We start from the raw sequence: 56,346 nt of genomic DNA, 5'->3' as shown, positions 1-56,346 counted from the left end.
CGGCTGCGGTTGTGGCGCGCGTTACGTGCGCCGGTGTTGGCGGGGGCGCTGGTGGGTGTGGTGCTGTGGGCGGCGGGCAGCCACCTGCTGGCAACATGGCAGGAGCAGCGGATGCCGCTGCCGGCGGTACAGGTGGCCGATCTGCAGGGGCGCAGGATCGATCTGCAGCAGTTCCGTGGCAAACCGGTGGTGCTGAATCTCTGGGCCAGCTGGTGTGGTCCCTGCCGTCGCGAGATGCCGGTACTGGCATCCGCACAGCAGACCCACACTGACGTGCAGTTCGTGTTCCTCAACCAGGGGGAAACCCTGGACGAAGTGAAGGGTTTCATCGCATCCGAACAGCTCTGGCTGGGCAACGTATTGCTGGACGATACCGCGTCGGCGTCAACCGTGCTGGGTGTACAGGCCTATCCGTCGACGCTGTTCTTCGACGCCGAAGGCCGCCTGCGTGAACTGCACCTTGGCGAACTGACGGCGGCGGGTCTTGAACACAAACTGCGCCGGCTGCGGTAGCCTGCGCGGGCATCTCACTACGGAGTTCCCATGTTGTCGACTTCCCTGCGCATCGCTCCGGCGGTGCTGTTGCTGCCGGTCATGCTGGCATTGGCCGCCTGCAGCCAGGCCCAGACCCCGCCGGGCAAGGCGGCCGCGCCGGCAGCGAGCGCTCAAGCCCCAGCGGCCAAGGGCGAGCGCCCCGCAGTGCTGAAAGGCATCGAGAAGCACGGTTTTGAAGTCGTTGCCGAGTTCGATGCACCGGGTGGCCTGCGTGGATTCGCTGGCGTGGTGGGCGGGCAGCAGCCGGCCGCAGCCTATGTCACCGCCGACGGCAAGCATGTGCTGGTAGGCAGCCTGTTCGATGCCGAGGGCAACGACGTGGCCGCCGAGGCGGTGGAGAAGCTGGTCGCAGCACCGATGTCGGCCAAGATGTGGACCAAGCTGGAGGCCAGTGCCTGGGTGCGTGACGGCAAGGCCGATGCGCCGCGCGTGGTCTATACCTTCAGTGATGCCAACTGCCCGTACTGCCACAAGTTCTGGGAAGCGGCGCGTCCGTGGGTCGACGCCGGCAAGGTGCAGTTGCGCCACATCATGGTCGGGGTGATTCGCGAGGACAGCCCGGCCAAGGCTGCGGCCATCCTGTCTGCGCGTGACCCGAGTGCGGCCTTGCTGGAAAACGAACACCAGTTCGACCGTGGTGGCATCAAGGCCCTGCCGAGCATCAGCCGCGAGATCGCCGCCAAGCTCGACGCCAACCAGGTGCTGATGATTGAAATGGGCTTCCAGGGCACGCCGGGCATCCTGTTCCAGGATGCACAGGGCCAGGTGCAGCGTCGCGCCGGCCTGCCACAGGGCGCTGACCTGCAGACGGTGCTGGGCCCACGCTGATCGGCACCCATGTCGTGATGCGACACCACAGGCCCGCATGGCAGCATGCGGGCCTGTTGCGTTTCGTCACTTGTGCGGGTGATGCAGGCTGCGCACCACCTGTTCGTCGTCACGTCTGAATCGTGACTGACATCAAGCATCGCGCCTTGATTCCAATCAAGGCCAAAAACGACAGGCGGATTAGCCTGTGACGCATGGAATACAGCGTCAACGCGCCAGGGATGCCGCGCCTGACACGCCCTGAACCGGGGCAGTCGGCACAGCCATTCACGACGTTCTCACTCCCTGGTTGTTACCCAGACTGCTGCGGTCGCCACCTCTCCGGCAGTGCGGCCCTGATGGCGTCGATATCGGTACGGGCGGGGCAGTGTCATCGTCCTGTTGCCTGCCACGCGCAGGCTGGCCGGTGTCGTCGACGCAGTACCCGCATTTCCAGCAACGGCAACGCAACGTCGGAGCTGCGCCTGCGCGCGCGCCGTCAGTGCGCTGCGAATGTTCGTCCAGGGAGGATGCAATGCGCTTTGCGGTACTGAGTCTGGCCTGCCTGACCGCGCTGGCGGTCACGCCAGCATATGCGCAGCAGAATGGCCAGGAGGATGCGCACGCATTGCGCCAGGAAATCGCTGCCATGCGGCAGGCACTGGAGGGCATGCAGAAGCGCCTGGATCAGCTCGAACAACGCGAGGGCGCTGTCGCGGCCGCTGCGCAGGTAGCGGCGCCGGTGACACCACCTGGCAGCAGCGCCAACCTGCTGCATCCCACCCAGGTGCCGGGTGTGGCGCAACCGGTGCTGCCGCAGCGCGAATCGGTGGCCGATCCCTCAACGGCGGCCTCGCGTCCCGACAGCGCTGCTGGGCCGACCGACCCGGATCTGAAGGGCTTCTTTGCCATTCCAGGTACTGACACGGTGATCCGCATTGGCGGCTATGCCAAGCTCGATGCGATTGCAGATTCGCGTGCGGCCGGTGACGAGGATCAGTTCATCCCTTCGTCGATGCCGGTGGGCGGCAGCCATCGCGATGTTTCCAATTTCAACATCCACGCCAAGCAGACCCGCTTCAGCTTCGAGGCGCGGCGCCCGACCACGCACGGCAACCTGCGCTTCTACCTGGAGAATGATTTCTTCGGCAGCAGCGATGGCTACGCGTTCCGCCTGCGCCACGCGTATGGCCAGCTTGGCAATACCTATGCCGGCTACGGTTACTCCAGTTTCATGGACCCGGACAGCCTGCCCGACACGCTCGACTTCGCCGGTCCCGGCGGCGCCGGCTATCTGCTGGTGGCCGGCATCCACCACAGCTTCGCGATGGGCAAGGGCAACACCCTGACGCTGGCCGCCGAAGACCCCAAGACCGAACTGGCCGGTGCCAGTGATGAACGGGCCGCAGTGAACCGGCTGCCGGATGTGACCGTGACCGCACGCATGGAGCGTGACTGGGGCCATCTTCAGCTGGGCGCGGTGGCGCGCAGCCTGGCCTATGACGGTGAGGGCGAGCGCGACCGGCGCATGGCCGGCGGCCTGCAGTTCAGTGGCTCGGCATCGGTAGGCGAGCGCGATCTGTTGCTGTTCGGCGCGCTCGGCGGGCGCGGCCTCAGCCGCTACACCGCGGACCTGACCGGCTCCGGGCTGGACGCGGTGGTCGGTGCCGATGGCCGTCTCGACGCGCTGGACCTGCACGGCGGCTTCGTCGGCTACACGCATTACTGGTCCGAGCTATGGCGTTCGAACCTGATCTTCGGCCAGCTGACCCTGGAGCGGAACGCGGCACTCGCTGCCGACGCCTTCCGGCAGAGCCGATACGGCGTGTTCAACCTGATCTGGAGCCCGGCGCCGTCGTGGACGATGGGCATGGAGCTGCTGTACGGCCGCCTGGAACAGCAGGGCGGCGCGCGCGGCGACACGGTCCGGGTGCAGGGCAGCCTGCAATACAACTTCATCAAATAAGCGCCAGCGGCGTTACGCCAGCGCAACCGTCCCCACGCCCGGCCGCACCGGGCTCATGCCAGTACAGGAGATTGTCATGGCAGAAGCAAAGAAAATCGGGGTGGTCGGAGCCACCTTCCTCGTCGCCGGCAACATGATGGGCTCAGGCGTGTTCCTGTTGCCGTCCAGCCTGGCCAAGATCGGTACCGCATCGATCTGGGGCTGGCTGATCACCACGGCCGGTGCGCTGTTGCTGGCCTTCGTATTCGCCAAGCTGGGCAAGCTGGCGCCGAAGGCGGGCGGTCCGTATGCCTATGCGCGTGACTGGTTCGGGCCTTACATGGGCTTCCAGACCAATACCATCTACTGGTTCGCCAACTGGATCGGCAACGTTGCCATACCGATTGCCGCGGTGGGCTACTTCAGCTACTTCTTCCCGATCCTGTCCGAGCCGCTGGTGCGCTGCATCGCGGTGCTGATCCTGGTGTGGGCGCTGAGCTTTGCCAACGTGATCGGCCCGGCCTTCGTCAGCCGTGTGCAGACGGTCACCACCAGTTTCGCGCTGGTGCCGATCCTGGGCATCGCCATTTTCGGCTGGTTCTTCTTCGATGCCGACATTTTCAAGGGCGCCTACAACGTGTCCGGTGAGTCCAACTTCGGTGCGATCTCCAGTGCCGCGGCACTGACCCTGTGGGCTTTCATCGGTGTCGAATCGGCTTCGGTCACGGCTGGCGTGGTCGAGAACCCGGAGAAGAACGTGGCCCGTGCCACTCTGGCCGGTGTGTTCCTGGCTGCCATCGCCTACATCGCCAGTTCCTCAGTGATCATGGGCATGGTGCCCAATGGCGAGCTGCAGACCTCCGACGCGCCGTTCGCGCTGGCGGCGGCCAAGGCGGTCGGCGGCTGGGGCGGCGCGCTGGTCAGCCTGTGCGCCTTCATCGGCGCCGCCGGTTCGCTGGGCGGCTGGATCCTGCTGACCGCGCAGAGTGCCAAGGCGGCCTCGGATGATGGCCTGTTCCCGAGCATCTTCAGCAAGACCAACAAGGACGACGTGCCGGTCAAGGGCGTGCTGATCGTGGCGGTGCTGATGACCCTGGCGGTGCTGGTGACGTCCACCTCGGAAACCGCGTCGGCCCAGTTCGACGTGATCACGTCGGCGGCCGTGGTGCTGACCCTGCTGCCCTACATCTACTCGTGCGTGGCCTGCTACTTCGTGGTCGAGCGTTCGCACACCCTGGTCCATACCGGTGCGTTCTGGACCCTCACCAGCCTGACCGTCGTGTACTGCCTGTGGGCGATCTACGGCTCGTCGGGAACCATCGTGCAGTACGCCTTCCTGTTCGTGCTGTTCATCACCGTGTTCTATCCCTTCTTCAGCGAGGAGCGCCGTCAGCAGCGGCAGCGCGCCCGCGAGGCATCGGCCATCAGCGCCGGCGCCCAGCGTTCCTGAGTTCGACAAGGAGAATCAACGTGTACTTCAAGTCCCTGGACTACCCGGTCATTGTCATCGACAACGACTACGAGTCGCCGCGCATCGGCGGCATCCTGATCCGCGCCCTGGTGGAAGAGCTGCGCAGCAACGACCAGCGGGTGCTGTGCGGGCTGAACCTGGATGATGCGCGCGCCGGAGCCCGTACCTACGTGGCGGCCTCGGCGGTGCTGATCTCGATCGATGGCAGCGAAGAGGTGGATGGCGAGTTCCAACGCCTCACCGCCTTCCTGCGCGAGCAGAGTGCGCGCCGCGCCAACCTGCCGGTGTTCCTGTACGGCGAGCGCCGCACCATCGAAAAGGTGCCGAGCAAGCTGCTCAAGTACATCCACGGCTTCATCTTCCTGTTTGAAGACACCAAGAGCTTCATCTCGCGGCAGGTGATGCGCGCGGCCGAAGACTACATGAAGAATCTCTTGCCGCCGTTCTTCAAGGCGCTGATCCATCATGCGGCAGAGTCGAACTACTCCTGGCATACGCCGGGCCATGCAGGCGGCGTGGCATTCACCAAGTCGCCGGTCGGCCGTGCGTTCCACCAGTTCTACGGTGAGAACACCCTGCGCAGCGATCTGTCGATCTCGGTGCCGGAGCTGGGCTCACTGCTGGATCACACCGGCCCGATCAAGGATGCCGAGGAAGAGGCGGCGCGCAACTTCGGTGCCGACCATACCTTCTTCGTCACCAATGGGACCTCCACCGCCAACAAGATCGTCTGGCATGGCACGGTGGCCCGCGGCGACGTGGTGTTCGTCGACCGCAACTGCCACAAGTCGCTGCTGCACGCGCTGATCATGACCGGCGCGGTGCCGGTGTACTTCACCCCAAGCCGCAACGCACACGGCATCATCGGCCCGATCAGCCTGGATCAGTTCACACCGGAATCGCTGCAGCAGCGCATCGCCGCCAACCCGCTGGCCAGCCAGGCCTACAAGGCCGGTTCCAAGCCGCGCATTGCGGTGGTGACCAACTCGACCTACGACGGCCTGTGCTACAACGCCGAGAAGATCGCCGACGAAATCGGCAGCGCGGTCGACTTCCTGCACTTCGACGAAGCCTGGTACGCCTACGCCGCGTTCCATCCGTTCTATGAGAACCACTACGGCATGGCCAAGGGCAAGCCGCGCGAGCAGGATGCGATCATCTTCACCACGCATTCCACCCACAAGCTGCTGGCCGCGTTCTCGCAGGCGTCGATGATCCACGTACGCAACTCGGCGCAGCGCGACCTGGATGCCGAGCGCTTCAACGAGTCGTTCATGATGCACACCTCGACCAGCCCGCATTATGGGGTGATCGCGGCCTGTGACGTGGCCTCGAAAATGATGGAGGGCGAGGCCGGCCGTTCGCTGGTGCAGGAAATGCATGACGAGGCGATCGCCTTCCGCCGCGCGATGCTGCACGTGCGTGACGACCTCGGGCGCGACGATTGGTGGTTCAGTGTCTGGCAGCCGACCAAGGTCGAGCGCAGCCTGGACAAGGGCGATACGCCGGCTCCGCTGGTGGCCAAGCGCGAGGAGTGGTACCTGCAGCCGGATGCGCACTGGCACGGCTTCGAGAATCTGGTCGATGACTACGTGCTGATCGACCCGATCAAAGTGACCCTGCTGACCCCGGGCCTGGCGATGGACGGCAGCATGGGCAAGCTGGGCATTCCGGCGGCGGTGCTGAGCAAGTTCCTGTGGGGCCGCGGCATCACTGTGGAGAAGACCAACCTGTATTCGGTGCTGTTCCTGTTCTCGATGGGCATCACCAAGGGCAAGTGGAGCACGCTGGTCACCGAGCTGATGGCCTTCAAGGAGCTGTACGACTGCAACGCGCCGTTGAGCCAGGCATTGCCGACGCTGGCGGCGGACTATCCGATTGCCTACGCTGGCTGGGGACTGCGTGACCTGTGCGATGCATTGCACGCGTTCAACCAGGAATTCGAGGTCGCCAAGGTGATGCGCGAGATGTACGTGGATCTGCCAACGCCGGTGATGACCCCGGCCGATGCCTACAACCACCTGGTGAAGGGCAAGATCGAGCGGGTCGACATCGAGCAGCTCAGTGGTCGCGTTGCGGCGACCATGCTGGTGCCGTATCCGCCGGGCATTCCGACCATCATGCCGGGCGAGCGATTCGGCGACAGCGACGAGCCGATCATCCAGTCACTGCGTATTGCCCGTGAACAGAATGCGCGTTTCCCGGGCTTCGAGTCGGATGTGCACGGGCTCATCATCGAGCACGATGGCGATGTGACCTCGTACAGGGTGGAGGTGCTGAAGGCCTGACCGGGGACGGTCGGCCCTTCGGCGAGCGATGGATACCGCGCGCGAGCAACGCATCCTGAAGTTCTCCATCGGGGTGACCATCGCGGTGAGCGCGGTCGGCTTCATCGGTGGCCTGCTGGTGGGATCGCAGGCCATCCTGTTCGACGGCGTGTACAGCCTGGTCGACGTTGCCTTGACTCTGGTTTCGTTGTCGGTACTGCGGCTGGTGGCGCGGGAGCAGAGCCCGCGCTTCCAGTATGGCTATTGGCACCTGGAGCCGATGGTCGAGGCACTCGGTGGGGTGATCCTGTCGCTGGCCTGCGTGTACGCGCTGGCCAACGCGGTCATCGGCTTGACCACGGGCGGGCACGAAGTGAAATTCGGGCCCGCGCTGTGGTGGGCGGCGCTGCTGAGTGCCTGCAACCTGGCAATGGCGACGTTCGTCGCGCAGCGTGCGCGGCGCCTGCGCTCGGCGTTGTTGTGGCTGGATGTAAGAGGCTGGCTGCTGGGTGGATTGATGAGCCTGGCGGTGGTGCTGGCCTTCGTGCTGGCCCTTGTCCTGCATGGCGGCAAGTGGCACCACTGGGTCCCGTACCTGGATTCGATCGTGCTGGCGTTGATCAGCCTGGCGGTACTGCCAGTGCCGGCGCGCAGTGCATGGAAGGCCATGCGCGAAGTGCTGCAGGTGGCGCCGGATGACCTGGACCGGCGCGTGCAGCAGGTAATGCAGGCATTCGTGTCCGAGCGTGGCTATGCCGGTTTCACCAGCCACGTGGCGAAGATGGGGCGGATGCGCTTCATCGAGATCCATGTGCTGGCAGACCCCGGTACGCCATTGGGCTCGGTGGGCGAGGTCGATGCGATGCGCGATGAGATCGCCGTGCGGCTGGATGCGCGGGGCAGCACGTTCTGGTTGACCATCGATTTCACTGCGGATCCGGCGTGGACGTAGCCCTGCCTCTTTCGCGCCGGGGCCTCGCCCGGCCAGGTTCTGTTCCCCTGTAGAGCCGAGCCCATGCTCGGCTGCCGTTCGCATGGAGCAGCCGGGCATGGGCCCGGCGATACAGCACGCTGCGATCGTTGCACACGGCGGACTGCTCTGTTGCGCCGGATGTGTTTGACCTGAACCTGGGTTGAGGTTGCAGACTGCAGCACAGTTCCACAACGCCTAGCGCAGGTAGTACTCCACCGGCACCACCAGTTCCTGTGGTGCCTTCAGTTCATCGGGAATGGGCGGCAGCGGCTGCGCGCGGCGGAAGGTCTGCAGTGCGGCGCCGTCAAGCATCGGCTGGCCACTGGACTGCTCCAACCGCAGGGCCAGCAGGCGTCCCTGGCGATCGATGCTGGCCCTGACCCAGGCAGTGCCCTGCTGGCGCCGTGAGCGGGCCGCAGCAGGGTAGTAGCGATAGCGCTCCAGCCGCGCCATCAGGCGGGCTTCCCACTGGTCGCTGGCGGCGCCGGCCTGGAAGTCCGCCGGTGGGGCGTCGGGAGCGGGCGGCGCGGCCGTGATCGATGCCGGTGCGGGACTTGCATCGGTCGCGGCCGCAGGCGGGGCGACCGGCAGGGCTTGCCGGCCAGCGCCACTGCGTTCGCTGGCGGCCACTTCGCCCTCGCGTGCGGCGGTGGGCTTCGGTGGAGGGGGCGACTTCGTGGGTTGGGATGCGCGCGCCTGCTGCGCCTGGCTGGGGGTGTCGGCCTGGCGTTCTTCCACTGGCTGCGGCGGCGTCGCCGGTGCCAGCAGGCGCAGGCTGATGCGCACGTCCTGCTCGGGCGGCGGCAGCAATGGCGGCGCGGCCACCCAGTGCACCAACAGCAGCAGGGGCAACAGGTGAAGCCCGATGCTGATGGCGATCGCCTGCCAGTGTTGGCCGCGCTCACTCATCGTCCAGCACCCATAGCAGGTCGGCGTCGGTCGCATCGACGGATGCACCGACTGAAGCGAGCGCGATCACCAGCGCTGGTGTGCCCGCTGGCAGGTAGCCCGGCATGCCAGTACCGCGCAGTACATGCCAGCGACCGGCCACCAGCAGCGCGGGTGCCGCGGCTCAGGTTGTGGGCGACGCGGTACAGGTAGGCGCGGCCATTGCTCAGCAGGCCACTGGCGGCGATTCTGACGACGCGCAGCCAGGTCTCCTGGACGACATCATCGGCGTCGCTGCGTTGCGGGAGCTTACGGCGGACATGGGCGTGCAGCGGCTGGTAGTGGGCCGCGCACAGCTGCGCGACATCCGTCGGTTCGACAGGCGTGGACACGGGGCGGGCGACAACTGGGAAAGGGAACAGCCCGCGGCGGCAAGGGCAGCGGCTACACCTTACAGCAAAAGAGAATCATTTGCATCCATGGGCGCGAGGCGCGGCATGCGTGGCCGACTGCGAGGTCAGCGCGGACGAAAGTCGCAGTGGATCTGCAGGGCTTCGGTGGGGTTGTGATGCAGCTCGAAACCGCAGTGCTGGAGGCTGCGCTTCACCCGGGCGATCGCTTCGGCATGGCGGGCGGTGCGACGCTGCTGCCAGCGCGGCGGGGTGAACACGCCCAGTGGCAGCAGCCGCAGCCGCTTGCCGTGCAATACCACTGAGACATCGATATGACGGCCATCGATGTCGTGGCCGTTGGCGCCGAAGATGGCATCGACTTCATCATGGCGCTGCGGATAGCAGGCGCGGAACACCGCGATGCCGAGCCAACGCACGCCACGACGGAAGCCGCCGAGCCGGCTGTGGCTGGGTTCGAAGCCGCGCGTGACGAGCAGGCCCAGCCCGGCAGGCAGCAATGCCTGCGCGTCGAGCAAACGTTGCAGCACTTCTTCTTCCAGCTGGATGCGGGTAGAGGGCCAGCGCGGTGCGATGAGCAGTCCGTGGTGGCTGCCGCGTTGCAGGGTCAGCATGGGTGAAGCTTCGCACGCGGGCGAACAGCCGGGGTAGTGCCGGCCGCTGGCCGGCAAATCTGTTGCCCGTCAGGTGCCGGCCAGCGGCCGGCACTACCGTGACGATCGTCAGAGGTCGCGGTACTGGATCTGCGAAGCCAGTACGCGCAGGCCATCGGCATTGCTGGACAGGATGCGCTCTTCGCCGATGCCTTTCTGCCGTTTCAGCTGGAAGCCCTGGTCTGCAGGCAGCTGTGCGGCGATGGCGTCCATGCGTTGCATGGCATCGGGGCCGCTGCAGTCGAAGTGGCCCCAGTAGGCGCCATCGCGGTGGATCTGCAATCGGTAGTTCATCGCGGTAGCTCCGGCAGGTCCTGCAGCCAATGGTCGAACATCGCGGTGGCGGCCGCGGCCAGTGGCGCGCCATAGCGACGCGCCTGCGTGCGCAGGTCGTTCGGATCGATGCCGGCCTGCGCCAGTTCCAGGGTGTGACCGATCAGCCAGCGCTCGAACTGGCGCGCGTCCAGCTCCGGATGGCATTGCAGTGCCAACGCATGGTTACCGATGGCAAAGGCCTGGTGGCGGCAGGCCGGCGTGCTGGCCAGGCGGCGTGCACCCGCTGGGAGTTCGAACGCCTCGCCATGCCAATGCAGTACCGGAATGCCCTGCAGGGCCTGCAGTGGCGAGCGCTGACCGTCATCGGTGAGCAGCAGTGGCGCAAAGCCGATCTCCTTGCCACCACTGGCGGCGACATCGGCACCGAGTGCACGTGCCATCAGCTGCGCGCCCAGGCAGATGCCCAGCGTGGGCCGCTGCTGCTGCAAACGCCCTTGCAACAGCGCGATGCTATCGTTGAGGAACGGGTAAACATCAACATCGTTGACGCTGATCGGGCCACCCAGCACCACCAGCAGGTCAGCCGCTTCGGCCGGATCGAGTGCATCTACACCCGCCTGCAGCACCTGCAGCTGCCAGCTCTGGGCCAGCAGCAACGGTTGCAGGGTGCCAAGGTCCTCGAAGGCAACGTGTTGCAGGACAACCGCGTGCTTCATGCCGGGGCTCCATTGCTGGGCCAGTAGAAACTGTCCGGGGTGGCGCGTGCGCCGAAGATGGCCTGGCCGACACGGACCACGGTGGCGCCTTCCTCGATGGCCACTTCGAAGTCGCCGGACATGCCCATCGACAGCTGCGACAGGTCGATGCCGGGTGGGGCGGTACGCTGCAGCTGCTCGCGCAGTTCGCGCAGGCGCACGAAGCACGCGCGCACACGTTCGACTTCGGGAGTGAAGATGGCCAGAGTCATCAGGCCACGCACGCGTAGCCGGTCGAAGACTGGCAGCTGCTGCACGAATGCCTCGACGGCAGCGGGTTCCAGTCCGTACTTGCTGGGTTCGGCGGAGGTGTTGACCTGCACGAAAACATCCAGCGTGCGGTCTTCCAGCTGCAGGCGCTGCTGCAGCGCTTCGGCCACGCGCAGGCTGTCAAGCGCCTGGAACTCGCTGGCGAAGCGCGCCACGTAGCGCGCCTTGTTGGTCTGCAGATGCCCGATCACCGACCAGTGCACGCCCAGATCGGCCATCGTCTCGGCCTTGCGTTGCGCCTCCTGCACCTTGTTCTCGCCCAGCTCGCGGCAACCGGCGGCCACCGCCATGCGGATGCGGGCGTCATCGACGGTCTTGCTGACCGGCAGCAGGCGCACGCTGGCCGGGTCCCGGCCGACGCGGGCACACGCATCGGCGATGCGTTGGCGCACCGTGACCAGGTTGGCGGCGATCTGTTCAACAGACTGGGCGACGGGCCAGTCGGCGGCGGCAAGGGGCATGCGGGCACCTCCAATGCAGGGCGGCCAGGGTGGGATACACTGGCACAGGACAAGAATTATTTTGGCATAGGACAAAATGAAAATCACCGGGCATAGCGCCGAGTCGATCTTCGACAGCATCCGCGATGGCATCGGCAAAGGCCGTCTGCCGGCCGGCAGCGTGCTGCCGCCGGTTCGCGATCTGGCCGATCAGTTGGGGGTCAATCGCAACACCGTGGCCGCCGCCTACAAGCGATTGGACGCGGCCGGCCTGGCCAGCACCGCAGGCCGGCGCGGCACGGTGGTGCGTGGCCTGCCGCCGATGCTGGCGCGCGAGGGCAGTACGCCGGGGTTGGCGCTGCAGGACCTGGCCGGTGGCAACCCGGATCCGCGCCTGTTGCCCAGCCTGCGCCTGGCCGCGGCGGCACCGCGGTTGTATGGCGTGGGCACGGTCGACCCGAGGTTGCAGGCGTTGGCACGCGCCTCGCTGGATGCGGATTGCCCCGAGGGGTACGCGCTGGAGCTGACCCATGGCGCGGTCGATGGCATCGAGCGCCTGTTGGCGGCATGGCTGCTGCCGGGCGATCGCATCGCGGTGGAGGATCCATGCTTCCTCGGTAGCCTCAATGTGCTCAATGCCGTCGGCCATGCGCCGTTGCCGGTGACGATGGATGCGCATGGCATGCAGGTCGAATCGCTGCGACAGGCGCTGGAGGCCGGTGCACGCGCGGTGCTGTTGACACCACGGGCGCACAATCCGACCGGGGCCAGCCTGGATGCGAAGCGGGCACGGGCGTTGCGCCAGCTGCTGGCGGCCTATCCGCAGGTGGCGGTGCTGATCGATGACCACTACGCACTGCTCTCGCAGCAGGCCTACCACTCGGTACTGCCGCTGGATGGCCGGCGCTGGGCGCTGCTGCGTTCGCTGTCCAAGCCGCTCGGCCCCGACCTGCGCCTGGCCTGGCTGGCCTGTGATGACGAGACCGCGATGCGGTTGCGGTTGCGGTTGGCGTCCGGCATCGGCTGGGTCAGTCATCTGCTGCAGGATGCCGCCACTTCGGTGCTGGCGTCGGCGCCGCAGCGGGCGAAGATCGCCTCGGCAGGCGAGCGGTACCAGCAGCGCCTGCAGTCGCTACAGGAACTGCTGCGCGCGCGTGGTGTGCCGACGCCGTTGCCGATGGAGGGATTGAACCTGTGGCTGCCGTTGCCGGCCGACAGCCATCCACAGGTACTGGCGCTGGCTGCGCGCGGATGGCATGTGCGTGCTGGCGAAGTGTTTGCGGTGGCTGCACCAGGGCATGGCCTGCGCATCACCTGCGCGGCGCTGGGGGCGGCGCAGCTGCGGCAGCTGGCCGATGACCTGGCGGCGGTGTGTGGGGTATAGCGCCCAGCCATGCTCGACGCTACTTCACCTTTGTAGAGCCGAGCCATGCTCGGCTGCTGTTGCTAGAAGCAGCCGAGCATGGCTCGGCGCTACAGGGGCGAAACAAAGTCGAGCATGGCTCGACGCTAGAAGCAGATCAGGGCGCGGCGTTGGCGCCGGGGCGCACGTAGTAGGACTGGCCACTGTCATCGACGAACATCAGCTCCGGCTTGCCCTGCCAGGACGTGAGCATGGCGCCGGTATTGTTCTGGTGCTTGACCATCAGGCTGGCGCCACGGTCCGGATTGGCGACGACCTTGAAGACTTCGGTGGTGCCGGTGGCATCGTCCAGAGTGAGCAGGGCTTCGCCCCCGCGGTCGCTGGTGCCATAACCGCCGCGCTCGGACCCGTCGGGGCCAAGCAGGATCAGGCCGGACAGCGCGGTTGCACGCGGTCCTTGGGTGCGGCCCCTGCTGAGGGGGTCCGGCACCGGCGCGCCGAGGATCAGCCGTGGTTGGCCAGTGCCATCGTGGATGACCAGGCCGCGCGCTTCGATGATCCGCTCAGGCGATTGGCTGCGATGCAGGCTCCAGGCGGTCCAGCCGGAAACGAGCAGGGCAAGGGTCGAGACCACCAAGGTGGTCAGCAGCAGCACACGGGGCATCGGGTCGTCCTTCCTTGGATAGGCCGACGATAGCGGATGCCGGCGGGCAAAGGCCAGTTCGTTGTGTGACGATCTGTATCGTCAGTGGAAATCGCGGCTGTGGCTGCGCAGTCCCTGCAGCAGCTCATCCAGGCAGTGCATGCGCTGCACGATGACATGCTGCACGCCATCAACGCGCTCCAGGCGGCCATCGATCTGCATCAGCTGGGTGTCGACCAGCACCCGGTGCTGGCGGTCGGCCAGGTGGCGCCAGACCACGGCGTTGACCATGCCGGTCTCGTCTTCAAGGGTGAGGAAGGTAACGCCACTGGCGGTCTGTGGCCGCTGGCGCATGCGCACCAGTCCGGCGATGCGCACACGGCGGCCGTGGCCGTGCCCGGCCAGCTGTGCGGCATCCAGGCAGCCACGACTGCGCAGCTGCGCGCGCAGGAACGAGATCGGGTGGCGGCCGAGGGTGGTGCCCGTGCTGCGGTAGTCGGCCTGCATGTCCTCCCAGGCGCTGGGCAGTGGCAGGGGCACGCGTGCTTCGGCAGTGGCACGGGCCTGGTCGAACAGCGGCAGCCGGTTCTCTACGCCCGAGATATCCCAGCGTGCACGATGGCGATGGCCGCTGAGCCCGCGCAGTGCCCCGGCATCGGCCAGCAGGCCCTGCTGGCGGCGGTCCAGCGCGGTGCGCTGGCACAGGTCGCCGACGTCGTCGAACGGGCGCCGCGCGCGCTCGCGCATGATGGCCTGCACGGCATCTTCGTTGCAGCCATCGATCAGGCGCAGGCCCAGACGGATCGCCGCCGGCCCCCTGCTGAAGTCCAGCGTGCAGTCCCAGTCGCTGTGGCGTACGTCCACGGGAAGAACGGTAATGCCATGCCGCCGTGCGTCCTGCAGCAGCTGGTCGGGGCTGTAGAAACCCAGCGGCTGGCTGTTGATCAGGCTGGCAGTGAATGCGGCCGGGTGGTGGCATTTCAGCCAGCAGCTGTTATAGGTCAGCAGGGCGAAGCTGGCGGCGTGGCTTTCCGGGAAGCCGTAATCGCCGAAGCCCTTGATCTGCTCGAACAGGTGCTCGCCGTATTCGCGACTGAAGCCGTTCTCCAGCATGCCGGCCAACAGCTTCTCGCGATGCGGTTCCAGCCCGCCACGACGTTTCCAGGCGGCCATCGAACGGCGCAGGGCATCGGCCTGGCCAGGCGTGTAGCCAGCTGCTTCGACCGCCAGCTGCATCACCTGTTCCTGGAACAATGGCACGCCCAGCGTACGCGCGAACACGCGTTCCAGCTGCGGTGGGTAGAGCGGATTGTCCGGATCGTTCAGTGCCTCCGGGCCCTGTTCGCGCAGGATCCGCCGCCGCTCCAGGTAGGGATGCACCATGTCGCCCTGGATCGGCCCGGGGCGCACGATCGCCACTTCGATCACCAGGTCATAGAACGTGCGCGGCTGCATGCGCGGCAGCATCGCCATCTGTGCGCGCGATTCGATCTGGAACACGCCGATGGTATCGGCGGCGCAGATCATGTCGAAGGTTTTCGCATCCTTGGGCGGGATGGCATCCATGCGCCCTTCGTGCAGGCCATGCTGTTTCAGCATCGCCAGGCACTTGCGGATGGCCGTGAGCATGCCCAATGCCAGGCAGTCGACCTTCATCAGGCCGGTGGCATCCAGGTCATCCTTGTCCCACTGGATGACGGTGCGGTCGGCCATCGCCGCGTTCTCCACCGGTACCAGGGTCGACAGTGGATGCTCGGAGATGACGAAACCGCCCGGGTGCTGCGACAGGTGGCGCGGAAAATCGATCAGCTCTGCGGTGAGTGCCAGCAGGCGCCGCATCAACGGCGTGTCCGGATCGAAGCCACGCTCGCGCAGGGTTTCCGGCAGCGGGATGTTGCCGCCCCAGTGGTCCATCGCCGCGCCCAGTTCGTTGACCTGGTCCATCGGCAGGCCCAGTGCGCGGGCCACGTCGCGGATCGCGCTGCGGCCACGGTAGCTGATCGCCACCGCGGTCAGTGCGGCGCGCTCGCGGCCGTAGCGCTTGAACACGTACTGCAGCACCTCCTCGCGACGCTCGTGCTCGAAGTCGATGTCGATATCCGGTGGTTCGTCGCGCTCGGCGGAGATGAAGCGCTCGAACAGCAGGTTGCTGCGTGCCGGGTCGATCTCGGTCACGCCCAGCACGAAGCACACCGCCGAGTTGGCCGCTGAGCCACGGCCCTGGCAGAGGATGTCCTGGCTGCGCGCAAAGCGCACGATGTCCTGCACGGTGAGGAAATACGAGGCGTAGTTCTTCTGCTTGATCAGCGCCAGTTCGTGCTCGATCTGCGTGCGTTGCTTCGCTTCGATGCCGCCTTTCCAGCGCCACCGGATGCCGCGCTCGACCAGCACGCGCAGCCAGCTGTCCGGATCGTGTCCTTCGGGCACCAGCTCGCGCGGATAGGTGTACTGCAGCTGTTCCAGGGTGAAGTGGCAGCGATCGGCGATGCGCAGGGTTTCAGCCAGCAGTTCGGGCGGATACAGCTGGGCCAGCGCGGTACGCGGGCGCAGGTGGCGCTCGCCATTGGGAAACAGGCGCCAGCCGGCCTCGGCCACGCTGCAGCGGTGGCGGATCGCGGTCAGTGTGTCCTGCAGGGCACGGCGACGGCGCACGTGCATGTGCACATCGCCACTGGCGACCAGGGGCAGGCGGTGGCGTTCGCCGAAGGCCTGCAGCTGCTGCAGGCGGCGTGCATCATCGTGTTCGCGGTGCAGTTCCACCGCCAGCCACAGCCGATCATCGAAGCCGGTGCGTAGCAATTCAAGATCGGTGGCGGATGGCTGCCGGTCCAGCCACAGGCACAACAAACCGTCGGGCAGGCCGAGCAGATCGTCGCGCAGGCAGCGGTATTCGCCCTTGGCAGCCCGCCGCCGACAGGTCGTGATCAACTGGCACAGCCCGGCATAGGCGGCCTGGTCGGTGCACAGCAGGGCCAGCTTCGGCCCGTCCTCGACCTGGAATTCGGCGCCGACGATCAGCGCCACGCCATGTGTCTTCGCTGCCTGCCAGGCGCGCACGATGCCGGCCAGCGAGCATTCGTCGGTGATCGCCAACGCGCGGTAGCCCTGGCCAGCGGCGCGCGCGAACAACTCTTCGGCGATCGAAGCACCGCGCTGGAAACTGAAGGCCGACAGGCAGTGCAGTTCGGCGTAGCCGGGCAGTTCGCTGTGCATGGCGGCTCAGCCGAACCAGCCGTGCAGCATCCACGGCGCATGCGGATCGTTGCGCGCGCGGAAGGCCCAGCCGCGCTGGCCATGCGCGGTTTCCACCACGTAGTAGTCGCGGCGCGCGTCAGCCTGGTCCCACCAGCCCGATTCGATCCGCTCCGGCCCGGCGATGATGCGCAGGCGCGGGTCACGCAGCGGCTGTGGAGCGTCCAGCAGCCAACCGGGGCGCAGTGGCCAGTATGCCGGTGGCCTGGCTGCTGGCTGGGTGCCGCTGGCGCGTTCGGGGCGATGGTCGGCCTGCACTGCCAGCGGCTGCACGGCGTCATCGCCGAGCCGCGCGCGCAGGCGCTCACGCAGCTGGTTCCACGGCATCGCCTGCGCCGGACGGGTATCGAACAGGTCACGCGCGGCGGGCACGAACGGCGGCAGCTGTTCGGCCTGTAGGCGCAGTGCGCGGCTGCCGGCCGGCAGGGCGAACGCTTCCATGCGGTTGCGCGCGATCTCGAACAGCAACGCGGGATCGCGTTCGGGCGCCAACAGGCCGATGGTCAGCACGCTGGCCGGCAACAGGTCATGCTCGAAATGCAGGTCGAAGCGCTGCACGCCGCCATCGCGCGAACACAGGAACGCGGCCAGGTCGAGCAGCAGGCGGCGCAGCGGGAACAGCAGGGCCTGGCTGGATTCGATCTCGTATTCGAATTCGATGCGCGCATCGAAACGGTCCGGTGGCTGGTAGTAGCGCAATGGCGCGGTGGGCAGCCCGCGCAATGCATCCAGCTGCTGCAGGACCTCGGGGGCGAAGCGCCGGGCCAGGCTGTCGCGCGGCAGCTTGAGCACCGCGCCCAACGTGCGCAGGCCGGAACGGCCAAGCACCGTCACCGCCTCGCTGGGCAGGCCGCAGCGCGCCAGGGGCAGCTGCGCCAGCGCCGCCGGCAGCTGCTGCGCATCAAGGCCGAGGCCATCGTGGACGTTGGCCAGCACGCGCGCGGCATGTGGGGTAGGCGCGGCCACCAGGCGATGGCGGAAGCCGAGTTCGTGCAGTTCGTTGCGCAGGCGCTGCTGGATCGTCAGCCAGTCACCGAACAGGGCGCGGCTGGCACCGATTTCCAGCACCAGCGCATGCGGAAAATCGAGGCTGACCTGCGAGCTGTAGGCATAGGCCCAGCTGGCCAGCAGCTGCCGGGTGTGCTGTTCGGCATTGGGGTCGTAGTCGTGCAGGTGCATGTCCTGCACCAGTACCTGTGCAGCCGACAGCAGCATGCCCGGGCGCAGCCCTGCTGCACGTGCCGACGGGCTGACCGCGCGCAGCACGCGACGCTGCGCAGGCCCCTGCAGCAGTACCAATGGCCGCTGTGGGTCGGGCTGCAGGCGCAGCACGCTGTCCAGCGCCAACTGCGGCAACAACAGGCAGGCCCAGTGCATGGCGCGTCCTCAGTGGGCGATGGCCAGCGGCAACGGTTGTGCCGGCGGCAGGCCGCCACGGCACTTCAGCACCCGCACCTGGCCGTGGTCGAGCTGCAGGCGCAGGCTGGCCGGGGAAGGATTGCGCGCGGCCTGCGCCTCGCGGAACACGAAGCCCAGGCACTGGCCGCTGTCGGCGGCCACCTGCAGGCGGCGCAGGGCGCGGTCGTCGGCTTGATGCGGCCAGCACAGTACCGCCGCGCAGGCCGCAGAGCGCAGGCACTGTTCGGCGGCCCACAGTGCCTGCTTCGGCGTGGCCTGGATGACCTGCAGCTGGGCCAGTTCCAGCCCGGCCGCTGCCCAGGCCGGAGCGTGCGGGCGATAGGGCGGAGCGACCAGCACGATCGGGCGGTCGCGCTGGCTCAGCCTGGCCAGTGCCGGCCAGACCAGCGCCAGTTCGCCAACGCCGGGCGCCGCCTGCAGTATCTCGCACAGCCCGCTGGCCGGCCAGCCGCCGCCGGGCAGGCGTGCATCCAGTGCCGGATGGCCGCTGGCCAGATGGTCGCTGGCGGGGCCCTGGCGGGCCGGGCCACGCCACAGCTGGCGCCCGTCCAGCAGCCGGTCGAGGGCGACGACGGCACCCATCAGTCAGCCCTCCAGGGGAGGCGCCGGGCGGGCTGGAAGCGGCAGGAACGGGCGGAAACGGCGGGCATGGCGCGAGTATCGACGGGCCGGTATCAGGGGCTGAGACCAGACATGCTACTCGCGTTGTAAGTAGAATTACTAATGAAATCGGAGGGTCCGGTTTCAGGTTGCTGAAGGGGAAAGCATCCACGCATGGCGTGGATCTACTGGAGAGAGCCCCGGCAAATCCATGCCGCAGCCTGGTAGATCCACGCCATGCGTGGATAGCGGTAAAGCGCGGTGCCGACCAAGGTCGGCACCCACCCGGCATGGCCCGGCGCTACCCGGGGATGCCCCTGGTTACGGGCGCACCGGCAGCGCCACCGGGCGCAGCGGCGCGGCATCGCCACCGCGGATCTTCAGCGGGCCGCCGATGAAGGCGAATTCGTAGACCTTGTCGCGGGCCAGTTCGTCCAGCGCCACCAGCTCGATGATCGGCGCACCCTGCTGTGCCAGCAGGTAGGTGTGCAGCGGCACGTAGTCGTCGGACACCTCCGAAGGGAAGGTCTCGAAGCTGAGGTTGTCGGCACCGACGATCATCGCGCCGCCGTCCTCGACCAGGAAGCGTGCCGCGTCCAGGCCCATGCCCGGCGGGTTGGCCATGTAGGCCCTGGGCTGCTCGAACAGGCGCATGCGGCCGGTGCGGATCAGCACCACGTCGCCCTGCTGCAGTTTCACCTTCTGGCGTGCCAGCGCATCCTTCAGGTCCTGGCGGGTGACGCGGTAGCTGTCCGGCAGCATGTCCACGCCCTTGGCGGCGGCCACGTCGATCAGCACGCCACGCGCGATCAGCGGCGGGAACTTCTCGATGCCGGTGACATTCCAGCCACGGTCGCCGAGGTGCTTGTCGGCCTCGAAGCCGTTCCAGATCTTCCCGTGGATGCCGAAGTGGTTCAGCGCATCGATGTGGGTGCCGGTGTGGCTGTACATCGAGAACGCGGTGCCGGTGTAGCTGCGGGTGAGGTTCACGGTTTCGCCCACGCCCATCGGATCATCCATCACCGTGCCGCGCGGGGTGTGGGTCATCCAGAACTGGTAGTGCGGGTCGCCGGCATCCTGCCAGCTGGGCATGCCGACGTAGTATTCGGTGGCCAGGTCATAGGCCTTGCCGCCGCTGACCCGCGACAGGATCGCGGCGCGCGAGGCTTCGGTGATCAGGTTGAGGCGGCCGATCTCGTCCTTCGGCCCCCAGGGGCTGGTGCCGACCTGCTGGCCGGAGGGAACGCGTTCGTGTGCGGACACGGGGGTGGAAGCGGCGGTGGCGGCCAGCAGCAGGGCCAGCGCGGTGGACAGGGTACGTGGGGTCATGGGGAGTCTCCTTGCAGGGTGGGGGAGGGCGCGGCTCAGGCCGCGACCAGGGGCGCCAGGGCCTGGCGCAATTGCGGCAGCGGCAGGGTCTGCAGGCGCAGGCCGTTGCCGCCGATCACGGTGGGGATGGACCGGATGCCGAGCGCGGCAGCGTCGGCGCGATCGGCCTGCACGCGCTGGCGCACCGCGTCGCTGCGCATGTGGTCAGCGAAGGCGCCACGTGGATGGCCCAGCGATTCGGCAATATCCAGCAGCACTTCGGCATCGCCGATGTTGCGGTGCTGGTGTAGGTGTGCCCATTGCACCGCGTCGAACATCGCGCCATGGGCATCATTGCCACCGATCAGTCCTGCGGCCTGGCAGGCCAGTGCGCCGAGCCAGCCGGAGGGATACTCGAAGTCCTGTGCGCGCATGCCTTCGATATCGATGCGCGCGGTGTCTTCATGCGCGGCGCAGTCGGTCCAGTGGCGCAGGATGATCGCCTTGGCGCGCGCCATCGAGCCGAACACCTCGACCATCTGCGCGCGCGAATCCTGCAGCACGAAGCTGCGGTGGCGCACCTGGATGCCGAGTTCGGCCGATACCTGCTGCAGGCGCGGGGCCAGCACGAAGCACCAGCCGCAGACCACGTCGTGGAAGAAATCGACCACCGGCGCTGCGGTGGCGGGGGAAGGAACGGAAGACATCTGCCTGCCATCGGTGAGAGGGGAGGCGGCAGAGTAGGCAGCGCGGCGTGGCCGAAACAGCACGCTGCGGGCAGCTCAGTTTTCGCTGGCGGTTACGAATCCAGACCGGCGCAGCCGGGCAGCTCGGCGTGCAGGAAGTCGATGAAGGCACGCACCTTGGGCTGCAGATGGCGCGAGGTGGGGTAGACCGCATGCACGAAGCGCGGCGGATAGCGATGGTCGGGCAGCACCTGCTGCAGTTCGCCACGGGCCAGCGCTGGTGCCGCCAGGAACGAGGGCAGGGCGCCGATGCCCATGCCGGCCACCAGCAGGTCACGCAATAGCAGGCTGTTGTTGACGGTCACGCGTGCCGGCAGGGTGATCGTCACCTGCCCATCCGGGCCGAGCAGCGGCCAACTGCCGGGCGAGTCGGACAGGCTGTAGGCCAGCACGCTATGCGCCTGCAGATCGCCTACTGCCTGGGGTGCCGGATGCTGCTGCAGGTAGGACGGCGCCGCGCACAGCACCTGCTGCAGCGAGGCCAGCCGGCGTGCCACCAGTCGTGAGTCATCAAGCTCAGCGCGCAATCGTAGCGACACATCGAAACCCTCGCCGACCGCATCGAGCAGGCGGTCTTCCATCACCAGGTCCAGCGACAGCTGCGGATGCTGCTGCAGGAAGCGGGGCAGTAGCGGCGACAGCGTGCTCAGCGCGAACGACTGCGGCACATTGACGCGCAGGCGCCCGGTCACCTCGCCACGCTGCTCGGCGATGCCACGTTCCAGCGCTTCCAGCTCGTCGAGCAGGCGGCAGCATTCGCGGTAATAGGCGTGGCCGGTTTCGGTCAGGCTCATGCGCCGCGTGGTCCGCTGCAGCAGTACCACGCCCAGATGCGCTTCCAGCGTGCGCAGCTGTTTGCTGAGCCCGGCGGGCGACATGCCCAGGTCTTCGGCGGCACGAGCGAGCCCGCCGCGTTCGACGATGCGGCGGAAGGCACGCATCAGGTTGAAGGAATCCATGCCGGTCCCGGGCGCGATGAGGGCGCCATTGTAGATCCACGCCATGCGTGGATGTGGGAAACGCGGTGCGGCAGGGTTGCGCCGTTTGTTCAAGCCGGCAACCCGCACGTGGCGCCAGCATGCAGGCCCCTCATTTCCCGGGTTGCCCATGAAGCACTGGATCCTGCGCCTGTATGCCCCGTTGTTCCTGCTGGGGTTCGTTGCCACTGCCGTCGTCTGGGTCGGCCACTGCCATGGCGATCCGTTGTGGCTGCTGGCCCTGCTGGCGATCGCCATTGCGGTCTCGTTCGTCGCTGAGCGCGCCTGGCCGTATGACCCTGCGTTCAACCATGACCAGGGCGACCGTGTGCGTGATGCCCTGCACGCGCTGGTCAACGAGAGCCTGAACCTGCTGTCGATCGCCACGGTGCCGCTGCTGGCGGCGATCATTCCGTGGCAGGTCTGGCCGCTGCAGTGGCCGTTCGCGCTGCAGGTACTGGTGGCGATCATCGCTGCCGATCTCGGCATCACCCTGGTGCACTACGCAAGCCATCGCATCGGCTGGTTGTGGCGCCTGCATGCGGTGCATCACAGCGTGACCCGCATGTACGGATTCAACGGGCTGATGAAACACCCACTGCACCAGGCGGCCGAAGCGGTGGGAGGTGTGCTGCCATTGTTGCTGCTGGGCCTACCGATGCCGGTGGCGGCGGTGCTGGCGTTTGCCATCGCCATCCAGCTGCTGCTGCAGCACTCCAACGTGGACATGCGCCCGGGTGTGCTGGGCCGGGTGATGGCGTGGGCACCGCTGCATCGCTTCCATCACATGCGTTACGGCACCGCCGGTGACGTCAACTTCGGCCTGTTCCTGACCGCATGGGATCATCTGCTGGGGACCGCCTTCGATGCGCCCGGTTATCGGCTGCAGCAATGTGATCTCGGCATCGGCAGCCAACCGGACTATCCGCGCGATTACGCGGGGCAGCTGCTGGCGCCGTTTCGTGAACTGCCGCATGGCGAGGTGCCGGAGCTGCCCGAAGGCCTGCGCAGGCGCGGGTGATCGGCCGTGTCAGGTCGCGCGCAACTGCAGGCCCTGCAGCTGTGCGGCACCGATGCCGAACATGCGGCGCAGGCTGCGCGAGAGATGGGCCAGGTCGGCGAAGCCGGCGGCATGCGCGCTGGCGGTCAGACTGTGCCCCTGCAGGTGGTGCGCGAGCGCGGTACGCAAACGCTGCCACAGCACCCAGCCGCGCAGGGTCACCGCCAGGTCGGACTGGAAACGCCGGTGCAGCTGGCTGGTCGACAGGTGCGCGGCTCCGGCGATGTCGGCAGCCGGCACCGGGCCAGGCAGGTAGTGGCTGATGCGGGCCAGCGCCGCCTCTACCCGCCGGTCCAGTGGCTGCGCGCGGCTCAGCCGTGGCAGCCAGCGGTGCAGCCCGGCCGCAGTGCCGGGCAGCGAGTGCAGGTGCTGCTGGATCTGTTCGAGGTCGGCATGCGCCGGCTCAAGGAACACCGTGCAGCCCGCGTCCGGTGCCGACAGGATCGCGTGCGGCCGGAACGACGGCACCCACAGCCGTTGGCCCTGCTGGCGCACACCGTCGATCTCGACGTGCCAGGGAGTGGCTTCGCTCAACAGCAGCTGATGGGCATAGTGCGCGTGTACATCGCTGTCACCGGCACGCCCCTGCAACACGGCCACGTGAGCATCCAGCAGCAGCGTGCCATTCCAGGGCAGGGCGGGGGAGGGCATGGAGGGATTGTAGATCCACACCATGCGTGGATGAATCTCCATCGAAATCGAGTAATTCGACGATTGATCGAAGAGCATCCACGCATGGCGTGGATCTACTGCAGATTGCGACGAACTGTCGAAGGCGGGGTGGGTCCGGTTGCGGGGGCGTGAGCGCCATGGATGGCGCGACCGAGCCTCCAGGGACGGATTCACGGCGTCCCCCGCAACCGGACCCACCCCGCCATCCCACAGGAAGCCCGCTTTTGCTTCGGCTGTTGCTTCTGAGGTTGCCGGCCAGCGGCCGGCACTACCGCGGGGGCCGGGCGCAGCCTGGCCGTTCGCCCCCTCACCGCCCCTGCGGATCCGGCCGGTGATGCACGTACTCGACCACCGTGCCATCGGGATGCACCGCATTGAACGCCGCCCCGGTCGGGACCACCTGCAACGGGAAGATGATCTCGGCGCCGGCGGCAACCAGTTTGTCGTGATAAGGCCGAACGTCATCGACCAGCAGTGTCCCCGTGGTCGAGGTGAACGGCGCCAGCGCCGCCTCGCTGCCCTCGATCAACAGGAACGCACCGACCATGGCCAGGCGCAGCCCGGCCTCCGGAAACGGAAAGCCCGCATCGGCCACCACGCCCTGCAGCTGCTCGTAGAAGGACACGCTGCGTTCCAGCTCACCGGGGGCCACGAACACCCGGATCAGCACGCGCGGTGCGCGCTGGCTGGAGGTATCGCAGCGGTCGCGCCAGAGATGGTCGAAGTCGCGGTGGACGGTCATGGGCTCGGTTCGTGGCCAGGGACCTTCATTATCGGCAGCCTCGCACGGCGCGCTGATGACCGCCGGTGATGGCCTGATAACTGCAGGCTGGGATCGCCCCTGTGACTTAGGTCCTGTTGACAGGTGTGAACGCCCTCGCACAATCTTCACAGGATTGGGTCGCCCTGCGCGGCCCGGGCAGGCAGGTTGTCACGCCGGGAGGAGGGTCCCGCGCGCAGACCGGCCCGTCCTTCGGCCTGCGGGAGGTTGCCTGGCAACCCCTGCGCGGCATGAACGCTGCACCCTTCGGCGGCACTTTCCCTGGACCGATTGCCTTGGCAACGGAATTACGCCCGTCGATGAAAACGTTTACAAAGCAGCTTGTACTGTCCCTGGCCCTGTCCGCTGCACTGGCCGCTCCGGCCTGGGCCGACCCTGCCGCGTTCACCGTGCTGACCCTGGAACAGGCCCCGACCGCCGAGGCGATGCCGGCCCTGGCCGCCCAGCTGAAGACCCTGCAGGTGGACGCGGTGAGCGTGCGCCAGGTGCAGCGCGGCATCGGCCAGGTCGATCCGCTGCAGGTGCTGGCCGACGGACTGGGTTACGAATACCGCTTCATTGCTGCGGGCAGGGATGATGGCCAGACCCAGCGCGGCCAGGCCGTACTGACCCGGCTGCCGATCGCCGCTGAATCCGGCCCGGACCAGCCGGGCCTGAACTACCTGCGCCTGGACGATGGCCGCCACACCGTGGCGGTCTATACCGATGCCGGTGCGGGTGCCACGCAGCTGCCAGCGCTGGTCACCCGTTCGCGGCTGGGTGCACCGGCGGTGCTGCTCGGCGCGGTGGCCGGTGAATCGGCCAAGGCCGCCGGCTTCGATCCGGCGCGTGTGGCGCTGGAAGCCGATGCCAGCTATTTCAGCGATGGTTTCCAGGCCGCCAGCAGCGCGCCGTTCAAGGTGGAAGGCAGCGCCTTGCGCGCCACCCTGCTGACACTGGCCTATGCCGCCGACACGCATGGCGACAGGCCGTGGATGGACACCACCCTCAACGCCGATGCGCGCGCCGCGCTGCTGCTGAAGGCGATGACCGAGGATGAGAAGTTCCAGATGCTGCACAGCTACTTCGGGCTGGGCAAGGATGGTGGCCCACTGCCGGAAGGCGCGGTCGGTTCGGCCGGTTTCGTGCCTGGCGTGGCGCGGCTGGGCATTCCGTCGCAGCAGTCGGCCGATGCCGGCGTCGGCGTGACCAATCCGGGCGGCATCCGCCCGGGTGATTTCGCCACGGCGATGCCATCGGGCCCATCCACCGCGTCCAGCTGGAACCGCGAAGTGGCTTTCGCCGGTGGCGCGACCATGGGCCGCGAGGCGTGGCAGCAGCGCTTCAACATCCTGCTGTCGGGCAGCGTCAACCTGCAGCGCGATCCACGCAACGGCCGCAACTTCGAATATGCCGGTGAGGACCCGCTGCTGGCCGGTTCGATGGTCGGCGCGCTGATCCAGGGCGTGCAGAGCCAGCACGTGATCTCCTCGATGAAGCACTTCGCGCTGAACGACATGGAGACCCGGCGCAACTTCCACGACGTGCGCATCGGCGAACAGGCCATGCACGAGTCGGACCTGCTGGCGTTCGAGATTGCGCTGGAGGCTGGCCGCCCGGGCGTGGCGATGTGCTCGTACAACAAGATCAACGGCACCTACGGCTGCGAGAACGGCTACCTGATGAACCAGGTGCTGAAGCAGGAATGGAAGTTCCCCGGTTTCGTGATGTCCGACTGGGGCGGCGTGCACAGCGGTTCGAAGGCGGCGCTGGCCGGCCTGGACCAGCAGTCGGCCGGTGAAGTGTTCGACGCAGCGGTGTTCTTCGACGAACCGCTGCGTCTGGCCGTGCATGGCGGCGTGGTGCCGCAGGCGCGCCTGAATGACATGGTCACGCGCATCCTGCGCACGATGTTCCTGCACGGCAACTTCGACAACCCGCCGCAGCACCAGAAGGTGGATGCCGAGGCCGGCTTCGCCGTGGCCCAGCGCACGGTGGAAGAGGGCAGCGTGCTGCTGCGCAATGAAGGCAACCTGCTGCCGCTGGCCGACAGCGTGAAGCGCATTGTCATCATCGGTGGCCACGCCGACAAGGGCGTGATCGGTGGCGGTGGTTCGTCGATGGTGGGCGTGACCGCCAAGGGCACCAACGCGGTGCCGGGCGTACTGCCGACCACCTGGCCGGGCCCGGTGATCTTCCACCCGTCCTCGCCGCTGGAATCGCTGCGTGCGGCGCGCCCTGACGCAACCATCGAGTATGTGGACGGGACCAATGCCGCCGCTGCGGCCAGGGCCGCCGCGCAGGCCGATGTGGCCATTGTGTTTGCCACGCAGTGGGCCGCCGAATCGGTGGACCTGCCGGACATGCAGCTGCCGGACAACCAGGACGCACTGATCTCGGCGGTGGCCGCGGCAAACCCGAAGACCGTGCTGGTGCTGGAAACCAACGGCCCGGTGCGCACCCCTTGGCTGGGGCAGGTGCCAGCGATGCTGCAGGCCTGGTACCCGGGCATCCGCGGCGGCGAAGGCATCGCCGCGCTGCTGACCGGTCAGGTCAATCCGTCGGGCCGCCTGCCGGTGACCTGGGTGACGGACGAATCGCAGCTGCCGCGCCCGCATATCGATGGCCTCGGCTTCAAGCCGGCCAAGCCGTTCGGTGATGTGTTCGATTTCGATATCGAAGGCGCCAACGTCGGCTACAAGTGGATGGCGGTCAAGGGCCTGACCCCGACCTTCGCCTTTGGCCATGGCCTGTCCTACACCTCGTTCGCCTATGACAACCTGAAGGTGAGCGTGGAAGGCTCGCGCCTGGTCGCCAGCGTCGATATCCGCAATACCGGCAAGCGCGCCGGCGCCGACGTGGCCCAGCTGTACCTGAAGCTGCCGGCCGGCAGCACCACGCCGATCCGCCTGATCGGCTACGACAAGGTGAACCTGCAGCCGGGCGAACAGCGCCGCATCCGCATCGAAGCCGAGCCGAAGACCCTGGCCCACTACGATGCACAGGCGCGCCAGTGGAAGATCGACGGTGGCACCTACCAGGTGCAGCTGTCGCGCAATGCCGCCGAGCCGCTGCAGACGGTAGATGTGCAGCTGGTGGAGCAGGTGCTGCGCTGATGCCTGACGACACGGCCCGCACAGGGCCGTGTCCGTTCGTGGTGTTCCTGTAGAGCCGAGCCCACGCTCGGCTGATGAACGGTCAATCGAACCGACGGGCAGCCGAGCATGGACTCGGCTCTACAAAGGTGCGGTGCCGAACCACCTGCGCAGGAAATCGATCAGCTGCCGCACCTTCGGTGAAGGCTGCGAACTGTGCGGATAGACCGCGTAGACACTCTGCTGCGGGAAGCGGTGCTGGCGCAGCACCGGGCGCAGCCGGTCCTGGGCCAGGTCGTCCTCGATCAGCCAGCGTGGCAGCACGGTGACCCCGGCGCCGGCCAAGGCGAACGCGCGCAGGCTGCTGGCACCATCCACGCGTACCACGGCGTTGCCCGGGTTGGTGGCAAACAAGGCATCGCTGCCGTCAGGTGCAACCACCGGCACATCGGCCAGGCGCGGATAGCCCAGGCGGGGCAGGGTGCCCAGCAGTACTGGATCATCGGCAGCCTCGGCAGAGGGCAGGCGCGCCAGCAGTGACGGCGCCGCCACCGCGTACAGCGGGTGGCGCTCCAGTTCATTGGCGTGCAGGCCCGAGTCCGGCAGGCGGCCGAGGCGAATCGCCAGGTCGAAGCGTTCGGGAATGAGGTCCGCTGGCGCTGGAGAAGTTGAAAGGTGCAGCTGCAGGGCCGGGTGCTGCGCGCGGAACGCCTCCAACGCGGGAATCAGGCGTAGCTGGGCGTACTCCGGTGTGGTGGTCAGGCGCAGCACGCCCTGCAGCTGGTGCTGGTCGTGGCGCGCGGCATCGATCGCCGCCTGCGCAGCATCCAGTGCCTGCACGCAATGTTGCAGGAACTGCTCGCCGGCCTCGGTCAGGGACAGGTGGCGGGTACTGCGCAACAGCAGGGTCACGCCCAGCTCCTGCTCCAGCCGCTTCAGGTTGAAGCTGACCACCGCGCGGCTGAGGCCGAGCCGATCGGCCGCAGCGGTCAGGCTGCCGGCTTCGACCACGGCACGGAAGATATCGAAGCGATCGAGGCTGACCATGGCGATTCATTGTCAAAACAGATTTGACAGTGTTGCAGCTGCCGTCGTGTTTTTCCAATGGGGTCCGGGCGGCATGCTGGCTGCTTCCTCGCTGGAGCGCCGCCGATGCCGTCCCCCCGCCTGCGCCATGAGGCGATCTTCCTGCTGGTATTCGCCCTGGATCTGGTCAACATGTTCATCGCCACGGTGGCCTATCCGGCATTGGCAGCGGAGCTGCACGCCGACGTGAGCACCCTGGCCTGGGTCGGCACGGCGTACATGCTGGGCCTGAGCATGGTGATTCCGCTGGCGCCGTGGCTGGCCGCACGCTGTGGCGAGCGTCGCTTGCTGCTGGCGGCGTTGCTGTTGTTCGCGGTCGCCGCTGTGCTGGCTGGCGCAGCGCCAGGAATCGGCTGGCTGCTCGGCTGGCGCCTGCTGCAGGGCCTGGCCGGTGGCCTGCTGATTCCCGTGGCGCAAGCCGCAGCGTACCGGCAATGCACGCCCGACCAACGTGGCGCGCTGACCCGCCGCATCCTGCTGGTGGCGCTGCTGGTGCCAGCACTGGCGCCGGCGCTGGGCGGGCTGCTGGTGCAGTGGCTGTCCTGGCGCGGTGTGCTCTGGGCCAGCCTGCCGTTGGCGGTAGCGGTCATCGGTCTGGTGCTGGCCTGGATGCCGGCCGATGGCGCGCGCAGTGCGCCGCGCCTGCAGGACTATGCCCTGTCCACCGCGATGCTGGCGCTGGGTGCGCTGCTGCTGGCGCTGACCTGGCTGGGCGAATCGGGACATCGCGGTGCAGGTGCCGTGTTGCTGCTGGCCGCGCTGTTGCTGGCGGCGACGCACCTGCGACATGCACGTCGGCAGGCGCAGCCACTGCTGCGCTGGTCGCTGCTGTCCCATCGCGGGCTGCGGCTGGCGATGCTGGTGTATCTCGCCGTACCAGGTGTGTTCATCGGCAGCCAACTGGTCAGTACCCTGCAATTGCACCACGCCGGTTACAGCGCGGCACGCATCGGCGCGCTGATGCTGCCCTGGGCGCTGGCTGCGGCCATCGCGATCATGGCCAGCAAGCGCCTGCTGGCTCGCTTCGGTCCGGCCGCGGTACTGCGCGCCGGCATGCTCCTGCAGGCCAGCGGCCTGTTGTTGATGGCGCTGCTGCCGCAGCCGGCCTTCGTGCTGGCCGGATTGTTGTTCGCGTTGATGGGCGCCGGCGGCAGCCTGTGCAGCAGCACCGCGCAGACGCTGGCCTTCCATGGCGTGGAAGGTGAGGCGTTGGGCGATGCCAGTGCACTCTGGAACCTCAACCGCCAGCTCAGCTTCTGCCTCGGCACCGCCGCCATCGCACTGCTGCTGGCATTGGCCATGCAATGGCTGCCGGAACGCGCCACCAGCGTGGCGCTGGGTTTGGCCGCTGCAATGACGCTGCTGCCGATGACGCTGCTGCGCCGGTCGGACGCAGTTTCCCTTTCCCAACCCGAGAATGCTTGATGGACATCAGTGCAGAACATGAAATCCACCTCCTGCACGACAAGCTGCAGGCTTGGTTCCGTGCCGACGTCGGCACCGATGCGCTGGAGGATCTGATGGCGCACTTCAGTGCGGACTTCAGCATGGTCGGTATCTCAGGACGCCGAATGGACCGGAAGGCCGTGCAGGCGCTGTTCGTGGGCGGCCATGGCGCGGGTCCGGGGCTGCTGATTTCCATACAGGCCGTGCAGGCGGTGGAGGCGCCATCACCGCTGGCGGTGCTGCGCTATCGCGAAGGGCATTCGGTCGACGGCGGCGCACCCGCATGGCGGGAGTCGTTGGCGGTACTGAGGCACGAGCAGGGGCGCTGGTGCTGGCTGGCGCTGCATGAGGTGACGGCAGCCTGATGCTGTAGAGCCGAGCCCACGCTCGGCTGCTCTTCGGAGGTTGCAGTGGCCCCAGCCGAGCGTGGGCTCGGCTCTACAACGGCCAGATGGATGTGTGCCCGTCGGGCCGCACATGTGCCATCAGTCCTGCCTGCATCGACCGAAGAATGCAAAGCCTGCACACACTTCACGGCGCCAGGCAGGAGTAGGCTTGAAGCTTTCCTGCCGGGAGGGGTTGTCCATGCGTGTGCGTGCCGTCGCTGTAGCCATTGCCCTTTGCCTGTCCAGCACCGTGCTGGCCGCCGATACCCCGCCGATGACCCCGGATATCAGCGGCAAGCCGTTCGTTGCCCCGGATGTCGGTCGCGACTACGACAAGCGCGTGGTGATGGTGCCGATGCGTGATGGCACCAAGCTGTACACGGTGATCGTGGTGCCCAAGGGCGCCCACAATGCGCCGATTCTGCTGACCCGGACCCCCTATGATGCTGCCGGTCGCGCCAGCCGCAGTGATTCGCCGCGCATGCGCGACCTGTTGCCGCAGGGTGACGAGGTGTTTGTCGACGGCGGCTACATCCGCGTGTTCCAGGATATCCGCGGCAAGCATGGCTCCGAGGGCGATTACGTGATGACCCGGCCGCTGCGCGGGCCATTGAACAACACCCAGGTCGACCATTCCACCGACGCCTGGGACACCATCGACTGGTTGGTGAAGAACGTGCCGGAGAGCAATGGCAAGGTCGGCATGCTCGGCTCGTCGTACGAGGGCTTCACCGTGGTGATGGCGCTGACCGACCCGCACCCGGCACTGAAGGTGGCCGCACCACAGAGCCCGATGGTCGATGGTTGGATGGGCGACGACTGGCTCAATTACGGTGCGTTCCGCCAGGTCAACTTCAACTACTTCGCCATGCAGACCGAGAAGCGCGGCAAGGGTACGCCGCTGCCCAGCCTCGGCTACGACGACTACAGCACCTTCCTGCGCATCGGTTCGGCCGGTGACTATGCGCGCTTCACCGGCGTGGACCAGCTGACCTGGTGGAAGAAGCTGGTCGAGCATCCGGCCTATGACGGCTTCTGGCAGGGCCAGGCGCTGGACGCGGTGATGGCAAGGACACCGCTGAAGGTGCCGACCATGTGGCTGCAGGGCCTGTGGGACCAGGAGGACATGTGGGGTGCCAACCACGCCTATCAGGCGATGGAAGGACGCGATAGCGGCAACAACCGCAATTACCTGGAGATGGGCCCGTGGCGACACAGCCAGGTGAACTACAGCGGCAGCGAACTGGGTGCGCTGAAGTTCGACGGCGATACCGCGCTGCAGTTCCGCCGCGACGTGCTCAAGCCCTTCTTCGACCAGTACCTGGTGGATGGCGCGCCGAAGGCCGATACGCCACCGGTGCTGATCTACAACACCGGCGAAAACCACTGGGACCGCTTGAAGGGTTGGCCGCGCAGCTGCGACAAGGGGTGTGCCGCCAGCAGCAAGCCGCTGTACCTGCGCGCCGGCGGCAAGCTGGCGTTCCAGGCACCGGCGGCGGGCGAGGGTGATTTCGAGGAATACGTGTCCGACCCGGCCAAGCCGGTGCCGTTCGTGCCGCGCCCGGTGCGCTTCGGTGACCGCGACATGTGGACCACCTGGCTGGTCAAGGACCAGCGCTTTGTCGATGGTCGCCCGGACGTGCTGACCTTCATCACCGAACCGCTGACCGCGCCGCTGCGCATCGGCGGCGCGCCGGTGGTGCACCTGCAGGCCTCGACCAGCGGCACCGACAGCGACTGGGTGGTGAAGCTGATCGACGTGTATCCGGACCAGGAAGCGTCGACGCCGGAAATGGGGGGCTATGAGTTGCCGGTGTCGCTGGCGATCTTCCGTGGCCGCTACCGCGAGAGCTTCAGCGATCCGAAGCCGCTGCCCGCCAACCAGGTGCTGCCGTACCGTTTTGACCTGCCCAACGCCAACCACACGTTCCAGAAGGGCCACCGGGTGATGGTGCAGGTGCAGTCCAGCCTGTTCCCGTTGTACGACCGCAACCCGCAGACCTACGTGCCGAACATCTACCTGGCCAAGCCGGGCGATTACCAGAAGGCCACGCAGCGCGTGTGGCACAGCGCGGCGCAGGCCAGCTACATCGATCTACCGGTGTATTGAGGCCCGCAGGGTGACGCCGGGCCGTGCCTGGTAGCACGTGGTAGTGCCGGTCGCTGGCCGGCATCGGCGATGGCGCGAGAGCGTGTCGACCAAGGTCGACACCTACCGGGGCTGAGTCATGGCAGGTTGATTCAGGCGGGTGTGGTAGTGCCGGCCGCTGGCCGGCATCGGCGATGGCGCAGGAGCGTGTCGACCAAGGTCGACACCTACCAAAGCTGGGCCATGGCATGCCGATCGACCAAGGTCGACACCTACCGGGCAGAGGCTTTCAGCCGACCTTCGAGGGGCCCGTACGCCAGCGGCTGGGGACCAGGCCGAAGCGCTTGCGGAACGCGGCGGCGAAGTTGCTGGGGTGGCGGTAGCCGCTGGCGGCGGCAGCCTGCTCGACGGTCCATCCGTTTTCGCGCAGGCCCTGTTCGGCATGGCGCATGCGCTGCTCATGCAGGTAGTCGAACACCGAGCTTCCATATTGCTGGGCAAAATGGCGGCGCAAGGAGCTGGGGCTCATGCAGGCCAGCTGGGCCAGTTCGATCAGGCTGTGGGCATGGCTGGGGTCGTCATGCAGATAGCTGCGCACTCGCTCCAGCCGCTCGCGCTGGCCGGCGCGCAGCGTGCGTATATGCTCGGTCTGCATATCCTCGGCCTGCAGGCCGACGGCCAACACCTGCAGGGCCACGCCTTCGCGCCACAGCGCATCGATGTCGTCCTGCCAGGGGCTGTCGAACAATTGGGCGAGCGTCGGCAGCAAGGCATGCGGAATGGCCCAGTGGCGGCACTGCAGAGGGGAATGAAGGACCCGTTGCAGTGCCGGCAGGCGCAGCATGTCCACGTCCAGATCGGCCGGTACGCTCAAGCTGACCCCGCGCAGGTGGCTGCCACCGGGATGCAGCCCGGCCATCGACACAGGTTCATGGTGGCTGGTGGTCATGCCTGTGCCGGCGCGCAGGGTGAACCCCTTGCGACGAGGAAACTGGACATCCACTTCGCCCTGAAGCATCAGGCGGATGGTCAGGCCGGCACCGTGCACAGCGGTGGCCGTGTAGGTGAACCGGTTGTGCACGTCCGAGGCGATCAGGCCCAGGCCACCGCGCAGTGACTGTTCGTGGACGTCGCCACGCCCTGCCCATTGGTCGTCGCGCAGTTCACTCCCTTCGATCCGGTAGTCGTAGCCATGGCGTTCGCCGAACTGGCGGTAATCAGCAAAAGTGAAATATCGGGACATCGCTCTGCGCAAACACAGGTTGAATTGAATGTGTCGAAGAATCTGGAAGCGTTTCCCATTGTCGCCGCGATTCGCGCGCTTTTGACTTCGATAAGGTCAAAACGATTGGCGATTACGGCCAAAGTGAAAATGCCGAAGAACATACGCCGGCGTTTTGCACGCATATCCGTACGTAGTTCCATACATAAACTGCGGTTGAGGTTTCATGGCTGGAACGATCTGGAGATGCGATGTCAGCCCGACCATCACGGGCGTGCGCGTAGGGTGGGTGGGTTGGCTGTTGCAGGCCACTTTGATACCCCCACCGATGGAGAATGGAGATGATTGATTACCAGTTGACCGGCAAGACCGCGATCGTGACCGGCGGCGTGTCGGGCATCGGCCTGGCCGTGGCCCAGACACTGGCCACATCCGGTGCCCGTATCTCGGTCTGGGACCTGAAGCAGGATGCGGTGGATGCGACCGTGGCGCAGTTGCGCAATTCGGGTGCACAGGCCATCGGCATCGCGCTGGACGTCACCGACGAGGCGGCGGTGGAGGCAGCGGTGCAGTGCACGATCAAGGAACTCGACGGCCTGCACGTGGCGGTCAACAACGCCGGCATCAGCGGGCCGGCGGCCAGCAGCGGCGACTATCCGATTGATGGCTGGCAGCGCGTGATCGATGTCAACCTCACCAGCGTGTTCCTGTGCCAGCGTGCGCAGATCCAGGCCATGCGCGCGGCCGGCACGGGCGGCAGCATCATCAACATGGCCTCGATCCTGGGCCAGGTGGGCTATGCCGGTTCCACTGCGTACGTGGCGGCCAAGCACGGCGTGGTCGGGCTGACCCAGACCGCCGCCTGGGAGCATGCGGCCGACGGCATTCGTGTCAACGCGGTCGGCCCGGGCTTCATCAGCACGCCACTGCTGGAGAAGATGGACCCGAAGGTGCGCGCCACGCTGGAAGGGCGGCACGCGTTGAAGCGGCTGGGTACGCCGGAGGAAGTGGCCGCATTGGTAGCCTGGCTGGCCAGCGACGATGCCTCGTTCGCGACCGGCACGTACTACGCCATCGATGGTGGCTACCTCGCGCAGTGAGCGAATGCGGCCCGCAGATCCACGCCATGCGTGGATGAAAGCGGGCGGTGAAGAAGGCGTGCCATGGCCTTCACCGCCGTCCCACAATCGCCGCGCGACGCTGCGGGAAAATTCCGGAGCTTGCCCATGGAACTCACCCAGGATGTCTCGATCCTGCTGCGCGTAGCCGCAGCGATGCTGTTCGGCGGTGTGCTCGGTGTCGAGCGGGAAATGGGCAAGCACGCCGCCGGCCTGCGTACGCACATGCTCATTGCCGGAGCGGCGGCATTGATCGTCGGTCTCGGCGACTCGGTGGCCGAGCATTTCCAGCAGGAGCGTTACCGCGACCTGCTGCAGGTTGATCCGGTGCGCCTGATCGAAGCGGTGGTGGCCTGCGTCGGCTTCGTGGCCGCTGGCACCATTCTGCGCGGCTCACGCGAGGACCAGGTCAGCGGCTTGACCACGGCCAGTTCGCTGATCATGGCGGCGGCGATCGGGATTGCGGTGGGGATCAGCAAGTACGTGATCGCGATCGGGGTCAGCGTGCTGTGCGTGCTGGTGCTGGCGGTGATGCGGCGGTTGGAGAAACGGATCTCGTAGGGCAGGTCGAGTTGCCGGCCAGCGGCCGGCACCACCATGAAGGCTCCAATGGTCAGACCAATAAAGGGCTAGCCCTATGGTCTAATAGGCTCTTTGTCGGAGTAGCGGTTAAATCCGCTGCAAGTGGTCTGATCGCAATCATTAATGGTAATACCAATGATCGACGGCCACGGCGACCCACCGCCTGCGGTGGGCTCCTTCCGTTTCCAGTCGAGAGTCTTCATGCACCCCTGGCAACACCTGTACGACCCCGCCGGCAACCTGTGGTTGTCGAGCCTGATCGCGCTGCTGCCGATCGCGTTCTTCTTCGTTGCCCTGGCCGTGCTGCGCATGAAGGGCTGGCTGGCCGGCACGATCACCGTGGCCATCGCACTCGGCGTGGCCCTGTTGTTCTACCGCATGCCGTTGCCCCAGGCGCTGGGCGCGGCCGGCTTCGGTTTCGTCTACGGCCTGTGGCCCATCGCGTGGATCATCATCGGTGCGGTGTTCCTCTACAAAGTTTCGGTCAAGACCGGGCAATTCGACATCATCCGCGCCTCGATCCTGTCCGTGACTGAAGACCAGCGCCTGCAGATGCTGATGGTCGGCTTCGCCTTTGGCGCCTTCCTGGAAGGTGCGGCCGGTTTCGGTGCGCCAGTGGCGATCACCGCGGCGCTGCTGGTCGGGCTGGGCTTCAAGCCGCTGTATGCCGCCGGCCTGTGCCTGATCGTCAACACCGCGCCGGTAGCGTTCGGCGCGATGGGCATTCCGATCATCGTGGCCGGGCAGGTCACCGGCCTGGATGCATTCGAGATCGGCCAGATGGCCGGTCGCCAGCTGCCGTTCCTGACCATCATCGTGCTGTTCTGGATCATGGCGATCATGGATGGCTGGCGCGGCATCAAGGAAACCTGGCCGGCGGTGCTGGTGGCCGGTGGCTCGTTCGCCATCGCGCAGTACCTGACCTCCAACTTCATCGGCCCGGAGCTGCCGGACATCACCGCCTCGCTGGCGTCGCTGGTGTGCCTGACCCTGTTCCTGCGCCGCTGGAAGCCGGTACGGATCTTCCGTTTCGACATCGAAACCAGCGCCGAGGCGGCCGCACAGGCGCTGGAGGCACCGCTCCACAGCGTCGGCCAGATCGCCAGGGCATGGTCGCCGTTCCTGATCCTCACCGCGATGGTCACGCTGTGGAGCATCAAGCCGTTCAAGTCGCTGTTCGCGGCGGGCGGCCCGCTGGAAGGCTGGGTGCTGAAGATCCCGGTGCCAGGCCTGGACCAGCTGGTGCAGAAGATGCCACCGATCGTGGCTGCGCCGCTGAGCTATGAAGCCATCTACAAGTTCGACTGGTTCTCGGCCACCGGTACCTCGATCATCCTGGCCGCGTTGATCGCCATCATCGCGCTGCGCATGCCGGTCCGTTCGGCGCTGCAGACCTTCGGCGAGACCGTGCGTGAGCTGCGCATGCCGATCTACTCGATTGGCATGGTGCTGGCGTTCGCCTTCATCGCCAACTACTCGGGACTGTCTGCCACGTTGGCCCTGGCGCTGGCGCATACCGGCGACGCGTTCCCGTTCTTCTCACCGTTCCTGGGCTGGCTGGGCGTGTTCCTGACCGGTTCGGACACCTCGTCCAATGCCTTGTTCTCGGCACTGCAGGCCACCACCGCACAGCAGATCGGCGTGTCCGACGTGCTGCTGGTAGCGGCCAACACCACCGGCGGTGTCACCGGCAAGATGATCTCGCCGCAGTCGATCGCCATTGCCTGCGCGGCGGTCGGCCTGGCCGGCAAGGAGTCGGATCTGTTCCGCTTCACGGTCAAGCACAGCCTGATCTTCACCACGATGGTCGGCCTGATCACCCTGGCCCAGGCTTACTGGCTGACCTGGATGATTCCCTGAGCCATGCGCGGCTGGCCGACCACCCGCTGCGCGCTTCGGGCCACAATGGCGCCATGAGCACGCAACGTATTTCGGACAAGGTGGCCGCGCAGCTGCGCGGCCTGGTGCAGGAACAACGGCTGCAGCCGGGTGACCGGCTGCCGGCCGAGCGCACCCTGGCGGTGCAGCTGGGGGTCTCGCGCACGGCCTTGCGCGAGGCCATCGCGCAGCTGGCCAGCCAGGGTCTGTTGACCGCACGGGTCGGTGGCGGCACCTACGTGGCCGAGCCTGCGGCACGCGCGCGGCAGGCGCTGGATGAACCGCTGGCGCCGTACCTGCCGCTGTTCCAGGGCGACCCGGAATACCGCTTCGACGTGCTGGAGATCCGCCACGCGCTGGAAGGTGCCACCGCCTGGCATGCGGCGCTGCGTGCCACCGACGAGGACCGCGCGCGCATCGCACAGGCCTTCCAGACCATGATGGACGCGCACGGCAAGGACGACCCCACCGGCGAAGCCGAGGCCGACGCGGCCTTCCACCTGTCCATCGCCGAGGCCTCGCACAATCTGGTGCTGCTGCAGGTGATGCGCGGGCTGTTCGAACTGCTGCAGACCAACATCTCGCAGAGCCGCGAAAAGCTCTACACCTCGGCGAGGACCTTCTCGCCGCTGTCCGACCAGCACCGCGAGATGATGGATGCGGTGCTGGCCGGCGACCCCGAACGCGCGCGCGCCGCCGCGCATGCCCACCTCGAGTTCGTGCACACCACACTGCGCACCCTCGATGACAACGAAGCCCGGCGTGCGCGGGCCTCGCGCCTGCCTTCCCCCTACGGTTGACCCCATGATCATCTCCGCCTCCACCGATTACCGTGCTGCTGCCGAACGCCGGCTGCCGCCGTTCCTGTTCCACTACATCGATGGCGGCGCGTATGCCGAGCACACGCTGAAGCGCAACGTTTCCGACCTGTCCGACATCGCGCTGCGCCAGCGCATCCTGCGCAACATGTCCGACCTGAGCCTGGAAACCGAGCTGTTCGGCGAAAAACTGGCGATGCCGGTGGCGCTGGCGCCGGTCGGCCTGACCGGCATGTATGCGCGGCGCGGCGAGGTACAGGCGGCGCGCGCGGCCGACAGCCGCGGCATCCCGTTCACCCTCTCCACGGTGTCGGTGTGCCCGATCGAGGAAGTGGTACCGGCCATCCAGCGGCCGATGTGGTTCCAGCTGTACGTGCTGCGCGACCGTGGCTTCATGCGCAATGCGCTGGAGCGTGCACAGGCCGCCGGCGTGACCACGCTGGTATTCACCGTGGACATGCCGGTGCCGGGCGCGCGCTACCGCGATGCACACTCGGGCATGAGCGGCCCGAATGCCTCGCTGCGCCGCATCGGCCAGGCCATCACCCATCCGCACTGGGCGTGGGACGTGGGCCTGTTCGGCCGCCCGCATGACCTGGGCAACATCTCCACCTACCGCGGCAACCCGACCGGGCTGGAGGATTACATCGGTTGGCTGGGCAGCAACTTCGATCCCTCCATTTCGTGGAAGGACCTGGAGTGGATCCGCGAATTCTGGAAGGGCCCGATGGTGATCAAGGGCATCCTCGACCCGGATGACGCACGTGATGCGGTGAAGTTCGGTGCCGATGGCATCGTGGTCTCCAATCACGGTGGCCGCCAGCTGGACGGCGTGCTGTCCACCGCGCGTGCGTTGCCGGCCATCGCCGATGCGGTGCAGGGCGATCTGAAGATCCTCGCCGATTCCGGCATCCGCACTGGCCTGGACGTGGTGCGCATGCTGGCGCTGGGGGCCGATACCGTGCTGCTGGGACGCGCCTTCATCTATGCGCTGGCCGCGCAGGGCGAGGCCGGCGTGGCCAACCTGCTGGACCTGATCGCCAAGGAAATGCGCGTGGCGATGACCCTGACCGGTGCGCGCCGCATCGCCGACATCGGCCGCGATTCGCTGGTCAGCCTGCCATGAGCGGCCACGACGCCGTGCTGGCACAGTTGCGCGATGCGGTCGGCAATCGCCATGTACTGACCGGCGACAAGGCCACGCGGCGCTTCCGTCGCGGCTACCGCTTCGGCGATGGCCCAGTGCTGGCGGTGGTGCGTCCGGGGACGCTGCTGGAACTGTGGCGCGTGCTGCAGGCAGCGGTGCAGGGCGGCGCCGCGATCATCCTGCAGGCGGCCAACACCGGGCTGACCGGCGGCTCGACCCCGGATGGCGATGACTATGGCCGGCCGATCGTGCTGGTCAGCACGCTGCGCCTGACCGGCATCCAGTTGTTGAACGAAGGCCGGCAGGTGCTGTGCCTGCCTGGCGCGACGCTGGACCGCCTGGAGCAGACGCTGGCCCCGCTGGGTCGCGAACCGCATTCGGTGATCGGCTCGTCCTGCATCGGCGCCTCGGTGCTGGGCGGCATCTGCAACAACTCCGGTGGCGCGCTGGTGCGACGTGGCCCGGCCTACACCGAGCTGGCGCTGTATGCGCAGGTCGATGCGCAGGGCCAGTTGCAGCTGGTCAACCATCTGGGCATCGCGCTGGGTGACACGCCCGAGCAGATCCTGCAGCGCCTGCAGGCCGGTGACTACACGGCCGCCGACGTGGGCGATGGCGACGGCCGTGCGGCTTCCGATCCACGCTATGCCGAGGAAGTACGCAAGGTCGATGCCGATACCCCCGCACGTTTCAACGCCGATCCCAGCCGCCACTTCGAGGCGGCCGGGTCCGCGGGCAAGCTGGCGGTGTTCGCGGTGCGCCTGGACACCTTCGAAAAGGAGGCCGCCGAAGTCTTCTACATCGGCAGCAACCGCACCGACAGCCTCACCGCGATCCGCCGCCAGCTGCTGACCGGCTTCGAGCGCCTGCCGATCGCGGGCGAGTACATTCACCGCGATGCCTATGACATCGGCGAGCGCTACGGCAAGGACAGCTTCCTGCTGATTGATCGCCTCGGTACCTCTCGTGTGCCCGCGGCGTTCGCATTGAAGAGCCGCATCGATGGCTGGTTCGAACGGCTGGGCCTGCGCGGGGTGACCGACCGGGTGATGCAGGTGCTGACCGGCCTGCTGCCCTCGCACCTGCCCAAGCGCATGGGTGAGTTCCGCCAGCGCTATGAGCATCACCTGCTGCTGAAGGTGTCCGCGCAGGACGCAGCGCAAACCGAAGCCTGGCTGCGCGATTTCTTCGCTGGCCACGAAGGCGGCTATTTCCACTGCACGGCCGAGGAGGGGCGCAAGGCGTTCCTGCATCGTTTCGCCGTAGCCGGTGCCGCGGTGCGCTACCGCGAAGTGCATCGTGAGCAGGTGCAGGACATCGTCGCGCTGGATATCGCGCTGCGACGTGACGACGCCGACTGGTTCGAGCAGCTACCACCTGATATCGACGCCCGTCTGCTGCACAAGCTGTATTACGGGCACTTCCTGTGCCACGTGTTCCATCAGGACTACATCGCGCGCAAGGGCGAAGACCCGATGGCGATCGAGCATGCGATGTGGGCGCTGCTGGACAAGCGTGGCGCCGAGTATCCGGCCGAGCACAACGTCGGCCACCTGTACCCGGCCAAGCCGGCGCTGGCCGGGTTCTACAAGCAGCTGGACCCGAGCAATACGTTCAACCCGGGCATCGGCCAGACCTCGAAGGCGAAGGGGTGGGGCAGCTGCGATTGCAGTGGGCATTGAGGACGGAAAGGGCAGTCGAGCATGGCTCGACGCTACCAGGGCGATGCCGGGCAGGCCCGACGCCGTCCGGGTAGCGGTTACCATCGGAATCCCAGCCACAGGAGCCGCACATGCCTTCCATTCCCGTCCGCGCCGCCCTGTGCGCTGCATTGCTGGCGACCCCGCTGCTGGTGCTGGCACAGTCTTCTATCCTGCCGCAGCAGCGCGATGCCGCCGGCAACGTGATGGAACCGCTGGGGCAGGTGCTGATCGCGAGTGAGACTGGACCGTCGGGGCTTTATGACTGCACGCGGGACGGCAACTGGTGCGTGCGCGTGCAGCCGGTCGCCGAGGAGGGTGACCGGCCGAGCGTGCTGGAAGTGCTTGAGAAGGTGCAGGGCCAGGGCAAGCCACACACCTACCACGTCAGCATCGACGTGCCGCAGGAAGCCGACCTGTCACTGTGGCCGTGGATCGTGCGCCTGGCGCCGGGCGTGGGCAGCGACGAAACAGTGACCGACCCGCAGCAGCGCGCCCGCCAGAATGTGCTGGTAGGCGGCATCGTCAAGTTCAGCACCATGTACTCCGGTGGAAGTGCGGACGCGTCCACGCTGCAGTTGGCACGCGTGCGCCACCTGCAGGACGACATCCAAGTGGACGACGACGTGCTGACCGTGCCATGGCTGGGCAATGCGATGATCCGCGCCTGTTTCAGCGAGCAGGACATGAAGCAGCGCGCAGGCGCCTGCCACGACGAATACGGGTTCTCGGCCAAGCTCGGGCTGGATCCGGTGGCCGAGGGCATGCCGGTGCTGCGCTACCAGACCGTGGCGACCCGGTTCCCGGCGGGTGTTTCGCGCTTCGAGGATTCGCTGGCCAGGGGCCCGCTGAAGAAGAAGGACCTGCGCACCGAGCAGGACCCGGCGTGCAGCTACACGCGGCTGTTCTGCTTCAGTGATGGGGTGTTCAACCCCGACCAGGCGCTGCCGGACTGCGCGGGGTATACCGAACCCTGAGCCCTGGAGAGCCGAGCCATGCTCGACTCGGGTTCTCGCGTGGCCCGACCGCAGAGTAGCCGAGCGTGGGCTCGGCTCTACGAAAACTGAGGCGGCGCTTACTCGCAGCGGGTAGCGGTGATGATGTTGTCCTTGTCCACGAACACGCGCAGGCGGTCCTGGCGGATGTCCTTGGTGGTGATGGTGCTGGGGCCGATCGGGTTGACCAGCCCGGCGCCGCTCTCGCGGGACAGGCGGCGGATGTTGGGTTCGTTGGCCGGCTGGCCGATCGCCCAGCCCAGCTGGCTGGCATCGCAGTGCCCGGTACCCTTGACCTGCGGGCCAGGGGTGCTGACGCAGGCCGACAGCAGCAGGGCCGACGCAGGCAGTAGCAGGGACAGACGGAAGGCGGACATGCGAGCGCTCCTGCGCAGGGAAGATGGGCGGAACGATAGCACCCGTCGCGCGAAAGGCGTCAGCACTCCGGTCATTGCCGGCACAGCGTGGTCATTGCATAGTGGCAGGGATGGCTGGCAGCGCGCCAGCGGGCAGGCCGGGCCATTCCGGTGCAGGTGTTGGATACGCTATGACGGCAGGCAGTTTGCGCGACAAGCGCAGGGCGAGAAGGGTACTGGCAGTGTCGGTGCTGGGCGTGGCGTTTGCCGCCTCTGCCATCGAGCCGGCGCCGGACGCCGTTGCGGAAGCGCCGGTGTTCGGTGCCTGGCGCAACCTGCAGACCGAGGCAGGCTATGCACCCGCTCAGCGCAACCTGGCGTTCGCGATGCTGCCGCAGGCCGCCACTCGTGGCGATCGATTCGCCATTGTCGATCGTGAGGGCAAGCGCGCGGTGTGCTGCCTGCAGGTGGCCAGCCCGTCGCTGGGCGTGGCCGCACTGCGCGAGCAATACCACCTGCCACAGGCCTGGGTGACCGACCTCAGCAATGGCCGCAGCCCGGCACGCCCCTACCTGCCGCATGTCTATGCGATGCAGCGCGTGGATGAACTGGCTGACTATGGTTTCACCGATGTGCCGGGGGCCTACAGCGACCTGGGTGGGCTGCTGATTCCCGAAGGTGCCGCGCTGGAGGCCGATGGCAGTGCCGTGCGCCTGGGGGATGAGCGCTATCCCCTGCATTTCCAGCGCCAGCCGCACGCCGAAGATGATGGCGCACTGGACCGCTACACCCTGCAGGCGGGCGAGGGTGTGGCTCCGATCGTGGTTGAAGTGCCGTTCGGCACCTACTGATTGCAGCACCGCACTGGCTAGAATGCAGCGCGGCGCCGCCTGCCGTGCCTGTTCCGTGAGTCGCCGCCGTGTCCCTGCGCCCGTTGCTGCTGTCGCCCCTGCTGCTGTTGTCCGCCTGTGCGAGCGCGCCGCCTCTGCCGCCCGTCCATTCCGATGCGCTGTGGCGTCTGATCGAGCGTGACTGCCAGGCAGCTGACGGCCCGCGCGGCAGCTGCCTGCGGGTGGAGACGGCAGCCGGCCGCCGTGACGTGCTGGTCAAGGATGCACACGGTGACTACCAGTTTCTGCTGATGCCGCTGGACAAGGTAAGTGGCATCGAGAACCGCGGTCTTTACCAGCGTGGGGCGCCGAACTACTTCGCTGCGGCCTGGCAGGCGCGCAGCCACACCGAACAAGCCTTGCGGCAACCGCTGCCGCGCAACGTCGCGAGCCTGGCATTGAACTCGCCGCACGGCCGTTCGCAGCACCAGCTGCATATCCACGTGGATTGCCTGCGTGGCGACGTGTTGCAGGCGTTGGACGTGCATGCCGCTGCCCTGGGCAGCCAGTGGTCACCGTTGCCGGTGCCGCTGCGCGGTCATCAGTACCAGGCCCGCCTGTTGCCGGGCGCGGAACTGACCGCCAATCCGCTCAATCTGCTGGCCTATGACCTCGCCGGCGTGGACGACGTGGGCCAGTGGAGCCTGGTGGTGGCGGGACGGGATCCGGTGCAGGGTGGCCCGGGTTTCATCCTGCTGGCCACCCGTGTGGACCCCGGCACCGGCAACGAGGCCAGCGCTGAAGAGCTGCAGGACCACGCCTGCGCAGTGCTGACCGGCGCAGGTGCATCGCTGGAGCGGGTCCGCTAACTCTCGGGGTGCTGGCGGCTGCGCCAGACCGGCGCGGTCAGTGCCAGCAGCTGGCGATCCTGCCAACCGTCCAGATCCAGGTGGTGGTCGCGCAGCAGCCCTTCCTGTTCGAAGCCGAAGGCGTGCAGTGCAGTGGCGAACGGGCTGCTGCAGTCCGGTGGCAGCATCACGAACAGGCGGTGCACGCCCACATCCTCGAAAAGGAACGGGCACAGCGCCCGCAGCGCTGCATCCGCGTGCGGGTGCCAATGCTGCAGCGACAGCAGCTCGGCGCAGCGCGTATGCAAGCACTGCAGGCGGACATGCAACTGGTCCAGCACGGTGCCGTGCTCGTCATCGAATACCCCCAGCATCAGCTGATCGTTGTCCTGCTCCAGCCGCGAGCGGTGCATGTGGGCCAGGAAGCGGGCTTCCTCGTCGATACCCGCCGGATGGCGTCGGCCGCGCCGGCGGCGATCATCGAACAGGCGCCAGCGCGGCAGGTCGGTACGCTGGAACGGGCGCAGGGTGACCGGTGCGGCCTGCAGCTGCAGCAGGTGACGGCGCAGCACCGGCCGCAACGGGGGGAGAAGCGAGGTGGGATACGGGATCATCATCCCCGGCACGATGGCCGTGCCCGCCTCCCTGCACCATTCAAAACATTGCAAAAATGCGGTGAGCGGAGCCGGGGGTCTGATTCGGTTCAGGCATAAGCCCATCAGGGCTGGTCATTTCCGTTGAAACCACCCATTCAGGACACTTTCGTTACGGGATCGTTATGTGCCGCACAGGCCACGGCTCCCCCGTACCACCCGCCCACTCCCCCAGGAAGCCCATGTCCGCCTCCCACAAGGCGTTGCGCCCGCGTCCGCTGGTGCTCGCGCTGTCGTCCCTGATGCTGGTCTCGCTGCCGGCCTTCGCGCAGGAAAGCGCACCCACCACATTGCAGGAAGTGAAGGTCACCGGCTCGCGCATTCCCCGTGCCAGTGTCGAGGGGCCCTCGCCGGTGACGGTGATCAGCCGCGAGCAGATCGATGCGCAGGGCTACCGCAATGCCTTCGACGCGCTGAGCGCGCTGACCGAGAACACCGGCAACGTGCAGGGCGAGGACTTCGGCAATACGTTCACACCGGCCGCCAACACCATCAACCTGCGTGGACTGGGTCCGAACCGCACGCTGGTGCTGGTCAACGGCCGCCGCCAGGCCGACTACCCGCTGGCCTACGAGGGCTCGGTGAACGTGGTCAACCTCGCCAACATTCCCAGCGCCCTGATCGAGCGCATCGAGGTGCTCGCCGCGGGTGCGTCGGCGGTGTATGGCTCCGATGCCATCGCCGGCGTGGTCAACATTATCCTCAAGGACCGCTTTGAAGGCGTGGACGTGAACGTGCGCGCCGGCGGCACCCAGCAGGGCGGGGGTGACAACCAGCGGGCGCAGGTGGTCGGTGGCAGTTCCGGCGAGCGTTGGGATGCGCTGTTCGGCTTCGAGTTCGACGTGCGCAAGGCGATCCACGCGCGCCAACGCGACTTCATGGATTCACTGGACGATGATCCGGCCGGCAAGGCGCCGCAGGCGACCGCGATCGCCTATCGCCGCAATGCTGCCACCGGCCGCAACATCGATCCGGGCGTGAGCGGCTGCGACGCAGCGTCGGGCATTTATGGCGGCAGCGTGTTCCGTGCCAACAACCCGCGCCAGGGCTGGTACTGCGGCAGCAACGAGGCCGCCGCCAGCTACTGGACCGTGCAGACCCAGAAGCGCAACCTCAATGGCTATGGCCTGTTGACCTTCCACGTCAACGACACCACCGACCTGTTCGCCGATGTCGCCGTGGGCAGCGCGCGCATCTACAACAACACGCGTGCGCCGACCTGGACGTCGTCACGCAACTACTTCTACAACCAGAACAGCGGGAACCTGGAGAGCTGGTACCGCCGCTTCGCGCCGGAGGAAATCGGTGGCCTGCCGCGCAATGCCAATCGGTTCCTGGAGAACTCGTGGTCGTTCAACCTGGGCGCGCGCGGCCAGATCGGCGACAGCGGCTGGGACTACGAGGCGGTCTACAGCCGTTCGCGCTACGAGAACCGCACCCGTCGCCCGGTGCTGCTGGCCGGCATCAACGAGTACCTGCTGGGCCCGAAGCTGGGCGTGCGCAATGGCGTGGAGGTCTATGCGCCGGACCCGGTGCGCCTGTTCAAGCCTTTGACTCCGAACGAGTACGAGGGCCTGTCCGACTATCAGGAAAGTCGCAACGCGGCGTGGCTGCAGACCTTCAGCGCCAGCGTCAATGGCCGCCTGTTCGCACTGCCGGGCGGCGATGCTGCGCTGGCGGCGGTGGTCGAGGCCGGCAGCCAGGGCTACCGCAACCGCCCGGACCCGCGCCTGGGCACCGGCGAGTTCTGGAACACCAGCGCCGGTATCGGTGCCGGCGGTGATCGTGATCGCTATGCGGCCGGCGTTGAACTGCAGTTGCCGTTGCTGCAATCGCTGACCACCACGCTGGCCGGCCGCTACGACCAGTACCGCGCAGGCGGCGAGCACATCGGCAAGGCGACCTGGAGCTTCGGCGTCGAGTTCCGCCCGATCGAGAGCCTGTTGATCCGCGGCTCTGCTGCGACCAGCTTCCGTGCGCCGGACATGAACTACGTGTTTGCCACCGAGACCCGCGGCTACAACCCGGGCATGACCGATTACTGGCGCTGCCGTACTGCAGGCCAGTCGTACGACAACTGCGACTACAACGGCCTGTCGATCGACTACAGCAACCGTGCCAACGCACAGCTGCAGCCGGAAACCGCCAAATCCTATGGGTTCGGCGTGGTCTGGTTGCCGCTGTCCGGGCTGGACTTCAGTGCTGACTACTACGACATCCGCATCGACAATGAGGTCACCAGCCTCGACACCAGCCGTATTCTTCGTGATGAAGCCGATTGCCGCCTGGGACGCACGTTGGGTGGCGAAGCGCGCGATATCAGTTCACCGCTGTGCCAGGACGCGCTGTCGCGGGTGATCCGCAACCCGTCCAATGCCACGGTGCAGCCGGACCAGGTAACCCGCGTGCTGATCAATCCGATCAACGCGGCCTCCGAGTCGGTGCGCGGCCTGGACCTGAAAGGCAACTGGCGCTTCGACGCCGGCCGCTATGGCCGCTTCACCACGCGCCTGGCCTATACCGTGGTGCTGGAGCATAAATACCGGCAGTTCTCCGATGATCCGGAGCGTGACATCCGCAATTCACTGGATGACTACCAGTGGCGCAGCAAGGCCAATGGCAGCATCACCTGGAACCAGGGCGACTGGACCACCACGCTGTACGGCAATCGTTTCGGTTCACTGCCGAAGACCGATGGCAGTGGCCGCATCGCGCCGTACATGACCTACAACGCCAGCGTGTTCCGCCAGTTCGGCGAGAACCTGTCGGTGGGCGTGATCGTCAACAACCTGCGTGACAGCCGCCCGCCGGCGGACAGGAACGGGGGCGGCTGGCCGTTCTACCCGGTCGGCAACTACGACCCGTATGGCCGCCAGTACTGGCTGCAGCTGGACTACCGGTTCCGCTGATCGGGCGGGCAGACAGAAGGCCCGGCAATGCCGGGCCTTCTGCTGTCTAGACACCGCGGTCATGGCGCGCGCCGGTCGGCTAGGGCAGGGCCTGTTGCAGGTACGACTCGATGACGTAGCTGAAGGGCTGCTGCTGGCGATCGCGTAGCAGCGCGCGCACTTCCAGGACCACGCCGTCGTCGCCTTCGCCACGCGGTGGCCAGAACGTCTGGTCAGCCAGGGTCTGGCGCTGGAAACCGAGCGGGCCGACCACGCGGCCAAAGGGTTCGTCGGTGCTGTCCAGCACCTGGTTCATGGCCGGGCTGAGATGGTCCGGCAGGTACCAGTTGTCGGCCTCGGACAGCACGCGGCTGCCACAGACCAGCTGTACCCGGCGGTAGCGCAGCGCGGTGCCAGGCTGCGTCGCACCCAGCGCCTGCAGCACATCGGCAGGGGCAGGCTTGTCCTGGCCATGCACACGCACCGCGCGCACCCGCGCCTGTTCGGCCAGGCCGTGTTCGGCGCACCAGTGTTCCAGGGTGGCGGTGGCGCTCTGCCCGGACAGCACACGCTGGTGCAACCGCTCGACGAGGGCAGCCGATGCGATGCGCTGTTGGCCCGGCGGCGCCTGCAGCGGCGCGGTGGCGGCCGTATCGGCGGCGGACAGGCTGGCCATCGGGGCAGCAGCGAGCAGGGACGCGGCCTGCCAGCGGCGGAGGCGATCGTGGCGGTCGGACGGGCCCATGCGGCATCACAGCGGAAACAGGTGCCTATGGTACCCGTTCAGGCGTGTGCACGGCGTGGCTGCGAGCTCCGTCGCAACCGCGTTCATCGGATTGGTGAATATGTGGCATCCAGATATTTCGTTGGCCGATGGCAGCGCGGGCGCGCAGGATGGCGTCATGACTAGGCTTTCCGGGAGTTTCCGATGACGCTTCAGTTCGTCCGTGGCGGTGTAGACCGCTACGGCGCGCCACTGCATTTCCATATCCGTGACGGCCGCATCAGTGGCCTCAATGGCGAGGCCTCGCCGGCCGACGGGGCGGAATGCGTCGACCTGCAGGGCTTCGCGGTCCTGCCCGGGCTGGTCGACGGCCACATCCATCTGGACAAGAGTTTTGTCGGCGACCGCTGGCACCCGCATCAGCCGGTGAACAGCCTGCGTGAGCGGCTGGCGGTGGAGAAGGCCGCGGTAGCGGGTGCCGCGCCGATGGTGGACCGTGCCGAGGCATTGATCCGCCAGTGCAGCAGCTTCGGCACGGTGGCCATGCGCTGCCACGTCGACATCGACGGCAGCACGGGCCTGCGTCATCTCGAGGCGGTACGCGAGGCCTCGCTCCGCTGTGCCGGCCTCATGCGCATCCAGCTGGTAGCGTTCCCGCAGGCCGGGGTGATGTCCTGTCCGGGTACCGCCGCCGTGCTTGAGCAGGCCCTTGCAGCGGGCGTGGAGGTGCTGGGAGGCATCGACCCGACCACGCTGGATGGCGATGCCGAAGGCCAGCTGGCACTGCTGTTCGGCCTGGCCGAGCGCTATGGCGTGCGCCTGGACATCCACCTGCACGAGCCCGGCGAAACCGGACTGGCCCAGTTGCTGCGCATTGCCGCGCGGACCCGGGCCGCTGGCCTGCAGGGGCGGGTGGCGGTCAGTCATGCCTACTCGCTGGGCGAAGTGCCGCTGGCGCGCGCGTTGCAGGTGGGCGAGGCGCTGGCGACGGCGGGCGTAGCGATCATGAGCAACGCGCCGGGGGATCATCCGTTCCCGCCGCTGCGTGCGCTGCATGATGCCGTCGTGCGCGTGTTCGCTGGCAATGACAACATCCGTGACTGCTGGTGGCCGTACGGCAACGGCGATCTGCTGCAGCGGGCGACGCTGCTGGGCTACCGCTCGGGCTTCTACACCGATGCCGACCTGATGCTGGCGCTGGACATGGTCACAACCCATGCTGCACAGGTGATCGGGCTGCCGCAGCACGGCATTGCCGAAGGCCTGCCGGCCACCTTCGTGGCGGTGCGCGCCGATCACGGTCCGGCGGCCGTGGCCGCAGTGCCGGTGGAGCGACGCGTGGTGGTGGACGGCCGCTGGCTGTAGATCCAGGCCGCGCCAACCTCTGTAGCACCGAGCCATGCCCGGCGGTTTTCAGGCGTAATCGTCGGCGCGGGTAGCGACGAATTCTTCCAGCCACGCCAGCAGATGGGCGATGTCGATGACCTCGCCCTGCTCCACGCGCTTGAGCAGCAGGGTGCTGGCGCCGATCTGCAGGCTGCTGTCGGCATAGCGCAGCACCGCATCGATGCCCCAGGCATCGGTGACCTGCATCCAGGCCAGGCCCGGCACGCGCTGGGCCAGAATGTCACCGAACGCCACGCCCAGCGCTTCCCAGCCGCCGCAGTCGTCACGATCGATCAGTTCGGCATCGACCACGCGCTGCAATGTGCTGGCGGCCAGCGGCCATTGCACCGGCAACGTCGGGAAGCTGGCGGCCACGCGTGAGGCGATCCGTGCACGCTGGTGCTGCAGGTGCGTCTGCAGGGCTGCAGGCAGGGGATCGAATCGGGTCGGGGGTTGGTCGGACATGGCGAGGCGCCGTGGAGCACGGAAGCAGGGGGCACTGTACGAGGCGATGATTCCCGCCGCGCGGCAAGATTGATCAGATATCGATGATCAATGCGCGAAAGGCATCCACGCGTGGCGTGGATCTACCGTGGTCAGTCCGGTTCGCGCTGTACCTGCCGCCACAGCTCGCTGGCCAGTGCCCGCACCGCATCATCGGCATCGGCACGATGCAGCAGACCGATTTCGTAGTTGTCGATCACCGGCAGCCCGCGCTCGCCATCGATGATGCGGTGCTCGCGCGTGACCGCGCGGCGCGGCAGCAGGCTGACGCCGATGCCATCAGCCACCGCGCCCTGGATGCCACTCAGCGACGAACTGGTGAAGGCAATGCGCCAGCGCAGGCCCAGCGCTTCCACGGCGTGGATCATCTCGTCGCGGTACAGCCCTCGCGGCGGGAAGGTGACCAGCGGCAGCGGGTCCTGCTGCAGGCAGCTGCTGCGCAGGCTGTCGATCCAGTGCATCGGCTCGTGCCGGCAATGCACCGCCTGGCGGCTGTTGCGGCGTTGCTTGACCAGCACCAGGTCCAGCTCGCCGTGGTCGAAGCCCTGGGCCAGGTCACGGCTCAGGCCGCTGCTGATCTCCAGCTTCACCTGCGGGTGGCGGCGGCTGAAGGCGGCCAGCATGCGGGTGGTCTGCGGGTTGACGAAGTCTTCGGGTACGCCGATGCGGACCGCGGTTTCCACCGTCGCGCCGGCCAGCGCCTGTGCCATTTCCTCGTTCAGGTCGAGCATGCGCCGCGCATAGCCGAGCAGGGTGTGGCCGGCGTCGGTGGGGTGTACATCGCGGTGGCCGCGCTCGAGCAGGCGATGCCCGGCCAGTTCCTCCAGCCGCCGTACCTTCTGGCTGACCGTGGACTGCGTCGAATGCAGGCGCGTGGCCGCCGTGGTGAAGCTGCCGCAGTCGGCCACCATCACCAGCGCCCGCAGCAGGTCCAGTTCGAACAGGGTTCTATTCGATTTGGCACTGTCTTGCATTTGAACATTTCACTTCTGGATACCCAGGCCGACTTCTACCATGCGGGGCAGGGGCCGGCAATGCGCGGCCCCTGCGACCATCGCCCTGCGGCGATGGAGAAAAGGAGACACCGTGATGCGCTTCCATTGCCCTGCTGGCTGGCCTGCACCGTTCACGCGCGCGCTGCTGTTGTGCCTGCTGGCCATGGTCACCCCTGCCTGCACTGCCAGCTCCAGAGCTGACGCAGACGCGCGCCTGCGTGATGCCGCCAGCCGCGGCGATGCCGAGGCGGTGCGCGGCGCACTGGCCGAAGGTGCTGATCTGGAGGCGCGCGATGGCCAGGGCCGCACGGCGCTGCTGCTGGCCACGCAGGGCAACAACGTGGATGCCGCGCGCGAACTGATCGAGGCCGGGGCGGACGTCAATGCCAAGGATGCGCTGCAGGACAGTGCCTACCTGTATGCCGGCGCGCGCGGCCTGGATGAGATCCTGGCGATGACCCTGGCGCACGGCGCCGATCTGCGCAGCACCAACCGCTATGGGGGCACTGCGTTGATTCCGGCCGCCGAGCGCGGCCACGTCACCACCGTGCGCATGCTGCTGCGTGCAGGTGTGGCGGTGGACCACGTCAACCGCCTGCACTGGACCGCGCTGCTGGAAGCGATCCTGCTTGGCGACGGTGGTGAACGCCATGTGCAGATCGTGCAGCTGTTGCTGGAGGCCGGTGCCGACCCGGAGCTGGCCGACGGCGATGGCGTAACGCCACTGGCGCACGCGCGCCAGCGTGGCTATGCCGGCATTGAAACCCTGCTGCGCCAGCACGGCGCGGCGCGCTGAACCGCTACTCCTTCCACCCGCACGCTGGCCGTGCCTACCAGGATGCTGTCCATCATGTTCCGTTCCCGCCCGTTGTCCCTTGCCATCCTTCTTGCGGTGACGCCGCTGTCGGCATCTGCTGCCGAGCGCGCCGACCTGCTGATCCGCAATGCCATCGTGGTCGACGTCGAGCACGCCAGCACGCGGGCCGGGCAGAGCGTGGTGATCCGCGGCGAGGACATCGTCGCGGTGGGCCCGGACGCGCAGCTGCGCGGCCAGTGGAGCGCGGCCCGCCAGATCGATGCCAAGGGCAAATACCTGATCCCGGGCCTGTGGGACATGCATGTGCACTTCGGTGGCGGCCCGGCGCTGATCGAAGAGAACAAGGCGCTGCTGCCGCTGTACATCGCGCACGGCATCACCACCGTGCGTGACTGTTCCGGCGATCTGCCCGAGCAGGTGCTGCAGTGGCGTGGCGAGATCGCCAGGGGCACACTGTTCGGCCCGCGCCTGCTCAGCTCGGGCGCGAAGATCGAAGGCATCAAGCCGGTCTGGAAGGGCACGATCGAAGTGGGTAGCGAGGCCGACGTCGACAAGGCGATCACCCGACTGCAGCACGATAAGGTCGATTTCGTGAAGATCACCGACAGCACGCTGAAGCCGGATCTGTTCCTGTATTCGGCCAGCGCCGCGCGCAAGGCCGGCTTCAAGGCCTCGGGCCACATTCCGATGGCGCTGACGGTGGAGCAGGCGGTCGATGCCGGCCTGGCCTCGATCGAGCACCTGGACTACGCATTCAAGGCCGGCAGCAAGGACGAAGCGAAGATCGCCGCCGACTTCGGCGCCGGCCGCATCGACCGCGCGGAAGCCAATCGCCGCCTCGACGCCAGCTTCGACCGTGACACCGCGATGCACGCCTACCGTGATTTCGCCAAGCGCGGCGTATTCGTGACCCCGACCCTCAACGGTGGCCGTATCCTCGATTTCCTGGACCAGGATGACCACGCCAACGATCCGTACCTGGCCTACATCGGCCCGGGCCTGCGCGCGACCTACCAGTGGCGCGTGGACCGAGCCGCGAAGGCGACGCCGGCACAGATCGAGGCGCGCCACGCGCAGTACCACCAGGTGGCGGCCGTGCTGCCGTTGCTGCAGGAGGCGGGCGTGACGATCATTGCCGGCACCGATGCGGGCTTCCTCAACTCGTTCAACTTCCCGGGCATCGCCCTGCACCAGGAACTGCAGCTGTTCGTGAAGGAGGGTCTGAGCGCGCCGCAGGCGCTGTCGGCCGCAACCCGTTCCGGCCCGGCCTGGTTCGGCCAGATGGACCGCTACGGTGGTGTCGCGCAGGGCAAGGCCGCCGACCTGGTGCTGCTGACCGCCAACCCGCTGCAGGACATCGCCGCCACCGAGAAGATCGACAGCGTGATCCTGCGCGGCAACGTGTATGACCGCGCCGCGCTGGACAAGATGCTGGCCGACACCAAGGCCAAGGTCGCGGCGTGGAATGCAGAGGCGGCGAAAGCTGACTGATTGCGGGGTTGGACGGAATCCACGCATGGCGTGGATCTACCGTACCCTCAGTAGATCCACGCCATGCGTGGATGATGCGGCCGGTGACCTAGCGCGGTGCCGGCCGCATTCCGTGCAGCTGCGGCAACGCGGCCTTCATCGCATCGATGAAGGCGCGCAGCCGTGGCGGCTGCTGGCGCGCGGCAGGAAACACGACGTGGACCGGCAGTGCCGGCGCCTGCCAGTCCGGCAGCAGCTGCACCAGCCGTCCTTGTGCGAGGTCGTCGGCCACCAGCCAGGCCGAGACCACCGCTGCGCCCAGCCCGGCGCGTGCAGCCTGCTGTACCACGAACAGGTTGTCGCTGAGCAGGCGCGGGCTGATCGAAAGGGTATGCGCGCGTCCCTGCGCGTCATGCAGCAGCAGGCGTTCGCGGTAGTAGGTGACCAGCGAGATCCACGGCAGTGACTGTGCCTGTTCCGGCGTGCTGACCGCCGTGGCGTCCACCAGCGAGGGCGCTGCCACGACGATGCGCGGCACTTCCGCGAGCGGCAGTGCCACCATGCGCGGTTCGTCGACTGGGCCCACCCGGACCGCGCAGTCGATACCTTCGGCGATGAAATCCGGGCGCCGATCTTCCAGGATCCACTCCAGGCTCAGCTGCGGGTGCTGGGCGAGGAATGCGAGCATGGTCGGCAGCAGCTGCGCCTGGCCAAAGGCGTGCGGCACCATCACCCGCAGGCGTCCGCGCAGCGTTTCCGGTTCGCCGTTCAGTTCGGCCTGCAGCGACTCCCATTCGTCGACCACGCGCTGCGCATGACGCTGGCAGCGCAGGCCGTCCTCGGTCAGTTGCAGGCCATGGGTGGAGCGCTGCAGCAGGCGCAGGCCGAGCTGCCGCTCCAGTGCCTGCAGGCGTCGGCTGACCGTCGGCTGGGTGGTGCCCAGCTGCAGGGCCGCAGCAGACAGGCTGCCGGCATCGACGATGCGCAGGAAGGTGCGCAGCAGATCCAGGCGATCAGCGCCGGTGGCGAGGTCATTCATGCGTGTGGCGTATGAAGTATATGTGCCAGAGCCTACTACAGACGTTTGGCGAATACAGGCAGGATACGCCCACTTCCTCTACGGGGCTCCCCCATGTCTACCCCCTCGCTGTCTGTTGCGGCCGCACCGGCGACCGTGCCTTCCGCCCCATTGGTGCTGGCAATGGCGGCCGGTGCCGGCTTCTCGGTCGCGTCGCTGTATTACAGCCAGCCCATGCTGGGCCTGATCGCGCAGGACCTTGGCGCCGGTGAGCGCGCCGCCGGCCTGGTGCCAACCCTGACCCAGCTCGGCTACGCACTGGGCATCCTGCTGCTGGCACCGCTGGGCGATCGCTTCGACCGCCGCCATCTGATCCTGTTGAAGTCCGCGCTGCTGGCGCTGGCACTGGGCGCCGCCGCGATGGCCGGGCACCTGCCGGGCCTGTTGATGGCCAGCCTGCTGGTCGGGCTGATGGCAACGCTGGCGCAGGACATCGTTCCCGCCGCTGCGGTGCTGGCACCGGATGCGCAGCGCGGCCAGATCGTCGGCCGGGTGATGACCGGCCTGCTGCTCGGCATCCTGTTGTCGCGGGTGGTCAGTGGTGTGGTGGCTGAAGCGTGGGGTTGGCGCACGCAGTTCGTGCTGGCGGCGGTATCGGTGGCGGCGATGGGCGCGGTGATGGCGCGTGCACTGCCGCGTTTCGCGCCGACCAGCACGCTGCGCTATCCGGCGTTGCTGGGCTCATTGCTGGCGTTGTGGCGTGAGCAGCCGCAGCTGCGACGTGCAGTGGCCAGCCAGTCGCTGCTGGCGGTCGGCTTCAGTGCGTTCTGGTCGACCCTGGCGCTGATGCTGCATGCCCGCCTGGGGCTGGGCAGTGCGGCGGCGGGTGCGTTTGGTATTGCGGGTGCGGCCGGTGCATTGGCCGCGCCGTTTGCCGGCCGTTTCGCTGATCGACTGGGGTGCCATGCGGTGGCACGGCTGGCGATTGCGGTGGCGCTGCTGGGCTTCGGCCTGCTGCTGGCCGAAGGCTGGTTGCCGGCCGCCGCGCTGCTGCCGTTGCTGGTGGTGAGTGCGCTGCTGTTCGACTTCGGCTTCCAGTCGGCGCTGGTGGCGCACCAGACCCTGGTCTACGGCCTGGTGCCGCCGGCACGCAGCCGGCTCAATGCGCTGTTGTTCACCGGCATGTTCATCGGCATGGCCGCCGGCGGTGCGCTGGGCAGCCTGGCGCTGGCGCAGTGGGGGTGGCACGGCGTGGCCTGGCTGGCGGTGGTGTGTGCGGGGGGCAGCCTGGCACTGCGTTTGAAGTAGGGGGTTGTTCGGCAGGGCTTGCAGCCCTGCACCTGCTGGAGGCAACAGCAACAGCAACAGCGGGGTTCCTGTAGGGAGGCGGGGTGGGTCCGGTTGCGGGGGACGCCGTGAATCCCCAGTCCGGCCCAGCCGCTGGCGGCTGGGCGTTCGGGCGCTTGCGAAGCAATGCTTCGCAAGCGAAGCGCCCTCACCCATGGGGGCTCGGTCGCGCCATCCATGGCGCTCACGCCCCCGCAACCGGACCCACCCCGCCTTCTGTTGGAATGGCTCTTGGGGTCAGATCCGTTTTCCGGAGGAAAACGGATCTGACCCCTGATTGATTTCGATATCTGACAGAAGTGTCGACCAAGGTCGACACCTACCAACCGCCATCGGAATCTGTCAGAGGTGGGGCGGTGTCGGAGTGCGGGGTGTCAGCCGCATGGATGCGGCTGCCAAGCTTACAGGGACGTACTTGCAGCGTCCCCGCACTCCGAC

48 protein-coding genes and 2 pseudogenes (1 of these 50 only partly in view) are annotated in these 56,346 nt (G+C 67.2%); 26 read left to right on the top strand and 24 right to left on the bottom strand.

What is annotated here, in order from left to right; all coding sequences use genetic code 11:
* The 6 genes from ACM0PK_RS15190 to ACM0PK_RS15165 form a co-directional block, all read left to right on the top strand.
* Nucleotides 1–513: the 3' portion of a redoxin family protein gene (locus tag ACM0PK_RS15190; RefSeq protein ID WP_032954270.1), read on the top strand. 291 nt of this gene lie to the left of the window's left edge; 513 of the gene's 804 nt are visible here — the last part of the coding sequence; its start codon lies beyond the left edge, outside the window; it ends in the stop codon at nucleotides 511–513.
* 30 nt (nucleotides 514–543) lie between these two features.
* Nucleotides 544–1,383 (top strand): thiol:disulfide interchange protein DsbG, encoded by an 840-nt coding sequence (gene dsbG / locus ACM0PK_RS15185; RefSeq protein WP_053499661.1) that lies wholly within the window; start codon nucleotides 544–546, stop codon nucleotides 1,381–1,383.
* 514 nt (nucleotides 1,384–1,897) lie between these two features.
* Nucleotides 1,898–3,328 carry a DcaP family trimeric outer membrane transporter gene (locus tag ACM0PK_RS15180; protein WP_065196105.1) on the top strand — a complete coding sequence of 477 codons (1,431 nt, stop codon included), beginning with the start codon at nucleotides 1,898–1,900 and terminating at the stop codon, nucleotides 3,326–3,328.
* Nucleotides 3,329–3,404: 76 nt separating this feature from the next.
* Complete coding sequence (gene adiC, locus ACM0PK_RS15175) at nucleotides 3,405–4,757, top strand: arginine/agmatine antiporter (RefSeq protein WP_005410068.1); 1,353 nt, start codon at nucleotides 3,405–3,407, stop codon at nucleotides 4,755–4,757.
* 20 nt (nucleotides 4,758–4,777) lie between these two features.
* The gene (locus ACM0PK_RS15170) at nucleotides 4,778–7,066 is read left to right on the top strand and encodes an Orn/Lys/Arg family decarboxylase (RefSeq protein ID WP_414608015.1); all 2,289 of its coding nucleotides are present in this window, start codon (nucleotides 4,778–4,780) and stop codon (nucleotides 7,064–7,066) included.
* Between the two features lie 28 nt (nucleotides 7,067–7,094).
* Entirely contained in the window at nucleotides 7,095–7,997 is a 903-nt protein-coding gene (locus tag ACM0PK_RS15165) for a cation diffusion facilitator family transporter (protein ID WP_005417104.1), read from the top strand.
* A gap of 216 nt (nucleotides 7,998–8,213) precedes the next feature.
* On the opposite strand, the gene ACM0PK_RS15160 is transcribed toward ACM0PK_RS15165, so the two are convergent.
* The 7 genes and pseudogenes from ACM0PK_RS15160 to ACM0PK_RS15130 form a co-directional block, all read right to left on the bottom strand.
* A complete protein-coding gene (locus ACM0PK_RS15160; protein WP_005417103.1) occupies nucleotides 8,214–8,927 on the bottom strand; it encodes an energy transducer TonB family protein in 714 nt (237 codons plus the stop codon).
* Nucleotides 8,920–9,090: pseudogene (locus ACM0PK_RS15155) on the bottom strand (ChaN family lipoprotein); the annotation flags it as partial. The gene ACM0PK_RS15160 and the pseudogene ACM0PK_RS15155, both read right to left, overlap by 8 nt.
* 1 nt (nucleotide 9,091) lies before the next feature.
* Nucleotides 9,092–9,298: pseudogene (locus tag ACM0PK_RS15150) on the bottom strand (RNA polymerase sigma factor); the annotation flags it as partial.
* 125 nt (nucleotides 9,299–9,423) lie between these two features.
* A complete protein-coding gene (locus ACM0PK_RS15145; protein WP_005417100.1) occupies nucleotides 9,424–9,930 on the bottom strand; it encodes a hypothetical protein in 507 nt (168 codons plus the stop codon).
* A 108-nt stretch (nucleotides 9,931–10,038) separates the two neighbouring features.
* A complete protein-coding gene (locus ACM0PK_RS15140) occupies nucleotides 10,039–10,263 on the bottom strand; it encodes a hypothetical protein (protein ID WP_005417095.1) in 225 nt (74 codons plus the stop codon).
* Entirely contained in the window at nucleotides 10,260–10,961 is a 702-nt protein-coding gene (locus tag ACM0PK_RS15135) for a glutamine amidotransferase (protein ID WP_005417093.1), read from the bottom strand. Before ACM0PK_RS15135 ends, ACM0PK_RS15140 begins: the two co-directional genes overlap by 4 nt.
* Nucleotides 10,958–11,731 carry a YggS family pyridoxal phosphate-dependent enzyme gene (locus ACM0PK_RS15130; RefSeq protein ID WP_065185754.1) on the bottom strand — a complete coding sequence of 258 codons (774 nt, stop codon included), beginning with the start codon at nucleotides 11,729–11,731 and terminating at the stop codon, nucleotides 10,958–10,960. The genes ACM0PK_RS15135 and ACM0PK_RS15130 overlap by 4 nt, the downstream gene beginning before the upstream one ends.
* Before the next feature lie 76 nt (nucleotides 11,732–11,807).
* Here ACM0PK_RS15130 and ptsJ point away from each other — a divergent pair, with 76 nt between their 5' ends.
* Entirely contained in the window at nucleotides 11,808–13,094 is a 1,287-nt protein-coding gene (gene ptsJ, locus ACM0PK_RS15125; RefSeq protein WP_414608014.1) for a MocR-like B6 salvage transcription factor PtsJ, read from the top strand.
* Between the two features lie 136 nt (nucleotides 13,095–13,230).
* On the opposite strand, the gene ACM0PK_RS15120 is transcribed toward ptsJ, so the two are convergent.
* The 7 genes from ACM0PK_RS15120 to ACM0PK_RS15090 all read right to left on the bottom strand — a co-directional run bounded on the left by ACM0PK_RS15120 (nucleotide 13,231) and on the right by ACM0PK_RS15090 (nucleotide 22,045).
* A complete protein-coding gene (locus ACM0PK_RS15120; protein ID WP_069138254.1) occupies nucleotides 13,231–13,737 on the bottom strand; it encodes a hypothetical protein in 507 nt (168 codons plus the stop codon).
* An 81-nt stretch (nucleotides 13,738–13,818) separates the two neighbouring features.
* Nucleotides 13,819–16,929: an error-prone DNA polymerase gene (locus tag ACM0PK_RS15115; protein ID WP_072167457.1), complete on the bottom strand. Its 3,111-nt coding sequence runs from the start codon at nucleotides 16,927–16,929 to the stop codon at nucleotides 13,819–13,821.
* 6 nt (nucleotides 16,930–16,935) lie between these two features.
* Entirely contained in the window at nucleotides 16,936–18,345 is a 1,410-nt protein-coding gene (locus ACM0PK_RS15110; protein ID WP_065178507.1) for a Y-family DNA polymerase, read from the bottom strand.
* Nucleotides 18,346–18,354: 9 nt separating this feature from the next.
* Nucleotides 18,355–18,969, bottom strand: a complete 615-nt coding sequence (gene imuA, locus ACM0PK_RS15105) for a translesion DNA synthesis-associated protein ImuA (RefSeq protein ID WP_072167458.1) — start codon at nucleotides 18,967–18,969, stop codon at nucleotides 18,355–18,357.
* Nucleotides 18,970–19,308: 339 nt separating this feature from the next.
* The gene (locus ACM0PK_RS15100; RefSeq protein WP_414608101.1) at nucleotides 19,309–20,316 is read right to left on the bottom strand and encodes a cyclase family protein; all 1,008 of its coding nucleotides are present in this window, start codon (nucleotides 20,314–20,316) and stop codon (nucleotides 19,309–19,311) included.
* 35 nt (nucleotides 20,317–20,351) lie between these two features.
* Nucleotides 20,352–21,002, bottom strand: a complete 651-nt coding sequence (locus ACM0PK_RS15095; protein WP_061479094.1) for a DsbA family oxidoreductase — start codon at nucleotides 21,000–21,002, stop codon at nucleotides 20,352–20,354.
* A gap of 92 nt (nucleotides 21,003–21,094) precedes the next feature.
* A complete protein-coding gene (locus ACM0PK_RS15090; protein WP_172412164.1) occupies nucleotides 21,095–22,045 on the bottom strand; it encodes a LysR family transcriptional regulator in 951 nt (316 codons plus the stop codon).
* Between the two features lie 103 nt (nucleotides 22,046–22,148).
* On the opposite strand from ACM0PK_RS15090, the gene ACM0PK_RS15085 reads away from it, so the two are divergent.
* Entirely contained in the window at nucleotides 22,149–23,039 is an 891-nt protein-coding gene (locus tag ACM0PK_RS15085) for a sterol desaturase family protein (RefSeq protein ID WP_088497897.1), read from the top strand.
* A 9-nt stretch (nucleotides 23,040–23,048) separates the two neighbouring features.
* Here the strand turns inward: ACM0PK_RS15085 and ACM0PK_RS15080 are convergent, their stop codons facing one another.
* The gene (locus tag ACM0PK_RS15080) at nucleotides 23,049–23,753 is read right to left on the bottom strand and encodes an AraC family transcriptional regulator (RefSeq protein WP_065178503.1); all 705 of its coding nucleotides are present in this window, start codon (nucleotides 23,751–23,753) and stop codon (nucleotides 23,049–23,051) included.
* A gap of 304 nt (nucleotides 23,754–24,057) precedes the next feature.
* Nucleotides 24,058–24,492: a VOC family protein gene (locus ACM0PK_RS15075; RefSeq protein ID WP_005417059.1), complete on the bottom strand. Its 435-nt coding sequence runs from the start codon at nucleotides 24,490–24,492 to the stop codon at nucleotides 24,058–24,060.
* 338 nt (nucleotides 24,493–24,830) lie between these two features.
* Here ACM0PK_RS15075 and ACM0PK_RS15070 point away from each other — a divergent pair, with 338 nt between their 5' ends.
* Nucleotides 24,831–27,626, top strand: coding sequence for a beta-glucosidase family protein (locus ACM0PK_RS15070; RefSeq protein ID WP_414607667.1), 2,796 nt, complete (start codon nucleotides 24,831–24,833; stop codon nucleotides 27,624–27,626).
* Between the two features lie 120 nt (nucleotides 27,627–27,746).
* Here the strand turns inward: ACM0PK_RS15070 and ACM0PK_RS15065 are convergent, their stop codons facing one another.
* Nucleotides 27,747–28,652, bottom strand: coding sequence for a LysR family transcriptional regulator (locus ACM0PK_RS15065; RefSeq protein WP_414607668.1), 906 nt, complete (start codon nucleotides 28,650–28,652; stop codon nucleotides 27,747–27,749).
* A gap of 105 nt (nucleotides 28,653–28,757) precedes the next feature.
* On the opposite strand from ACM0PK_RS15065, the gene ACM0PK_RS15060 reads away from it, so the two are divergent.
* From ACM0PK_RS15060 to ACM0PK_RS15050, 3 genes are all read left to right on the top strand, one after another.
* Nucleotides 28,758–30,116, top strand: coding sequence for an MFS transporter (locus tag ACM0PK_RS15060; protein WP_414607669.1), 1,359 nt, complete (start codon nucleotides 28,758–28,760; stop codon nucleotides 30,114–30,116).
* Nucleotides 30,116–30,502 (top strand): DUF4440 domain-containing protein, encoded by a 387-nt coding sequence (locus ACM0PK_RS15055; protein ID WP_414607670.1) that lies wholly within the window; start codon nucleotides 30,116–30,118, stop codon nucleotides 30,500–30,502. The genes ACM0PK_RS15060 and ACM0PK_RS15055 overlap by 1 nt, the downstream gene beginning before the upstream one ends.
* 220 nt (nucleotides 30,503–30,722) lie before the next feature.
* Nucleotides 30,723–32,633, top strand: a complete 1,911-nt coding sequence (locus ACM0PK_RS15050; protein ID WP_414607671.1) for a CocE/NonD family hydrolase — start codon at nucleotides 30,723–30,725, stop codon at nucleotides 32,631–32,633.
* Between the two features lie 268 nt (nucleotides 32,634–32,901).
* Here the strand turns inward: ACM0PK_RS15050 and ACM0PK_RS15045 are convergent, their stop codons facing one another.
* Nucleotides 32,902–33,855, bottom strand: coding sequence for a helix-turn-helix transcriptional regulator (locus ACM0PK_RS15045; protein ID WP_053499560.1), 954 nt, complete (start codon nucleotides 33,853–33,855; stop codon nucleotides 32,902–32,904).
* Nucleotides 33,856–34,175: 320 nt separating this feature from the next.
* On the opposite strand from ACM0PK_RS15045, the gene ACM0PK_RS15040 reads away from it, so the two are divergent.
* From ACM0PK_RS15040 to ACM0PK_RS15010, 7 genes are all read left to right on the top strand, one after another.
* The gene (locus tag ACM0PK_RS15040; protein WP_065196114.1) at nucleotides 34,176–34,934 is read left to right on the top strand and encodes an SDR family NAD(P)-dependent oxidoreductase; all 759 of its coding nucleotides are present in this window, start codon (nucleotides 34,176–34,178) and stop codon (nucleotides 34,932–34,934) included.
* A 126-nt stretch (nucleotides 34,935–35,060) separates the two neighbouring features.
* Complete coding sequence (locus tag ACM0PK_RS15035) at nucleotides 35,061–35,513, top strand: MgtC/SapB family protein (protein ID WP_005413774.1); 453 nt, start codon at nucleotides 35,061–35,063, stop codon at nucleotides 35,511–35,513.
* A 222-nt stretch (nucleotides 35,514–35,735) separates the two neighbouring features.
* Entirely contained in the window at nucleotides 35,736–37,394 is a 1,659-nt protein-coding gene (gene lldP, locus ACM0PK_RS15030) for an L-lactate permease (protein ID WP_414607672.1), read from the top strand.
* Nucleotides 37,395–37,447: 53 nt separating this feature from the next.
* A complete protein-coding gene (lldR, locus tag ACM0PK_RS15025) occupies nucleotides 37,448–38,212 on the top strand; it encodes a transcriptional regulator LldR (RefSeq protein WP_414607673.1) in 765 nt (254 codons plus the stop codon).
* 4 nt (nucleotides 38,213–38,216) lie between these two features.
* Nucleotides 38,217–39,356, top strand: coding sequence for an FMN-dependent L-lactate dehydrogenase LldD (gene lldD, locus ACM0PK_RS15020; protein ID WP_088497346.1), 1,140 nt, complete (start codon nucleotides 38,217–38,219; stop codon nucleotides 39,354–39,356).
* Complete coding sequence (gene dld / locus ACM0PK_RS15015; RefSeq protein ID WP_252744303.1) at nucleotides 39,353–41,059, top strand: D-lactate dehydrogenase; 1,707 nt, start codon at nucleotides 39,353–39,355, stop codon at nucleotides 41,057–41,059. Before lldD ends, dld begins: the two co-directional genes overlap by 4 nt.
* A 110-nt stretch (nucleotides 41,060–41,169) precedes the next feature.
* Complete coding sequence (locus ACM0PK_RS15010; RefSeq protein ID WP_414607674.1) at nucleotides 41,170–42,054, top strand: hypothetical protein; 885 nt, start codon at nucleotides 41,170–41,172, stop codon at nucleotides 42,052–42,054.
* Nucleotides 42,055–42,152: 98 nt separating this feature from the next.
* Here the strand turns inward: ACM0PK_RS15010 and ACM0PK_RS15005 are convergent, their stop codons facing one another.
* Entirely contained in the window at nucleotides 42,153–42,449 is a 297-nt protein-coding gene (locus ACM0PK_RS15005) for an I78 family peptidase inhibitor (RefSeq protein ID WP_414607675.1), read from the bottom strand.
* Nucleotides 42,450–42,619: 170 nt separating this feature from the next.
* Between ACM0PK_RS15005 and ACM0PK_RS15000 the strand changes: the two genes are divergently transcribed.
* Nucleotides 42,620–43,279: a decarboxylase gene (locus ACM0PK_RS15000; RefSeq protein WP_414607676.1), complete on the top strand. Its 660-nt coding sequence runs from the start codon at nucleotides 42,620–42,622 to the stop codon at nucleotides 43,277–43,279.
* Between the two features lie 68 nt (nucleotides 43,280–43,347).
* On the top strand, nucleotides 43,348–44,127 hold the full coding sequence (locus ACM0PK_RS14995; RefSeq protein WP_088497342.1) for a CDP-diacylglycerol diphosphatase: 780 nt from the start codon (nucleotides 43,348–43,350) through the stop codon (nucleotides 44,125–44,127).
* Here ACM0PK_RS14995 and ACM0PK_RS14990 read toward each other — a convergent pair.
* Entirely contained in the window at nucleotides 44,124–44,723 is a 600-nt protein-coding gene (locus ACM0PK_RS14990) for a GNAT family N-acetyltransferase (protein ID WP_072167476.1), read from the bottom strand. The two genes, ACM0PK_RS14995 and ACM0PK_RS14990, sit on opposite strands and share 4 nt — an antisense overlap.
* 218 nt (nucleotides 44,724–44,941) lie before the next feature.
* Between ACM0PK_RS14990 and ACM0PK_RS14985 the strand changes: the two genes are divergently transcribed.
* Nucleotides 44,942–47,668, top strand: coding sequence for a TonB-dependent receptor plug domain-containing protein (locus tag ACM0PK_RS14985; RefSeq protein WP_414607677.1), 2,727 nt, complete (start codon nucleotides 44,942–44,944; stop codon nucleotides 47,666–47,668).
* 79 nt (nucleotides 47,669–47,747) lie between these two features.
* Here ACM0PK_RS14985 and ACM0PK_RS14980 read toward each other — a convergent pair whose 3' ends face one another.
* Entirely contained in the window at nucleotides 47,748–48,392 is a 645-nt protein-coding gene (locus ACM0PK_RS14980) for a hypothetical protein (RefSeq protein ID WP_072167478.1), read from the bottom strand.
* Nucleotides 48,393–48,575: 183 nt separating this feature from the next.
* Between ACM0PK_RS14980 and ACM0PK_RS14975 the strand changes: the two genes are divergently transcribed.
* Nucleotides 48,576–49,736 (top strand): amidohydrolase family protein, encoded by a 1,161-nt coding sequence (locus ACM0PK_RS14975; protein WP_414607678.1) that lies wholly within the window; start codon nucleotides 48,576–48,578, stop codon nucleotides 49,734–49,736.
* A 48-nt stretch (nucleotides 49,737–49,784) separates the two neighbouring features.
* Here ACM0PK_RS14975 and ACM0PK_RS14970 read toward each other — a convergent pair whose 3' ends face one another.
* Both ACM0PK_RS14970 and ACM0PK_RS14965 read right to left on the bottom strand, forming a co-directional pair.
* A complete protein-coding gene (locus tag ACM0PK_RS14970; protein ID WP_005417026.1) occupies nucleotides 49,785–50,222 on the bottom strand; it encodes a DUF3806 domain-containing protein in 438 nt (145 codons plus the stop codon).
* 131 nt (nucleotides 50,223–50,353) lie between these two features.
* Nucleotides 50,354–51,235 carry a LysR substrate-binding domain-containing protein gene (locus tag ACM0PK_RS14965; protein ID WP_005417024.1) on the bottom strand — a complete coding sequence of 294 codons (882 nt, stop codon included), beginning with the start codon at nucleotides 51,233–51,235 and terminating at the stop codon, nucleotides 50,354–50,356.
* Nucleotides 51,236–51,350: 115 nt separating this feature from the next.
* On the opposite strand from ACM0PK_RS14965, the gene ACM0PK_RS14960 reads away from it, so the two are divergent.
* Nucleotides 51,351–52,052, top strand: a complete 702-nt coding sequence (locus ACM0PK_RS14960) for an ankyrin repeat domain-containing protein (protein WP_414607679.1) — start codon at nucleotides 51,351–51,353, stop codon at nucleotides 52,050–52,052.
* Nucleotides 52,053–52,106: 54 nt separating this feature from the next.
* Nucleotides 52,107–53,564 carry an amidohydrolase family protein gene (locus ACM0PK_RS14955; RefSeq protein ID WP_414607680.1) on the top strand — a complete coding sequence of 486 codons (1,458 nt, stop codon included), beginning with the start codon at nucleotides 52,107–52,109 and terminating at the stop codon, nucleotides 53,562–53,564.
* An 88-nt stretch (nucleotides 53,565–53,652) separates the two neighbouring features.
* Here the strand turns inward: ACM0PK_RS14955 and ACM0PK_RS14950 are convergent, their stop codons facing one another.
* Nucleotides 53,653–54,582, bottom strand: a complete 930-nt coding sequence (locus tag ACM0PK_RS14950) for a LysR family transcriptional regulator (protein WP_005417015.1) — start codon at nucleotides 54,580–54,582, stop codon at nucleotides 53,653–53,655.
* Nucleotides 54,583–54,675: 93 nt separating this feature from the next.
* Here ACM0PK_RS14950 and ACM0PK_RS14945 point away from each other — a divergent pair, with 93 nt between their 5' ends.
* Nucleotides 54,676–55,869: an MFS transporter gene (locus ACM0PK_RS14945; protein WP_072167484.1), complete on the top strand. Its 1,194-nt coding sequence runs from the start codon at nucleotides 54,676–54,678 to the stop codon at nucleotides 55,867–55,869.
* Nucleotides 55,870–56,346: the final 477 nt, after the last annotated feature.

It is taken from the genome of Stenotrophomonas sp. FR010 (genome assembly GCF_047520755.2).
In the GTDB taxonomy this organism is placed as follows: domain Bacteria; phylum Pseudomonadota; class Gammaproteobacteria; order Xanthomonadales; family Xanthomonadaceae; genus Stenotrophomonas; species Stenotrophomonas sepilia.
The sequence above is the reverse complement of the archived record's forward strand: the minus strand, read 5'-3'. Positions and strand labels throughout refer to the sequence as shown.

Coding starts and splice junctions, on each gene's coding strand:
- dsbG (WP_053499661.1), top strand. CDS start 544: ATGTTGTCGACTTCCCTGCGCATCGCTCCGGCGGTGCTGTTGCTGCCG.
- ACM0PK_RS15180 (WP_065196105.1), top strand. CDS start 1,898: ATGCGCTTTGCGGTACTGAGTCTGGCCTGCCTGACCGCGCTGGCGGTC.
- adiC (WP_005410068.1), top strand. CDS start 3,405: ATGGCAGAAGCAAAGAAAATCGGGGTGGTCGGAGCCACCTTCCTCGTC.
- ACM0PK_RS15165 (WP_005417104.1), top strand. CDS start 7,095: ATGGATACCGCGCGCGAGCAACGCATCCTGAAGTTCTCCATCGGGGTG.
- ACM0PK_RS15160 (WP_005417103.1), bottom strand. CDS start 8,927: ATGAGTGAGCGCGGCCAACACTGGCAGGCGATCGCCATCAGCATCGGG.
- ACM0PK_RS15145 (WP_005417100.1), bottom strand. CDS start 9,930: ATGCTGACCCTGCAACGCGGCAGCCACCACGGACTGCTCATCGCACCG.
- ACM0PK_RS15140 (WP_005417095.1), bottom strand. CDS start 10,263: ATGAACTACCGATTGCAGATCCACCGCGATGGCGCCTACTGGGGCCAC.
- ACM0PK_RS15135 (WP_005417093.1), bottom strand. CDS start 10,961: ATGAAGCACGCGGTTGTCCTGCAACACGTTGCCTTCGAGGACCTTGGC.
- ACM0PK_RS15130 (WP_065185754.1), bottom strand. CDS start 11,731: ATGCCCCTTGCCGCCGCCGACTGGCCCGTCGCCCAGTCTGTTGAACAG.
- ptsJ (WP_414608014.1), top strand. CDS start 11,808: ATGAAAATCACCGGGCATAGCGCCGAGTCGATCTTCGACAGCATCCGC.
- ACM0PK_RS15120 (WP_069138254.1), bottom strand. CDS start 13,737: ATGCCCCGTGTGCTGCTGCTGACCACCTTGGTGGTCTCGACCCTTGCC.
- ACM0PK_RS15115 (WP_072167457.1), bottom strand. CDS start 16,929: ATGCACAGCGAACTGCCCGGCTACGCCGAACTGCACTGCCTGTCGGCC.
- ACM0PK_RS15110 (WP_065178507.1), bottom strand. CDS start 18,345: ATGCACTGGGCCTGCCTGTTGTTGCCGCAGTTGGCGCTGGACAGCGTG.
- imuA (WP_072167458.1), bottom strand. CDS start 18,969: ATGGGTGCCGTCGTCGCCCTCGACCGGCTGCTGGACGGGCGCCAGCTG.
- ACM0PK_RS15100 (WP_414608101.1), bottom strand. CDS start 20,316: ATGACCCCACGTACCCTGTCCACCGCGCTGGCCCTGCTGCTGGCCGCC.
- ACM0PK_RS15095 (WP_061479094.1), bottom strand. CDS start 21,002: ATGTCTTCCGTTCCTTCCCCCGCCACCGCAGCGCCGGTGGTCGATTTC.
- ACM0PK_RS15090 (WP_172412164.1), bottom strand. CDS start 22,045: ATGGCGTGGATCTACAATGGCGCCCTCATCGCGCCCGGGACCGGCATG.
- ACM0PK_RS15085 (WP_088497897.1), top strand. CDS start 22,149: ATGAAGCACTGGATCCTGCGCCTGTATGCCCCGTTGTTCCTGCTGGGG.
- ACM0PK_RS15080 (WP_065178503.1), bottom strand. CDS start 23,753: ATGGTGTGGATCTACAATCCCTCCATGCCCTCCCCCGCCCTGCCCTGG.
- ACM0PK_RS15075 (WP_005417059.1), bottom strand. CDS start 24,492: ATGACCGTCCACCGCGACTTCGACCATCTCTGGCGCGACCGCTGCGAT.
- ACM0PK_RS15070 (WP_414607667.1), top strand. CDS start 24,831: ATGAAAACGTTTACAAAGCAGCTTGTACTGTCCCTGGCCCTGTCCGCT.
- ACM0PK_RS15065 (WP_414607668.1), bottom strand. CDS start 28,652: ATGGTCAGCCTCGATCGCTTCGATATCTTCCGTGCCGTGGTCGAAGCC.
- ACM0PK_RS15060 (WP_414607669.1), top strand. CDS start 28,758: ATGCCGTCCCCCCGCCTGCGCCATGAGGCGATCTTCCTGCTGGTATTC.
- ACM0PK_RS15055 (WP_414607670.1), top strand. CDS start 30,116: ATGGACATCAGTGCAGAACATGAAATCCACCTCCTGCACGACAAGCTG.
- ACM0PK_RS15050 (WP_414607671.1), top strand. CDS start 30,723: ATGCGTGTGCGTGCCGTCGCTGTAGCCATTGCCCTTTGCCTGTCCAGC.
- ACM0PK_RS15045 (WP_053499560.1), bottom strand. CDS start 33,855: ATGTCCCGATATTTCACTTTTGCTGATTACCGCCAGTTCGGCGAACGC.
- ACM0PK_RS15040 (WP_065196114.1), top strand. CDS start 34,176: ATGATTGATTACCAGTTGACCGGCAAGACCGCGATCGTGACCGGCGGC.
- ACM0PK_RS15035 (WP_005413774.1), top strand. CDS start 35,061: ATGGAACTCACCCAGGATGTCTCGATCCTGCTGCGCGTAGCCGCAGCG.
- lldP (WP_414607672.1), top strand. CDS start 35,736: ATGCACCCCTGGCAACACCTGTACGACCCCGCCGGCAACCTGTGGTTG.
- lldR (WP_414607673.1), top strand. CDS start 37,448: ATGAGCACGCAACGTATTTCGGACAAGGTGGCCGCGCAGCTGCGCGGC.
- lldD (WP_088497346.1), top strand. CDS start 38,217: ATGATCATCTCCGCCTCCACCGATTACCGTGCTGCTGCCGAACGCCGG.
- dld (WP_252744303.1), top strand. CDS start 39,353: ATGAGCGGCCACGACGCCGTGCTGGCACAGTTGCGCGATGCGGTCGGC.
- ACM0PK_RS15010 (WP_414607674.1), top strand. CDS start 41,170: ATGCCTTCCATTCCCGTCCGCGCCGCCCTGTGCGCTGCATTGCTGGCG.
- ACM0PK_RS15005 (WP_414607675.1), bottom strand. CDS start 42,449: ATGTCCGCCTTCCGTCTGTCCCTGCTACTGCCTGCGTCGGCCCTGCTG.
- ACM0PK_RS15000 (WP_414607676.1), top strand. CDS start 42,620: ATGACGGCAGGCAGTTTGCGCGACAAGCGCAGGGCGAGAAGGGTACTG.
- ACM0PK_RS14990 (WP_072167476.1), bottom strand. CDS start 44,723: ATGATGATCCCGTATCCCACCTCGCTTCTCCCCCCGTTGCGGCCGGTG.
- ACM0PK_RS14985 (WP_414607677.1), top strand. CDS start 44,942: ATGTCCGCCTCCCACAAGGCGTTGCGCCCGCGTCCGCTGGTGCTCGCG.
- ACM0PK_RS14980 (WP_072167478.1), bottom strand. CDS start 48,392: ATGGGCCCGTCCGACCGCCACGATCGCCTCCGCCGCTGGCAGGCCGCG.
- ACM0PK_RS14975 (WP_414607678.1), top strand. CDS start 48,576: ATGACGCTTCAGTTCGTCCGTGGCGGTGTAGACCGCTACGGCGCGCCA.
- ACM0PK_RS14970 (WP_005417026.1), bottom strand. CDS start 50,222: ATGTCCGACCAACCCCCGACCCGATTCGATCCCCTGCCTGCAGCCCTG.
- ACM0PK_RS14965 (WP_005417024.1), bottom strand. CDS start 51,235: ATGCAAGACAGTGCCAAATCGAATAGAACCCTGTTCGAACTGGACCTG.
- ACM0PK_RS14960 (WP_414607679.1), top strand. CDS start 51,351: ATGCGCTTCCATTGCCCTGCTGGCTGGCCTGCACCGTTCACGCGCGCG.
- ACM0PK_RS14955 (WP_414607680.1), top strand. CDS start 52,107: ATGTTCCGTTCCCGCCCGTTGTCCCTTGCCATCCTTCTTGCGGTGACG.
- ACM0PK_RS14950 (WP_005417015.1), bottom strand. CDS start 54,582: ATGAATGACCTCGCCACCGGCGCTGATCGCCTGGATCTGCTGCGCACC.
- ACM0PK_RS14945 (WP_072167484.1), top strand. CDS start 54,676: ATGTCTACCCCCTCGCTGTCTGTTGCGGCCGCACCGGCGACCGTGCCT.